Genomic DNA, 56,343 nt, shown 5'->3' with positions numbered 1-56,343 from the left:
GGCGTGCACGTGCCGGCCGAGGCCGCCCACGAGCACCGGCGGGTACTCCCAGGACAGCATCAGGATCCGGCGACGGGCCGGGCCGTGCCCGCTGCCGGCGGGCGGGGGGCAACCGGCGCCGGTGCTCGGGTGCTGCTGCGGGAGGCGGAAGGTAGGGCTGGGCCGGCAGGACCGGTCCGGGGTGATCGAGGGGTTCGTGAGCTGCTCGCCGACCCGCAGGGTCACTTCTAACTCCATCCATGCATGGGTGGTCATGCCGGCACCGGTGGCGGCAGGAGGAAAAGCGGAAGGTGGCCGAAAGCCGATCGGGAAACCGGTGCGGACCGCACCCCACTACTAGCAAAAGGCACATCGGGGCGGACCGCATCCTGAAAAGAGCGAAGGTGACCGAAGACACCGGAAGCTCCAGGTCGGCTCAGGTGGTTGGATAGCGGTAGGGACCCGATCGGGTGGATTGAGCCGACCGGCGGTGGGGCAATACCGGCGTGCGCGTCGAGCGTCGCTGACCATTCGACGCGCGTCGATCGCGTGCCGGCGTCGGTTCCGGGCCCGAGCGGCCGTGACCGGCGTCGCACGTGTTCGACCAGGACATCCGTCCATGCTGAGGAGCACCATGCAGGTCTGGCCCGGTGACCGGTATCCGTTGGGGGCGACCTACGACGGCACGGGTACCAATTTCGCGATCTTCTCGGAGGTCGCCGAGTCCGTCGAGCTGTGCCTGTTCGACGAGTGGGACACCGGCGCCGAGCGGCGGATCACCCTGCAGGAGGTCGACGCCTACGTCTGGCACGGCTACCTGCCCGGGGTCGAGCCCGGTCAGCGGTACGGCTACCGAATCCACGGCCCGTACGACCCGGCGAACGGGCCGCGCTGCAACCCGCACAAGCTGCTGCTGGACCCGTACGCCAAGGCGGTCGACGGGGACGTCCAGTGGGACCCGGCGGTGTACGGCTACGAGCTGGGCGACCCGGAGCGGATGTCGGAGACCGACTCGGCGCCGTTCATGCCGAAGTCGGTGGTGGTCAACCCGTACTTCGACTGGGGCAACGACAAGCCACCCCGCCGGCCGTACCACCACTCGGTGATCTACGAGGCGCACGTGAAGGGGCTGACCCGACGGCACCCGGGGATCCCCGAGGAGCTGCGCGGCACGTACGCCGGCATCGCCCACCCGGTGATGATCGAGTACCTGACCTCGCTCGGCGTCACCGCGCTGGAGCTGATGCCGGTGCACCAGTTCGTGCACGACCACCGGCTGGCCGATCTGGGCATGCGCAACTACTGGGGCTACAACACCATCGGCTTCTTCGCCCCGTACCACGGCTACTCGGCGATGGGCCGGGTCGGTCAGCAGGTCGGCGAGTTCCGGGGGATGGTCAAGGCGCTGCACGCCGCCGGCATCGAGGTGATCCTCGACGTGGTCTACAACCACACCGCCGAGGGCAACCACCTGGGCCCCACGCTCGGTTTCAAGGGCGTCGACAACGCCAGCTACTACCGGCTGTCCGAGGAGGACCGGCGTTACTACGTCGACTACACCGGTACCGGCAACAGCCTGAACGTCCGCAGCCCGCACTCCCTCCAACTGATCATGGACTCGCTGCGGTACTGGGTGCAGGAGATGCACGTCGACGGGTTCCGTTTCGACCTCGCTGCCACCCTGGCGCGGGAGTTCTACGAGGTGGACCGCCTCTCCACCTTCTTCGAGGTGGTCCAGCAGGACCCGGTGGTCAGCCAGGTCAAGCTGATCGCCGAGCCGTGGGACGTCGGCCCCGGCGGCTACCAGGTCGGCAACTTCCCGCCCGTGTGGACCGAGTGGAACGGCAAGTACCGGGACACCGTGCGGGACTTCTGGCGCGGTGAACCGGCCACGCTGGCCGAGTTCGCCTCCCGGATCTCCGGTTCCGCCGACCTCTACCAGGACGACGGGCGACGGCCGTTCCACAGCATCAACTTCGTCACCTGCCACGACGGCTTCACCCTCAACGACCTGGTGTCGTACAACGACAAGCACAACGAGGCCAACGGGGAGTCCAACCGGGACGGGGAGGGCCACAACCGGTCCTGGAACTGCGGGGTGGAGGGGCCCACCGACGACCCCGACGTGGGTGCCCTGCGCGCCCGCCAGCGGCGCAACTTCCTGGCCACCCTGATGCTGTCGCAGGGCGTACCGATGATCGGTCACGGCGACGAACTGGGCCGTACCCAGCACGGCAACAACAACGCCTACTGCCAGGACAGTGAGCTTGCCTGGATCGACTGGGACAACACCGACGACGGGCTGCTGGCGTTCGTCCGTACCCTGACCGCGTTCCGGGCCCGGCACCAGGTGTTCCGCCGCCGCCGCTTCTTCACCGGCCTGCCGGTGCGCGGCCGAACGGCCGACGGCCCCCTGCCCGACCTGGCCTGGTACACGCCGGATGGCCGGGAGATGACCGGCGAGGACTGGGGCAACGAGTTCGGTCGGGCGGTCACCCTCTTCGTCAACGGCGACGGCATCCGGGAACGCGGCCAGTACGGCCAGCGCCACCAGGACGACTCCTACCTGCTCTGCTTCAACGCCCACGACGCGCCGCTGGAGTTCACCCTGCCCGGCGAAGAGTACGGCCCGAGGTGGACGTCTGTGATCAGCACCGCCGACCCGGAGCCGGACAAGCCGGTGGTGGTGGCCGCCGGGGGCACCGTCGTGGTGCCGGACCGCGCGCTGGTGGTGCTGGAGAGGACGGCCTGACGTGGCGGACGTGACGCCGGGAGGCTCGCCGGAACGCGGGCGGCCGGTGGCCGTCCGCTCCACCTACCGGATGCAGGTACGGCCCGACTTCGACCTGGCCACCACCGCCGGTCTCGCCGGCTACCTCGCCGACCTCGGGGTGACCCACCTGTACAGCGCACCGTTGCTGGCCGCCACGCCCGGCTCGGCGCACGGCTACGACGTGGTGGACCACTCCCGGGTCAACCCGGAACTCGGTGGCGAGGAGGGCCGGCGGCGGCTGGTCACCGCGCTGCGCGCGGCCGGCCTGGGCCTGGTCGTGGACATCGTGCCCAACCACGTCGGGGTGGCCGTCCCGGCCGCCAACCCGGCCTGGTGGGACGTGCTGCGCCGGGGACGCGGGTCGGCGTACGCCGACTGGTTCGACGTCGACTGGGACGCCGGCCGGCTGAAGCTGCCGGTCCTCGCCGACGACCCGGCCGCCGTCGACGACCTCACGGTCGTCGACGGTGAACTTCGCTACCACGGGCACCGCTTCCCGGTCGCCGACGGCACCGGCTCCGGGACCGCCCGCGAGGTGCACGACCGGCAGCACTACGAGCTGGTCTCCTGGCGGCGCGGCGACGTTGAGCTGACGTACCGGCGGTTCTTCGCCGTCTCCGACCTGGCCGGCCTGCGGGTGGAGGATCCGGCGGTCTTCGCCGCCACCCACGCCGAGATCCTCCGCTGGGTCGACGCCGGTGACGTCGAAGGCATCCGGGTCGACCACCCGGACGGGTTGCGCGACCCCGCCGGATACCTGGCCCGGCTGCGCGCCGCCGCGCCCGGGGTGTGGCTGCTGGTGGAGAAGATCCTGGAGTACGGCGAGCAGCTGCCGGACTGGCCCGTCGACGGCACCACCGGCTACGACGCGCTGGCCGAGGTCTGCGGACTCTTCGTCGACAGCCGCACCGAGGCGGCGTTCACCGCCCTGGACACCCGGCTCACCGGCCGGGTCACCTCCTGGCCGGAGCTGATCCACGCCACCAAGCTGGCCGCCGCCACCGGGCTGCTCGCCGCCGAGCTGTCCCGGCTGGCCCGGCTGGTTCCCGAGGCCGACCACGGGCAGGTCCGCGCCGCCCTGGCCGAGCTGGCCGCCTGCTTCCCGGTGTACCGGGGCTACCCGCCGGAGGGGGCCGGGCACCTGGCGAAGGCCCGCGTCGAGGCCGGCCGGCGTCGACCGGACCTCACCGGCACGCTGGACGTGGTCACCGCCCGGCTGGGTGACCCCGGCGACGACCTGGCCACCCGGTTCGCCCAGCTCTCCGGGGCGGTGATGGCCAAGGGCGTCGAGGACACCGCCTACTACCGGTGGACCCGGTTCGTCGCGCTCAACGAGGTCGGCGGCAGTCCGGCCCACTTCGGGGTGCCGCCGGCCGAGTTCCACGGCGCCGCCTCCGCCCGGCTGCGGCGGTGGCCGGCCGGCATGACCAGCCTCTCCACCCACGACACCAAGCGCGGCGAGGACGTCCGGGCCCGGCTCGCCGTCCTGTCCGAGCTGCCGCAGCGGTGGGCCGACCAGGTCGGGCAGTGGATGGGGTACGCCCCGCTGCCCGACCCGGCCTTCGCCCACCTGCTCTGGCAGACCGTCGTCGGTGCCTGGCCGATCGAACGGGACCGGTTGCACGCGTACGTGCAGAAGGCGGCCCGGGAGGCGGACGACGCCACCAGTTGGGCGCAGCCGGACCCGGTCTTCGAGGCCGCCCTGCACGCCGTGGTCGACCGGATCTACGACGACCCGACGCTGTACGCCGGGATCACCGAGTTCGTCGCGGAGATCGCCCCGGCCGGCTGGTCCAACTCGCTGGGGCAGAAGCTGGTCCAGCTCACCATGCCCGGGGTGCCGGACGTCTACCAGGGCACCGAGCTGTGGGAGAACTCGCTGGTCGACCCGGACAACCGGCGCCCAGTCGACTTCGGCGTACGCCGGGAACTGCTGGACCGGATCGACGCCGGTTGGCGGCCCCCGGTGGACGGCACCGGCGCGGCGAAGCTGCTGGTCGTCTCCCGGGCCCTGCGGCTGCGCCGGGACGCTCCACGGCTGTTCACCGGCTACCGCCCGGTACCGGTCGACGGGCCGGCCGCCGACCATGCGGTCGCCTTCGACTCCGGTGGAGCGGTGACCGTGGCGACCCGGCTTCCGGTCGGGCTGACCGGCCGGGGCGGATGGGGTAACTCGGCCCTGTCGCTTCCCGTTAACGAAGTGACAGAGTTGTTCACCGGACGGGTCTACAGTGGCGACCGGGTACCCCTGGCTGACCTGCTGGATCACTATCCGGTGGCACTCCTCACCCCAAACCACCCGCGCGGAGGCGTCATGACCCTGGGTAGCGGCGGACACCGGAGCGCCGCGTCATGACCGGGTTCACGGTCTGGGCTCCGCAGGCGCGTCGGGTCCGGCTGCGCCTGACCGGTAGACCGGACCGGGAGATGACCCGGGAGAGCGGCGGCTGGTGGCGGTCGGACGTACCGGGCACCGGCCCGGGTACCGACTACGCCTATCTGCTCGACGACGACGACCAACCGCTGCCGGATCCCCGCTCGGCCTGGCAACCGGCGGGGGTGCACGGGCCGAGCCGGCGCTACGACCATGACGCGTTCGCCTGGACCGACCGCGCCTGGACCGGTCGGGCGCTGCCCGGCAGCGTCCTCTACGAGCTGCACGTCGGCACGTTCACCCCGCAGGGCACCTTCGACTCCGCGATCGAGCGGCTCGACCATCTGGTCGACCTGGGCGTCGACATGATCGAGCTGCTGCCGGTCAACGCCTTCAACGGGGAGCACAACTGGGGCTACGACGGGGTCTGCTGGTTCGCCCCGCACCAGCCGTACGGCGGCCCGGACGGCCTGAAACGCCTGGTCGATGCGGCCCACACGCGCGGACTGGGGCTGATCCTCGACGTCGTATACAACCACTTCGGCCCCTCGGGGGCCTACGCACCGCTCTTCGGCCCCTACCTGGCCGAGCAGAGCAACGCCTGGGGGCGTGCGGTCAACCTGGACGGCCCGGGCTCCGACGAGGTCCGCCGCTACATCACCGACAGCGTGCTGATGTGGCTGCGCGACTACCACGTCGACGGGCTGCGACTGGACGCGGTACACGCGTTCGTCGACTCCCGGGCCACCCCGTTGCTGGAGGAGTTGGCCGTCGAGGTGGAGACACTCGCCGCCGGCCTGGGCCGGCCGCTGTCGCTGATCGCCGAGTCCGACCTCAACGACCCCCGGCTGGTCACCCCGCGCGCGGCCGGCGGGCTGGGGCTGCACGCCCAGTGGAACGACGACGCCCACCACGCCCTGCACGCACTGCTCACCGGGGAGCGGCAGGGCTACTACGCCGACTTCGGCTCCCTGGAGTGCCTGGCCGACGTGCTCACCGGGGCGTTCTTCCACGCCGGCACCTGGTCCAGCTTCCGGCAGCGTACCCACGGCCGGCCGATCGACCGGCACCGCACGCCAGGGCACCGGTTCGTGGCCTCCCTGCAGAACCACGACCAGATCGGTAACCGGGCGCTCGGGGACCGGATCTCCGCCACGCTCTCCCCGGGGCTGCTGCGGGTCGGGGCGACCCTGCTGCTCACCGCCCCGTTCACCCCGATGCTGTTCATGGGGGAGGAGTGGGGGGCGCGTACCCCGTGGCAGTTCTTCACCAGCCACCCGGAGCCGGAGCTGGCCGCCGCCGTAGCCACCGGGCGGCGCCGGGAGTTCGCCGCGCACGGTTGGCCGGCCACCGATGTCCCCGATCCGCAGGATCCGCAGACCTTCGCCCGGTCCCGGCTGGACTGGGCCGAACTGGACAAGCCCGAACACCGCGAGATGCTCGCCTTCTACCGGCGGCTGATCGCGTTGCGGCGCCGCCGGCCGGATCTGACCGACGCCCGGTTGGACCTGGTCGACGTCCGCTACGGCGACCAGTTCGTGGTGGTCCGGCGGGGTCGCTGCCTGGTGGCGGCGAACCTGGCCGGCAAGCCGCAGCGGATCAACCTCTCCGGGGTGGTCCGCTCGGTGCTGCTGGCCACCTCGACCGGGGTGACGGTGATGCGGGACGGGATCGAGCTGCCCGCCGAGTCGGCCGCGATCGTCGAGGCCTGAGGGTAAGGAAGGGCCCCTTCCTATCGTTTTTGGTATAGGAAGGGGCCCTTCCTAACCGGTCAGGGCAGCGGCCACTCGTGGACCGGGCGGTTGCTGTGCATCAGGGTCACGTAGTGCCGGACCACCTCGCGCAGCGCCGCCGGCCGGTCCAGGTGGTCGCTGGCCTCGAACCGGTGCAGCGCCTCCACCTGCCAGCTCGCACCGTTGCGCCCGGTCAGGCAGCGCTGCTCGATCACCGTCAGCAGCCGGTCCCGTTCGTCGGGGTCCACCCCCCACCGGTCCAGCCCCTCGTACGCCAGCGGCAGCAGCCGGCGCAGCACCAGCTCGGTCACCGGGAGGTAGCCCAGACCGGGCCAGAAGACCTGTGCGTCGATGCCGTGCCGGGCGCAGCCGTAGAAGTTCTCCTCGGCGGCGCTGAACGACATCTGTGACCAGAGCGGCCGGTCCGACTCGGCGAGCGCCCGGACCAGGCCGAAGTAGAACGCCCCGTTGGCGATGGTGTCCAGCACGGTGGGCCCGGCCGGCAGCACCCGGTTCTCCACGCGCAGGTGCGGCCGGCCGCGCAGCACGTCGTAGACCGGCCGGTTCCAGCGGTAGACGGTGCCGTTGTGCAGGCGCAGCTCGGCCAGCTTCGGTACGTCCCCACCGGCCAGGGTCCGGGCCGGGTCCTCGTCGTCGCAGACCGGCAGCAGCGCCGGGAAGTAGCGGACGTTCTCCTCGAACAGGTCGAAGACGTTGGTGATCCACCGTTCCCCGAACCAGACCCGGGGGCGTACCCCCTGCGCCTTGATCTCCTCGGAACGGGTGTCGGTGGCCTGCTGGAACAGCGGTATCCGGGTCTCCGCCCACAGGTGGCGGCCGAACAGGAACGGGGCGTTCGCGCCGAGTGCGACCTGCACGCCGGCGATCGCCTGGGCGGCGTTCCAGTAGTCGGCGAACTGGGCCGGACTCACCTGGAGGTGGAACTGGGTGCTGGTGCAGGCCGCCTCGGGCAGGATGGTGTCGGCGGTGGTGGTGAGCCGTTCCACGCCGTTGATCGCGATCTGGAGGTCCTCCCCCCGGGCGGCGAAGATCTGCTCGTTGAGCAGTGCGTAACGTGGGTTCGCCGACAGGTTGGTCCCGCTCAGGTGTTCGGGCCGCAGGGTGGGCAGGATGCCGATCATCACCATGTGCGTGCCGACCGGGCGGGCCCGTTCCTCGGCCGCGTTGAGGCTGGCCCGGACGTGCTTTTCGAACTCGCCGGTACCGGTGCCGGCGAGCCGTCGGGGTGCCACGTTGATCTCCACGTTGAACTGGCCCAGTTCGGTCTGGAAGGCCGGGTCGGCGATGGCGGCGAGCACGTCCGCGTTGCGCATGGCCGGCATGAACCCGTCGTCCACGAGGTTGAGTTCGATCTCCAGGCCGGTCATCGGCCGGTCGACGTCGAACCGCGACTCGCGGAGCATCTCGGCGAACACGTCCAGGCAGCGGCGGACCTTCTCCCGGTACCGGGCTCGGTCCTCGCGCGTGAAGGTGCGCACCCCGACATCCTCGCCCATCTGTCACCATCCCGTCACGTCCTGGTCATTCCAACCTTGCACGGCCCGGGCGCCCGGGAAAGGGCCCACCGTCCTTTTGCCCAGAGCCGAAGGTGGTGATGCCCGTCCCGCTACTGGGCGCCGCTGCCGACTACCCCCTTGGCAGGGCATACCATGGCCAACCGGACAGACGAGGGGAGAACGATGGCTGCCAAGGTGACCAGACTATTCGTGCTGGCGGCGATCGCGGAGGCGATCTCCTGGGCCGCCCTGCTCGCCGGAATGGCGGTCAAGTACGGCCCGCCCGGCAACGAGTTGGGCGTGCAGGTGTTCGGCCCGATCCACGGCGCGCTCTTCGTCGCGTACGGTCTGCTGGTCCTGGCGGTCGCCCGGATCCACCGGTGGAGCCTGCTCGCCACCGGCGTGGCGCTGGCCTGTGCGGTCCCGCCCTTCGCCACCCTGATCTTCGAGCGCTGGGCCCGGCGCCGGGGCCTGCTCGGTCGTACCGAACCGGTGCCCACCGCCCGCGAGACCACCTCGCTGGCCGGTTGAGTGGTCGTCCCGTCGCGTCGCCGCGCCGGTTCCGGACGGGAACCGGCGCGGAGCGCTGTGCATCATGGAGACGGCGTCGCTGGCCGCCGGTCTCGGGCCGACGACATGTTCCTCGGCCCGGTGCAGGTCAGGTGAGCACGGTGCAGGCGCCGATCAGGCCGAGCAGGAGCACCCCGAGCATCGCCTGAAGTACCAACGGCGGGCCGAGATGCGACCAGACGGTCGGGACCCGGGGGGTGAGCAGTTGCCCGCTGGTGATGTTGACGATCCGCTCGATCCGGGGAGCCAGGTCCGGGTCCTTCTGCTGACGGACGGTGAGCTGGATGTGGTCCCCCGGGTGCAGGGCACTCTGTGGCAGGTGGCCGTGCAGTTCCAACTCGCAGATCCGGTTGTCGCCGTCGCGGACCTGCAACGGCGTCACCAGGTACTCCGGACCCTTCTTCAGATCCTTCCACTTCCGGCGACTGCCGGCGCCGGTACCCGCCCGTAGCACCGAGGTGACCAGCAGTCCGATCAGCCGGACCACCCCGGCGGCGGTGAGCACCGCCACCAGGATCGGCTGTCCCACCTTCAGCTCGCGGGAGTAGCCGTCCAGCAGCCGGACCACGCGTCCGGTGACGATCGGGCCGACCGGGCGGGTTCGCCGCCGCGGGTACAGCTCATTGCTCATCGCCTACCACCCAAAGTCCGCTCATCTTCACCGATCGTATCGACGGTAGGGGCATGAAGACGTGAATGAACCATTCATGGGCGTGGCGGGCGCGGCGGGTACGACCGATCGCCTGGTCAGGTGACATCCCCGGCGGCACGGGTATGCGGAGGGCCGAGCTGGAAGGGGGTCGACCATGCAGCTTTCGTTCCTGCGCCCGGTCTACGACCGTCCCGGACCGTGGTGCTCGGTCTATCTGGATGCCTCCCGGGACACCGAGGACGCCCACCCCGCGCTTGACCTGCGCTGGCGGGCGCTGAAGGGGCAGTTGATCGGCCAGGGCGCCGAGAAGGAGAGCGTCGACGCGCTCGACCGGTTGGTCCGGGGACACGACCCGATGCCGGGGGACTACGGGTTGGCCGCCTTTGCCACCCGGGGACGGGTGGTGCTCAGCGATTACCTCGCCGCGCCGCCGCCCAAGGACCTCGCCAGGTACAGCCCGCTGCCGCACACCATGCCACTGGTGGCGCAGCGGGGCGAACAGGTGGCGTGGGTCCGGGTACTGACCGACCGGGCCGACGCCGACGTGGAGTCGGTCAGCGCGGGCGGGGTACCCCGCCGGGCACACGTGAAGGGCCGGGAGACGTACCAGCTGAGCCGGGTCAACCCCGGCGGCTGGTCCCAGTCGCGTTACCAGCGGGCGGCGATGGAGGCCTGGCACCACAACACCGGTGACGCGGCGGCGGCGACCGCCGAGCTGGCCGACCGGATCGGCGCGGAGGTGGTGGTGGTCGCCGGGGATGTCCGGGCCACCGGGATGCTCGCCGCGCAACTGCCCAGCCGCTGGCAGGACAAGGTGGTCCGGACCGACGCGGGCAAGCGGGCCCGGGGCGCCGACCGGACCCTGCTGGACGACATCACCGTCCAGGTCGTCGCCGAGGCGGCCGAAGCGCACATCAGCGAGGCGCTGGACCGGTTCGGCATCCAGGAGGACATCGGTGGTGGGCTCGACGCGGTGGTCTCCGCACTGCAACGGGCCCAGGTCGACACGATGCTGATCGTTGACGACCCGTCCTCGACCGACCGGCTCTGGATCGGCCCCGAACCCACCCAGATCGCCTGCGACCCGCAGCTGCTCGCCGACCTGTCGGTGCCGGATCCGCAGCGGGTACGCGCCGACGACGCCCTGGTACGCGCGCTGGTCGGCACCGACGCGGAGGTCGCCGTCCTCGGCCGGGACGAGGCACCCGACCTGACCGACGGGGTCGGGGCGGTACTCCGCTACGCCGACGCTGCCACCCCGGGACGCGGCCGTGGCTGATTCCGCCCGGCCACCGCGGGACGCGGCCGGGGCGGAGCCGGCGCGGCGGGTGGCCGACCTGGTCGTGGAGCGGCTCCGGGCCTGGCACCTCCCCCGGGTCTTCGGTTGTCCCGGTTCGGCGATCGCGCCGATCGTCGACGCCCTCGTGGACGCCGGTGGCGACCCGGCGTTCGTGCCGGCCCGGCACGAGGAGACCGCCGCGTTCATGGCCACCGGGCACGCCAAGTACACCGGCGGGATCGGGGTCTGCCTGGCCAACCAGGGCCCCGGAGCGGTCCACCTGCTCAACGGCCTCTACGACGCCAAGCTGGACAGCAAGCCGGTGGTCGCGCTGATCGGGCAGGAGACCTCCAGCCCGCTCGGGCGGGCGCACGCCGAGATCGAGATCGGGCGACTGTTCAGCGACGTCTGCAACCAGTTCGTCCGTACCGTGCAGACCGTCGAGGAGGCGTCGGCACTGCTCGACCGGGCCATCCAGACCGCGGCGGCGACCCGGAGCCCCACCTGCCTGGTACTGCCCTACGAACTCCAGATCGCCCCGGTGCCCCTGCTGCCGGCGCAGGGCAGCGGGGCGCTGGTGGCCACCCCGGGACTGCCGCTGGCCCGGGTACTGCCGCACGATGCCGATCTCGGTGCTGCGGCGCAACTGCTCTCCTCCGGCCAGCGGGTGGCGGTCCTGGTCGGACAGGGCGGCTACGGTGCCGCCGAGGAGATCCAGGTACTGGCCGACCGGCTCGGTGCCGGGGTGGCCACGTCGCTGCTGGGCAAACCGGTGCTCGACGAGCGGCTGCCGTTCCACACCGGTGTCCTCGGTGAGGTGGGTGGTGACGCCAGTGCCCAGCTCATGGCCAGCTGCGACACCCTGCTGCTGGTGGGTACCAACGACCCGTGGACGGGGTACCTGCCGCCGCCGGGGCAGGCCCGGGTGGTGCAGATCGACATCGACGGGCGACGGGTGGGCAGCCGGTACCCGGTGGACGTACCGCTGATCGGAGACGCGGCCGAGACCCTGCGTGCGTTGATCGCCCGGATTCCTGACCGGCCCGGCCGGCAGTGGCGCCAGACGGTCGAACTGTCCGTGGACCGGTGGCGCGGCACCGCCGCCGAGCGTGCCGGGCAACCCGGGGAGCCGGTCAACCCGCGACTGCTCTTCCAGGAACTGTCACCCCGACTGCCCCGGGGCGCGGCGGTCGCCGTGGACGTCGGTTCGGTCACCTACTGGTACGCCCGGCACGTGCAACTGCCGCCCGGAGTCTCGGCGCACATCTGCGGCACCCTGGGCTCGGTCGGCTGTGCCCTGCCGTACGCGATCGCGGCGAAGCTGGCCGCGCCGGAACAACCGGTGATCGCCCTGCTCGGCGACGGCGCGATGCAGCTCACCGGACTGGCCGAGCTGATCACCGTGGCCCAGCACTGGCAACAGTGGCCCGATGCGAGGTTCGTGCTGCTGGTGCTGAACAACCGGGACCGCTCCGGGGTCGGGGACCACCGGGAGCGGCAGGCCCCGGAGGTCGCCGAGCGGCTGCCGGACGTGCCCTACGCCGGCTGGGCCCGCCTGCTCGGCCTGCACGGGCTGCGGGTGGACCGGCCGGAACTGGTCGGGCCGGCCTGGGAGGAGGCGCTGGCCGCGGACCGACCGGCCCTGATCGAGGCGGTGGTCGACCCGGTGGTGCCGCTGGATCCGCCGGAGCAGCCCTTCGCCGACCTGCGGGGCGTCCTCGCCGATGCCGACGCGGCCCGTCGGGTGCACGACCACGTGCTGCGTACCCACGTCACGGTGGACACCCGCGACCTCGGGTAGCCGGTCCCGGCCGGCGGTGCACCCGGTAGCCGGTCTCGGTCGGCGGTGCACCCGGTAGCCGGTCCCGGCCGGCGAGGTACGGGGTAGCCGGTCCGGCCCGGCGACGGCCGGAAGCACCCCGGTACGGCGGCGAACCGCCCCGGCGCGGCGAAGGGGAACGCTGTTCGGATTACCCGACCGTGGTGGTTGATGCCCCGTTTGAACCGCATCGGGGCGGGAAGCCGGGACGCGTGGCGAGCGAGCGGGGGAAGGTGGACGGGGTGCGGAGCACGCGGAATGGGGCGGTGACCGGCACCAGCCTCGCCGGGGAGCGGATCGTCGCGGCGGACAGTACCGCCCGGGTGCTGGTCGCGGTGACCGCCCGGGCGCTGCGCGACGCGGACTGCGCCGACCTCGGCCATCCGTGGGCGCTCACCCGGCTGCGCGGTGCCCCGGAGGCGGTGCGGCGGGCCGCCGTTGCCCGGGCCGCCGCGCGGGTCGCACTCCGCCCCGAGCAGGTCGACCGGGTCGATGCCGAAGGGGTCGCGCAGTGGTTGGTCGGGCAGTACCCGGAGCGGGACTACCCCGGGGTGCTGCTCGGCTCGCCGCACGGGGCGGCGGCGCATCTCGCGGTGGCCCTCGGAGTGCCCTGGCTGCCGGCCGCCTTCGAGGTGACCGCGCACTGGCCGCAGGGCGCGGTGCACGACCCGGTGGCGGCCCTGGCGCACGGTGCGCCGCTGGCCGCGCGACTGCGGTCCGCCAACCCGGACGTGCACGTCCGGCAGGTGCACTGTCCGGCCAGCCGGGGCGTGCTGGCCGGGGCGACGGTCTCCTTCGGGGTCCGCTGGCAGCGGCTGCCGGAGGCGTACGCCCGCTTTCTGGCCGAGCGGCTGGCGCCCGGCGCGCCGCTGCTCCTGCTCCGGGACGCCCGGACCTGGCCGGTACTGGACTCCGGGGCCGGGCACAGCTTCCAGGCCGGCTGCCCCGGTAGCGGCCTCGACCCGGTGGACTTCCACCCGGACAGTCGTACCCTGCGCCAGGTGCTGCGCTCGGCGGGCGCGGAGACCGACCGGTGGGAGACCCCTGCGGTCTCGTGCGCCCCCGGGTACGCCGAGCACGCGGTGGAGCCGGGCTTCGAGTTGAGCCTACGGGACTGGGCGCACCGGGGCGGCCGACCGCTGCACCGGGTGCTCTTCGGTGACCCGGACGCGCTCAGCGCGGCGACGGCGGATCTGTACCGGCGCTGGCTGCGCCGGGCCGGCAAGACGGGCGACCGGTGTGTGGTCGAGTGCGGGCGGCTGCTCGACCCGTGGCAGGTGGTCCGGGCGGGACTGGTGCCGTACTGGTGTGAGAATGCGACCCGGCGCAGTGTCGCCGGAGCGGAGTGGTGGCTGGCCGGCAGCGATCCGTTCAGTTCGGTGGACGTCCTGCCCGAGCCGCCGGGGATGCAGTCACCGGCACTGGCCGGGCTGCCCCAGTGGCTTGCGGTCGCCTCGTTCGGCCGGCTTCGTCGTGCCCTCGACCGGACCTGTGCCCGGGGCTTCCCGGTGAACGCGGTGCCGACCCGGCGGGCCACCGAGGTGCTCCGCGCCCAGCCCTGTGACCTGCCTGTCCCGCCGCCGATGCGGGTGACCGACGCCCTTGCCGCCCTCCGGGACAGCGGTACCCGCAAGAGTCTGCTGGTCTGCTGAGCGTCCATCGGCCGGTCCGGTCCGCCGCCGTCGAGTGGCGGCCATCGAAACATCCTCGCGAAAGTCCCTCTCCGTGGTTGAGTACCTACAGAGCGGGAACGCTGCGGGCTGTGATGGTGAAACCACCTTGGGTAACCAGACCCGGGCTGGCCCGATCAGCATCTCCGGTCACCTAATCGCTTCCGACCCGGCGCGCGGTACCACCGTGCCACAAACCGGTTCGTCACTCCGGGCGGGGGACCTTCCCAAGGGAGGCGTGGATGTTCGGACAGACCACCAGGGACAACACGGCCGTCACCGAGGCGGCCGGCACGGACACCAGGGCGGTTGACGACACCAGGGCCGTCGACGACACCAGCGCCGTTGCGGACACCGCAGCCGTTGCGGATGTCGTGGCCGTTACGGACCCCGGGGCCGTTACGGACGTCGTGGCCACCGGACCCGGGGCGGTCACCGACCCCGGGTCCGGTGCCGACGGTCCGACCGGACGGGACGTCGGCACGCCACCGGCCGCGCCACCGACCAACGACCGGGGTCTGGAGGATCTGGACGCCGCCGCGCTGGCGTACGCGGCCCGGATCGAGGGCCTGCCACCGGAGCGGCGCCAGGAGGCCCGTGACGACCTGGTGCGTTTCGCGTTGCCCTTCGCCGGTCGGCTGGCCCGCCGGTACCGTGGACGGGGCGAACCGCTGGAGGATCTGGAGCAGGTCGCCCGGCTCGGGCTGGTCAACGCGGTCGACCGCTACGACCCCGAGCGTGGCTCGTTCACCGCGTACGCGGCGATCACCATCGTCGGCGAGATCAAACGGCACTTCCGGGACCGGACCTGGGGCGTCCACGTGCCCCGTCGGTTGCGCGACCTGATCCTGGAGGTCGGTCAGGCCACCGCGGCGCTGACCAGCGAACTGTCCCGGGCCCCCACGGTCGCCGAACTGGCGCAACGCCTGGAGACCCCGGAGGAGGAGATCCTGGCCGCCCTGGAGTCCGCCGCCGGGTACAGCCCCGCCTCGCTCAACGCACCGGTCGGCGGGGAGAGCTCCGCCGAGTTCGGTGACCTGGTGGGGGAGTCGGACAACGACCTCGAATCGGTCGACGACCGGGTCACGGTCAGCGGACTGCTGCACCGGCTGCCCTGGCGGGAGCGGCGGATCCTGGCGATGCGGTTCTACGGCAACCAGACCCAGGCCGAGATCGCTGCCCGGTTCGGCATCTCCCAGATGCACGTCTCCCGGTTGCTGTCCCGGGCGCTGACCTGGCTGCGGCAGGCGATGCTCGCCGACACCCCGGCCCCCTGGCAGGCCGGTACGGCGGAACCGGACCAGAAGACCCGGGTCTCGGTCCGGCAGAACGGCGACCGGGTGGTCGTCGAGGTCGGTGGTGAGGTGGACCGGGACGGTGCCGACCAGCTCCGCCGGGCGATGATGGTGGCGGTCACCGGCCAGCCCAGCGAGGTCGTGGTCGACCTCACCGACGTCGGCGGGGTCGACGCGGGCGGCATCGCGGCACTGCTGGCCGGGCGGGACGCCGCCGCCCGCACCGGGGTTCCGTTGCGGCTGTCCCGGGCGAAGCCCGCAGTACGCCGCTCGCTCGCCGCAGCCGGGCTCCCGGCCCGACCGGACTGAACCCCGACCGGGACGGACTTCCGGCCGGCCGGACAGCCTCCCTCCTGTCGTCGGTCCCGGCCGACCACTGCTGGTCGGCCCGGGGCCCTATCCCGCACCAGCCTTCGATCAAAACCACCGACATCCCGGTCACCGGCCAGCCGGTGTCACACCAGCCGGGACCCGGGGCTAACCGCTGCTGCTCCTCGTCACCGGGCGCGGGCTCACCGCTGCTGCTCCTCGTCACCGGGTGCGGGGTCACCGGAGCTGTGCGGGTGCCGCCACCGCTCGCCCTCCTGCGGCGACGGCCGCCCGCCCGGCGTGTCCTCCTCCGGCGCGTCGGTGTGTTCGAAGGCGGGCCGGCGGACCTGCTCCGGCTCCGGTACCGCCACCGGCCGGGCCCCGGACTGGGGTGCCGGGTGGTGGGCCACCGCCTCGCCCGCCCCGTACGCGCCCTCGGCGCTCGGCGACTCCGGCAGCCGGTGCTCGGCGTGGAACTCCTCGGCCAGGTGCTGCGGCGGCTTGACGGTACGTTGCGGCAGGTCCCGGCCCAGGTCGGCGACGAGCGAACCGTACTTGGCGTCGAACGCCGGCCGCTCGGAGCGGATCCGGGGCATCCGGTCGAAGTTGCGCAACGGTGGCGGGCAGGTGGTGGCCCATTCCAGCGAGTTGCCGAAACCCCAGGGGTCGTCCACCGACGCCATCGCCCCGAACCGCCACGACTTCCACACGTTGTAGATGAAGAAGAGCGTGGAGGCGCCGAGGATGAACGCCGAAATGCTGGAGATCGTGTTCAGCACGGTGAACCCGTCGGTGGGCAGGTAGTTGGCGTACCGGCGGGGCATCCCCTCGCTGCCCAGCCAGTGCTGCACCAGGAAGGTGCCGTGGAAGCCGAGGAACATCGTCCAGAAGTGCGCCTTGCCGATCCGTTCGTCGAGCATCCGGCCGGTCATCTTCGGGAACCAGAAGTAGAAGCCGCCGAACAGGGCGAAGACCACCGTGCCGAACAGTACGTAGTGGAAGTGGGCCACCACGAAGTAGGTGTCGGTGACGTGGAAGTCCACCGGGGGACTCGCCAGCAGCACCCCGGTCAGGCCACCGAGCAGGAAGGTGACCAGGAAACCGATGGCGAAGAGCATCGGGGTCTCGAAGGTGATCTGTCCCTTCCACAGGGTGCCGATCCAGTTGAAGAACTTCACCCCGGTCGGTACCGCGATGAGGTAGCTGAGGATACTGAAGAACGGCAGCAGTACCTGGCCGGTAGAGAACATGTGGTGCGCCCAGACGCTCATCGACAGCACGGTGATCGCGAGCGTCGCCACGACCAGACCCTTGTAGCCGAAGATCGGCTTACGGGCGAAAACCGGGATGATCTCGGTGATGATCCCGAAGAACGGCAACGCGATGATGTAGACCTCGGGGTGGCCGAAGAACCAGAAGAGGTGCTGCCAGAGCATCGGCCCGCTCTGGGCGGCGACGAAGACGTGCGCGTCGAGCAGCCGATCGGCGGCCAGCGCCAGCAGTCCGGCGGCCAGCAGGGGGAACACCAGCAGCACCAGCACGCTGGTGAGCAGCATGTTCCAGGTGAAGATGGGCATCCGGAACATGGTCATGCCGGGTGCCCGCAGGGTCAGCACCGTGGTGATCAGGTTGACCGCGCCGAGAATGGTGCCCAGACCGGAGATCACCAGCCCGATCACCCACATGTTGGCGCCGACGCCGGGGCTGTGCTCGGCCCGGCTCAACGGTGTGTAGGCGGTCCAACCGAAGTCGGCCGAACCGCCGGGGGTGAAGAAACCGCCGACGACCAGCAGCCCGCCCATCAGGAACAACCAGTAGGCCAACGCGTTCAGCCGGGGGAACGACACGTCCGGCGCGCCGATCTGGATCGGTACCAGGAAATTGCCGAAGCCGAACGCCGCCGGGGTCGCGAAGAGCAGCAGCATCAGGGCGCCGTGCGAGGTGAACAGCTGGTTGTACTGCTCCGGGGAGAGCATCTGCATTCCCGGCCGGGCCAACTCGGCGCGCATCAGCATCGCCTGGATGCCGGCGATCAGGAAGAACACGAACGACGTGAACAGGTAGAGCAGCCCGATCTGCTTCGCGTCCGTGGTCCGCAGCAGACTGGTGATCTTGTTACCCGGCACCGCCATCCGGACCGCTCCGGGGAAGCCGCCGAAACGGGCCGGTGCGAGAAGGGCCGGCCCCCGGTCCCGGGCCGGCTCCGTGGTTACCCGTCTGGCCATCAGTGCTCACCCCGTCACGTCCGGTGGAAAGGACGGCGTGGGCTACCCGACCGAGGAGCGACGAAACCCGCCAGTCGGGTTAATTCCGGTCGCCGGCCACCGTACCGGGCAGGCCGCCCCGACCGTGGCCGAAAGGGTCAGCCGGCCGGCAGCATCGCCCAGACGACCTTGCGGTCCCCGGCGGTCAGGCTGCCCCAGCGCTGCGCCAGCTCCCGGACCAGCATCAGCCCGCGTCCCCCTCGGCGTGCGATCCTGGGGTGCGCGGGCGCACGGCGGTACCGCACCGGTCGGCCACGGCGAGGTGCAGGTACGGCGGGCGGAGGGTGAGCGTCACGTCCATCGGGGTACCGGCGTGCCGGACCACGTTGCCCACCAACTCGGTCAGTACCAGCGAGACCGGTCCCACCAGGTCCGGCAGGTTCCACCGCTCGCAGGCCTGGGCGGCCAGCTCACGGGCGCGGCGGCAGGCGCCGGCAACCGGCTCCAGTCGGGCCCACATCCGGGGCGCCGCGCTGCGGCGGGCCAGGCGCGTCGCCTCCGCGCAGTTACGGTGTACCGGGAGCGTCCGGCACGCGGTCGTCTCGGTCAGCCGCTGTGCGGTCTCGGTCGGTGGGTCGCAGAGCACCACGGGCACCGCCGGCCATTCGGCGGCCTGCCGGGCGGCGGCGGCGAACACGGACAGCGCCAGCGGGTCGGCGATCCGCAGCCCGGCGAGGTCCACGATCAGCGCGTCCGGCTGGGCCGTCAGGCACCGTTGCAGTACGCGATGGACCTGCCGGGTGGTGGTCAGATCGAGCGAACCGGCCACCCGGACCACCGTGACCGGTGGCTCGTCGTGCACCTGGCAGGTGATCCGGCTCGGCATGGGGTCCTCGTTTCCCGTCGCTGCTCGCCTGCGGAACTACCCCGGCTGGCCGTCGGCAAACCGGACGTGGCGGACGTCCCAGCAGCTCAGCGCCGTCGCCGTCGATGCCGGGTGGTGACCGCACCGAGGGCGATCATGCCTAGGCCGAGTACCAGGTGCAGCCAGTTGTCCGCGCCGTTGACCGGGATGAAGTTGGCCTCGCTGGCGGTGTCGACCACCAGCCCGTACAGCCAGAGCACCAGGTACACCGCGCCACCACCGATCAGGAAGGTCCGGGCTGCCGTGACGGTCCGTGACATGACCAGACCGGCGGCGCCGAAGAGCAGGTGCACGACGTTGTGCAGCACGGACACCTGGAACAGTCCGAACAGCTCCGCCCCGGAATGGTGGCCGGCGAAGGCCAGGTCACCGTAGTCACTGGTGATGCCGGGTACGAAGCCGAGCACACCGACCAGCAGGAAGACCACCCCGACGCCCGAGGCGGCCCGTCGTACCGGCGGGCGGTCGCCGGCCGGATTGTGCCGCCCCCGGGCGTTGGCCAGGGCTCCGACCATCGGCTCCTCCTCGTGCTCGACCGCCGTCCACCGCCGGACCGCCGTCCACCGCCGGCACCGCGTACCCAACTGTCACCCGACCAAACTGCGGTCGGGTGTAAGGAAGGGCCCCTTCTTATTGCTTTCGGTATAGGAAGGGGCCCTTCTTAACAGGTACCGAGTTCAGGCGGCAGCCGGAATCCGTGGCGCCCCGGCGAGTTGCCGAACCCGCTCGTAGAGCTGCACGTACTGCGTCGCCATCATCGACGGGGTGAACCGGGAGGCTGCCACCTGCCGGCACTCGGCCGGTTCCAGCAGGCTGGCCGCGAGCACCAGCTCGCCCAGCTCCTCCGCGTCGGTGGTGAGCAGCCCGGTCCGGCCGTGCTCGATCAGTTCCGGCAGGCAGCCCCGGGCCGTCGCCACCACCGGGGTACCCAGCGCCAGCGACTCGACCACCGCCGTACCGCCCGGCTCCTCCCACCGCAGCGGGAACAGCGCCACCCGCGCGGTGGCCACCAGGTCGTCCCGCTCGGCCCCGGCGACGGTACCGACCCAGCGCACCCGTTCCCCGTCCACGTGCGGGGCCACCTCGTCGAGGAAGAACCGGACATCCGGGTTCTGGCGTGCCTCGTCACCGGCCGCCGCCAGATCCTCCGGCCGGTGGTACGGCCCGACCGGGCCGGCGAGCACCAGCGGGAACCCGACCCGCTGGGCTAGTCGGGCGCCCACGTCCTGCCCCTTGCCGGGGTTGATCCGGCCGAGGATGACCGCATGGTCGCCCTTCTCCGGCTGCGGTGCCCGGTCGGCGTCGACCGCCAGCGGGGTGGCCAGGTGCACGTGGCCGACCGAGTGTTCCCGCAACGCCCGGGGCGCGCGGGCGAGCTGCGAGGCGGACACCCCGTTGACCCGTACCCGGTCCCCGCCGTCGAGGTGGCCGTAGAGCGCGGGGTGCTTGGCCAGGTCCCAGTGCAGGGTGTGCAGCGCCGGTGGCCCGTCCGGACCCATCGCGGCGAGGGTAGCCAGCCCGACCGCCTCCACGTGGTCGTGCACCAGGTCGATGTCGGTCCGCTCGCGCAGCGCCCGGACCACCCCGTTCAGGTGCGCCTGGGCGACCCCGCACACCTGGTTGTACGGGCGTTGCAGATTGGCGAACTGCCCGTCGTCGAAGACCGACAGTCGCTCCTCGACCGGCAGGGTGCTGGTGCCCACCGAGGCGAGCACCACCCGGACGCCGAGCCGGCGCAGTTCCGGTACCAGGGTGGCGATGACGTTCTCGATCCCGCCGTAACCCGGGGGCGGTACGGACAGCCACGGACCGGCGTTCATCAGGACGGTGAGGCTCATCGGTGCGGGTTCCTTCCCTCGGCGGTCGTGGTCGGGGCCGGGGTTAGGTCGGGCTTCATGCCGCGACCCGGGGCCGGGGGTATGTCGGGCTTCATGCCGCAACCTGACGGCGGGGTACGAGGTGCCGCAGTTCGGCCAGCGGCGGGCGTTCCTGGACCGACACGTCGGTGACCACGATCTCCCGGTCCAGGTTCGGCAGGCTGTCCGAGCCGCCCCGGCGGAACTGGGTCAGCAGACCGGCCGGTGGGACGTCGGTGGTGACCAGACCCCGGCGGCGCAGCCGCGACCAGGCGGTCAACATGATCTGTGCCGCCATCCGGCCCAGCGCCTCGGTGTCCTGGTGCCGGTGCTTGCGTTCGCCCAGATCGACCTGGGTGAGGGCGTCCAGACCGACCAGGTCGAGCAGGTCGATCAGCATGGCCGTCTCCACCCCGTAGCCGGACACGAAGGGAATCTGTTCCAGCACCGCCCGGCGGCCCGCGTACTCGCCGGCCAGGGGCTGCACGAAACCGGACAGCTCCGGCCAGAAAAGGTTGAGCAGGGGGCGGGCCATCAGTTCGGTCACCCGGCCGCCGCCGTCCGGTTCGATGCTCGCCGAGCCGACCAGCGGCCGGTGGTAGAAGCCCTTGACGAAGGTCACCGACGGGTCGGTGAGCAGCGGCCCCAGCAGGCCGGTGACGAAGTGCGGGCGGAACTCGCGCAGGTCGGCGTCGATGAAGGCGACAACGTCGCCCTCCGCGGCGGCCAGCCCGGCCCAGAGCGCGTCACCCTTGCCGGTCAGCCGGGGCAGCCCACGGGTCATCTCGTCCTGGCTGACCACGTACGCGCCGGCGGTGCGGGCCACCGTCGCGGTCCGGTCCGTCGACCGGGAGTCGACCACGATCAGCTGGTCGACCAGGGGCACCCGGTCCATCAGGTGCTCGCGGATGGTGGAGACGATCGCGCCGACCGTCGCCTCCTCGTTCCGGGCGGGCAGCACGATGCTGACCCGGCTGCCGGTTTTGGCCTGCAGAAGTCCCCGTGCACTCCACTGACCTGCCGAGTGGGTGCGGTAGGTGGCCCAGGCCTCCACCACAGGTGAGACAGTCGGTTCTAGGTGCCGCACCGGCACACCCCCCGTTCAGGAGTCGTAAGACAGCGGGTCTGCTTTTCCCACCGCTGGCCGAACGCTAACCGCATCCGTCCCGTCATCTTGATCTCCCGGTCCCGCGGGATGGTTCCCGTGGTGGAGGTTTGGTGGCGTCCCGGCCGGTGGCGGGAGGTTTGGTGCCGTCGCTACGGGGCAGAGCAGTCGCCAGACCTTTTCGCGATCGTCACGGTTGGGGGCTGCTGGATGCGTACGTGCCGGGTGGGGCTGGTCGGGGCCGGAGGGGTGGCCCAGCGTCACGCGCGGGTGCTGACCGGGTTCGAGAATGTCGAACTGGTCGGCGTGACCGACGTTGCCGCCGCAGCCGCCGGCCGGCTCGTCGAGGAGCACGGCGGTCGGTTCTTCCCCGACATCGATGGGTTGTTGGACGCGGGCGTGGACGCGGTGTACGTCTGCGTGCCGCCGTTCGCCCACGGCCCGGTCGAGGAGGTGGTCCTCGCCGCCGGCCGGCCGATGTTCGTGGAGAAGCCGGTGGCGGTCGACCTGGCCACCGCCGAGCGGATCGGCGCGCTGGTCGCCGAGCGGCGGACGCTGACCGCCGTCGGTCACCACTGGCGCTACCTGCACGTTGTCGAGCAGGCCCGGGAACTGCTCGCCGACCGGCCGGTCCGGATGGTCAGCGGCGCCTGGCTGGACAAGGTCCCGCCGGTGGACTGGTGGTGTCACCGGGACAGCTCTGGCGGGCCGGTGGTGGAACAGGCCGCCCACGTGCTGGACCTGCTGCGGGTGCTGGTCGGTGAGGTGGCGGAGGTGACCGCCTACGGCGACGGCAACCCGCCGCCGGTCGAGGGCGCGGACATCGACGCGGTGACCGTGGCGGCGCTGCGGTTCGACAACGGCGCCGTGGGCACCCTCGCCTCGGCCTGCGTACTCGGCTGGAAGGAGCGCGCCGGGCTGGAGATCCTCGCCGACGGGCTGGCCCTGACCCTGGCCGAGGACGGCCTGATTGTGCGGGACGCCGACGGCGAGCGGAGCTACCCGGCCGACCCGGACGGCGCGCGTACCGCCGTGGACCGGGCCTTCATCGACGCGGTGCGCGGGGTGGGCGACGACATCCGGGTGCCGTACCCGGAGGCGCTCGCCACCCACCGGCTGGCCTGTGCGGTGGCGACGTCCGCCCGGCAGGGCCGACCGGTCCGCCCGGCGGCGGGCGAGCCGAGCACCACGACCACGGAGACGGGGGTACCGGCACATGTCTGACCAGGTGGTGGTGGTCACCGGACCGGGGCGGGTCGAACTGCGCGACGAGGAGCCGGCGGCCCTGCGCGACGGCATGTTCCGGGTGGAAACCCGCTACAGCGGCGTCTCCGCCGGGACCGAACTCAGCTACGTCAAGGGCACCAACCCCTACCTCTCGGTCAGCTGGAACGCCGACCTCGGAGTGTTCCAGCCGGGCCGGGCGAGCACCCCGTACCCGGTCACCCGGCTGGGCTACATGCAGGTGGGGCAGGTGGTGGAGAGCCGTACCCCGGCCATCGCCGTGGGCACGGTCGGCGCCATGACCTACGGTCACCGCACCGGGTACGTCGCCGACCCGATCGCGGAGCGGTTCGTCCCGCTCCCCGACGACCTCGACCCGCTGCTCGGGGTCTACGTCGCCCACATGGGCCCGATCTGCGCCAACGGACTGCTGCACGCCGCCGCCGACCTGTGCGGCCCGGACGTGCGGACCCTCGGCGACGGGGTACGCGGTCGCCGGGTCGCCGTCACCGGGGCCGGCGTGGTCGGCCTGCTCACCGCCCTGCTGGCCCGCCGGCACGGTGCCGCCTCGGTGGTCGTGGTCGACCCCACCGCGCAGCGCCGGCAGGTCGCCGAGGCGCTCGGGCTGGAGACGCTGGACCCGGAGGCCGACGACCCGGCGGTGGTCCTGAAGACCCGCTGGGCGCACACCGCCGGGGACCGGGGCGCCGACGTGGTCTTCCAGTGCCGGGGGCAGGCTTCCGCGTTGCACCTGGCGCTGCGCCTGCTGCGACCCCAGGGCACCGCGATCGACCTCGCGTTCTACCAGGCCGGCGCGGACGAGGTGCGGTTCGGCGAGGAGTTCCACCACAACGGGCTGTCGCTGCGCTGCGCGCAGATCGGGCGGGTACCCCGGGGACTCGCCTCCACCTGGGACCGGGAGCGGCTCTCGGCGGAGACCATCGACCTGCTCCGGGTCGACGGCGAACTGATCCGCAAGCACCTGGTCTCGGCGACCGTACCGCTCGAGGAGGCACCCACCCTCCTCACCGAGCTGGCCGAACGCCGCCGGCACGAACTACAGGTGGTGTTCACCCGCTGAACCGGGTGGACGGTCCGGTTACCGTGATCGGATGACCACGGTCGCCACCCGTCGAGTCGGGCTGTCCGCGCTCCTGCCCTATCTCCGTGACCACCGGCGCATCCTGCTCGGGGTGGCGGTGCTGTCGCTGCTCGGCGCGGGTGCCTCGCTGGCCCAGCCGCTGCTCACCCGGACGGTACTGGACTCGGTGTCCGCGTCCCGGCCGGTCACGGCGGTGGTGGCGCTGCTCGTCGGGCTGCTGGTCGTCGGTGCCGCACTGGAGGGGGCCCGCAACTACCTGCTGCAACGCACCGCCGAAGGGCTGGTGCTCGGCACCCGCCGCCGCCTCGCCGGGCACCTGCTCCGGCTGCCCATCCCCGAGTACGACCAGCGCCGTACCGGGGACCTGCTCTCCCGGGTCGGGGCGGACACCACCCTGCTGCGGGCGGTGGTGACCTCCGGGCTGTTCGAGATGGTCACCGGGGCGGTGATGGTGGTCGGCGCGGCCACCGCGATGGTCCTGCTCGACCCGCTGCTGTTCGGGGTGACCCTGCTCGGGGTGGCCGCCGGGCTGTCCGTCGCGCTGATCTTCGCCCGCCGGGTGCGGGGCCTGGCCGAGCAGGCCCAGGTCCGGATCGGGGAGATGACCTCGGCGGTGGAACGGGCCATCTCGGCGGCCCGGACGATCCGGGCCAGCCGGGCGGAACAGCGCGAGACCGAGACGGTCACCGCCAGCGCCGAGCAGGCGTACGCGGCCGGGCTGCGGGTCGCCCGGGTGCAGGCGGTGGTCGGCCCGGTCGGCACGATCACCGTGCAGGGGGCGTTCCTGCTGGTCCTCGGCTTCGGCGGGGCCCGGGTGGCGGCCGGCGCGATCAGCGTCGGTGACCTGGTCGCCTTCATCATGTTCCTGTTCTTCCTGGTCGTGCCGCTCGGGCAGGCCCTGGGCGCGTACACCCAGCTCCAGGCCGGGCTCGGCGCGCTGCAACGCATCCAGGAGGTGCTCGACCTGCCGGTCGAGGGGGCCACGGACACCCGGGTCACCGTGCGGGACCGGGACGGCGGCGCGGCTGGCGGAGCGCAGCGCGACCCCCGGCGGCCGGCGCCGGTCACCGCCCCCGGCGGGGCGGCCCTGGAGTTCGACCGGGTCGGGTTCCGCTACCCGGCGGGTGGGGCGGCCGTGCTGCACGACGTGACCTTCACCGTGCCGGCCGGCACCCGGACCGCGCTGGTCGGCCCGTCCGGCGCCGGCAAGTCCACCCTGCTGGCCCTGGTCGAACGCTTCTACGAGGTGACCGCCGGGAGCCTGCGGGTCGGCGGGGTCGACCTCCGTGACCTGCCCCGGGACGCGCTGCGCGCCCAGCTCGGCTACGTCGAGCAGGAGGCCCCGGTGCTCGCCGGCACGTTGCGGCAGAACCTGATGCTCACCGCCCCCGACGCCGACGCCGACCGGCTGCTCGCCGCGCTCGACGAGGTCAACCTCACCCATCTGGTCACCCGCACCGACGACGGGCTGGACGTCCAGGTCGGCGAGGGTGGGGTGCTGCTCTCCGGCGGGGAACGGCAGCGGCTGGCCATCGCCCGTACCCTGCTCGCCGGGCCGCCGATCCTGCTGCTCGACGAGCCCACCAGCAACCTCGACGCGCGCAACGAGGCGGCGCTGCGTCGGGCGATCGACGCGGTCGCGGTCCGGCGCACCCTGCTGATCGTTGCGCACCGGCTCGCCACCGTCGTCGACGCCGACCAGATCGTCGTGCTCGACGGCGGCCGGGTGGTCGGGCTCGGTACCCATGATCAACTGACCGCCACCAACCCGCTCTACCGGGAGCTCGCGGCCCATCAGCTCCTGGTCAGCTGAGGGCCGCCGCACCGGTCGCCGAACGCCGGTTCGGGCCGCCCCGCCGAACCGGGAAGCCGGGCCGCACGGACCGGTCGTTGTCGCGTACCGTTTCCGGTCATGGGTGTGTCGCAACGGTTGAGAAGCAGGTTCCGGCGGTTCCTCCAGCGTCCGGGTACCACGGTTGACCTGGCCCCGCTGGCCAAGCTGCTGCCGGCGATCGAGGCGCGGGAGGAGGAGCTCGCCGCGCTCGACGACGCCGAGCTGACCGAGGCCGCCGGCCGGGCCGAGGACTACACCGAGATCTGCGCGGTGGGCCGCGAGGCCGCCCGGCGTGGCCTCGACCAGCGGCCGTACGACGTGCAGCTGCTCGGCGCGATGGCGCTGCTCTCCGGGAAGGTGGCCGAGATGGCCACCGGTGAGGGTAAGACCCTGACCGCCACGATTGCCGCGTACGGGCACGTCCAGCTCGGTAACGGACCGGTGCACGTGCTCACCGTCAACGACTACCTGGCCCGGCGGGACGCCGAGTGGATGGAACCGGTCTACACGCTGCTCGGGCTGACCGTCGGCTGGGTGACCGAGGCGTCCACCCCGGCGGAGCGCCGGGAGGCGTACGCGAAGGACGTCACCTACGTCTCGGTCAGCGAGGGCGGCTTCGACTTCCTGCGCGACCAGCTGGTCACCGACATCGCCGACCGGGTGCAGCCCAAGCTGGCCTGCGCCATCGTCGACGAGGCCGACTCCATCCTGATCGACGAGGCCCGGGTGCCCATGGTGCTCGCCGGTGCCGTCACGGGCGAGCAGGACCCGGTGCACGCCGCCGCCGCAGTGGTCCGGGGCCTGCGGGCCGGGGCGCACTACACGGCCGCCGAGGACGGCCGCAGCGCCGCCTTCACCAACGCCGGCCTGTCGGTGATCGAGGCGAAGCTCGGCATCGACCTCTACGCCGAGGAGAACGTCGAGCAGCTCTCCGCGGTCAACGTGGCGCTGCACGCGCACGCCCTGCTGCACCGGGACGTGGACTACATCGTCCGGGACGGCGGCGTCGAGCTGATCGACGAGATGCGCGGCCGGGTCGCGCAGCGCCGCCGCTGGCCGGACGGGCTCCAGGCGGCGGTGGAGGCGAAGGAGGGGCTGGACGCCACCGCCGAGGGCGAGGTGCTCGGCACCATCAGCGTCCAGGCGTACATCGGGCTCTACCCGACCATCTGCGGCATGACCGCGACCGCGGTGCTCGTCGGTGACCAGCTCCGCGAGTTCTTCTCGCTGGAGGTCGCGGTCATCCCGTCGAACACCCCGTGCGTCCGGGTCGACGAGCCGGACCGGATCTACGCCACCCGGGCGGAGAAGGAGGAGGCGCTGATCGAGGAGATCAAGCGCTGCCACGACAAGGGTCGCCCGGTGCTCGTCGGTACGCTCGACGTGAAGGAGTCCGAGCAGCTGGCTGCCGGCCTGAACGCCGCTGGGGTGCCGTGCGTGGTGCTCAACGCCAAGAACGACGACGCCGAGGCGGCGATCATCGCCGAGGCCGGCGCGTACGGCGCGGTGACGGTTTCCACCCAGATGGCCGGTCGGGGCGTCGACATCCGGCTCGGTGGCAGCGACCAGTCCGACCGGGACCGGGTCGCCGAGCTGGGCGGTCTCTACGTGATCGGCAGCGGCCGGCACGACAGCCGGCGGGTCGACGACCAGCTGCGCGGTCGCGCCGGACGGCAGGGCGACCCGGGCGGCTCGGTCTTCTTCGTCAGCCTGGAGGACGACCTGGTGACCCGGCACGCCGCCGACGCCATCCCGCCGTCGCCCCGGATGAACGCCGACGGCCTGGTCACCGACGACCAGGTGGACTTCGCGGTGGAGCACGCGCAGCGGGTCGCCGAGGGCGTCAACCACGAGATCCACCGCAACACCTGGCGCTACGGCGTGGTGATCGAGCAGCAGCGCAAGGCGCTCGCCGAGCGGCGGGAGCGGCTGCTCACCACCGAGGTCGCCGCGCTGATGCTGATGGACCGGTTCCCGGAGCGGACCAAGGAGATCGACGAGGACGTGCTGTCCCGGGCGGCCCGGTCCATCGCCCTCTACCACCTCGACCGGCTCTGGGCCGAGCACCTGGCCGAGCTGTCCGAGGTACGCGAGGGGGTGCACCTGCGGGCGCTGGGCCGGCTCGACCCGCTCGACGAGTTCCACCGGGCGGCGGTGCCGGCGTTCAACGCCCTGGTCCCGGAGATCGAGGCACGCACCGTGGCGACCTTCGAGGAGACCGAGTTCGACGAGGACTGGCAGCCGGACGAGTCGAAGCTGGTCCGGCCGAGCGCGACCTGGACCTACCTGGTCCACGACAACCCGTTCGGGTCGGAGCTGGACCGCCTGATCGCCTCGGTGGGTCGACGGCTCGGCGGTGGTCGCTGACCGGTGCTGGCGGTCGGTTCCGGCCGACTGTGAGCAATGCCCCTTCCCGGGACTTTCCGGCCCGGGAAGGGGACCGGTCGCGCACAGTTTGACGGGGCGACGGGTCGGGTACTAGCCCGGGTCCGTAGAGGCGGGAGAGATCACCATGACAGATCAGGCACGAACCGGACGTACCGCGTCGGACGCGGTGGTGGCGGAGGCGCTGCCGAGGTGAGACTCCAGACTCAGCGGGACAGCACCGGGTTGGGGGTGCTGGAGACCGCGGCGCTGCTGCGTGAGCTGACCGCCGGTCTCATCGCGGTGGACGACTTCGACGAGGCGTTGCGCCGACTGGTCCGGATCGGGCGGGAGGCCGTCGACGGGGTGACCGGTTGCGGCTTCACGGTGTTGCGGGCCGGTTCCGCCGCCGACGGTGCCGCCTCGGACAGCCGGCTGGCTGAACTGGACGGGATCGCCCACGGGCCGGACTCCCCGCCGATGGCCGCGATTCGGCGGCGGGAGATGGTCCTCGCGGAGGATCTGCTCGCCGAGGAACGCTGGCCGGTGTGGACGCAGCGGGCCCAGGAGTTGGGGGTACGCAGTGTCCTCTCCGCTCCGTTGGACATCGACGACCAGGTCATCGGCGCGGTCAACCTCTACGGTGACCAGCCGCGCAGCCTCACCGCCCACCAGCAGTTGACCGCGATGCTGCTGGCTGAGCACGCCGGCCTGCTGCTCGCCGCGGTACGCGACCGGGCCCGGCAGGCGGCGCTCGCTGCCGAGCCGGCCGAGCCGTTGATCGACGGGGAGGTGGTCGCGCAGGCCGTCGGGGTGATCATGACCCAGCGGGGGTGCCCGGCGCCGGAGGCGCTCCAGGTGCTGCGAAGTGCCGCCACCGCGCTCTCCATCCCGCTGCGCGAGGTCGCCGAGCGGTTGCTCGCCACGGTGGTGCGTACCCGGGAGACCTGACGGGCCGGCACGGTACGGGTTTCGGTTTTGCCCCGGTGACGCCCGGGTAGCAAGCTGGAAGCCGTGCCGTGCGCACCGACCTGGGGAGGTCCGAGATGGAGAGTCGTCTACGGGTACAGGGACATCCGATCCAGCCCATGCTGGTGACGTTCCCGTTCGGACTCTTCGTCTGCGCTGCGGTCTTCGATCTCGCCGACGTGATCGGCGGTCCGGCCTTCCTGGGCCAGGTCGGCTACTGGACCGCGGTCGCCGCGCTGGTGGCCGCCGCACTGGCCGGCATCGCGGGCATGGTCGACCTCTGGGATGCCCGGCCGGGGCCCACCCGCCGGACCGCCATCCTGTTCAACCTGGCGAATGTGCTGATGGCGGTCCTCTTCGTGCTGGTCAGCCTGATCCGTGCCCAGGCACCCGAGCAGGGGGCGACCGGCGGGATGGTCGCCGTGGAGGTGGTGGCGCTCGGTGTCGGCGCGGTCGGCGTGTGGCTCGGCACCCGACTGGTCCAGCAGTTCGACGCGCGTCGTACCGAGCCGACCAGTCTGGACGCGCTCAGCCGGGTGGTCGGCTCCGGCCCCGGAAGCATCCGTCGCGCCGCCTGACCACGGGGCCCGGCTGACCACGCGGTGGCTTGCCTGACCACTCGGGGGCCCCGGCCGGCCAGCACCGCCGGTCTCCGCTGCCGGTCCCGGGACCGGAATTGTGTTGCGTGACGGAATGCCCGGTTTCCACACTGGCGCGATGACGAGTGCCGCCACCTTCGAGGAACTGCTCACCGAGGGCGCCACCGTCCCGGTCGACGGCTGGGACTTCTCCTGGTTCGCCGGGCGGGCCACCGAGGAACGCCCGCCCTGGAGGTACCACCGGCTGCTGGCCGACCGGATGAGCCGCGCCACCGCCGCCCTCGACCTGGAGACCGGCGGCGGTGAGGTGCTGGCGGGTATCCCCCGGCCGCCCGCCCTGCTGGTGGCCACCGAGTCCTGGCCGCCGAACGTGGCGGTGGCCCGACGCAACCTGCGGCCGGTGGGCGGGACGGTGGTCGCCACCGGTGAGGCCCGGCCGCTGCCGTTCCGGGACGACTGCGTCGACCTGGTGGTCAGCCGCCACCCCGTGCACACCCCGTGGTCGGAGATCGCCCGGGTGCTGGTCCCCGGCGGGAGGTTCCTGTCCCAGCAGATCGGCGCGGGCACGGTCCGGGAGTTGGCCGAGGCGGTCCGTGGCGTGCGGCAGGACGGGCCGGGCCGGGCGGACCAGCAGACCGGGCAGGCGGTAGCCGCCGCAGCGGCGGCCGGTCTCCGGGTGGTCGACCTACGGAAGGCCACCCTGCGGATGGCCTTCCACGACATCGCGGCGGTGGTGCACTTCCTGCGCAAGGTCGTCTGGACCGTGCCCGACTTCACCGTCGAGCGCTACCGGCCACAGCTCGCCCGGCTGCACAAGCGGATCGTCGCCGAGGGGGAGTTCGTGGCGTACGCCCGGCGGTTCCTGATCGAGGCGGTCAAGCCGGTGTGACGGTGGGGCGGTCAAGCCGGTGTGACGGTGGGGCGGTCAAGCCGCTGTGACGGTGGGGCGGTCAAGCCGCTGTGACGGTGGGCGCAAGGCCGGTCTCACCGGTGTCCCCGGGCGTGGTCCGATGCCCGGTCTCACCGGTGCCCCCGGGCGTGGTGCGCGGCGAGCACATCGTCGCCGAAGTCGCTCGCCGGTCGGCGCAGCACGGTGTGCGCGTGGTTGCCGTCGACGCTGGTGTTGTCGTACTCGATGAGCAGGTCGTCGCCCTGGATCCGGTAGTAGTGCCGGTGCCCTGGACCGGTCGGGCCGGCCCAGGCGAAGTGCAGTCCGCCGCCGGAGATCCGGGCCGCCTCCCGGGCGGCCAGTTCCGGTGGCAGCCGGTCCAGGTAGAGCGCCACCACCTGGTCGAGCAGGGCCCGGCCGGTCGGGCCGAGCCGGGCCGCGTCGACGCCGAGCGGCTCGACCGGGCCGGACACCCGGGGCCGGGTGGCGCTGATGATGTCCGCCGGGGCCTCGTCGTCAACGATCGCCGCCGCCCGGCCGGCCGGACCGAGCGACTCCAGCAGGGCCCGCGCCAGATCCTCCTCGGGGGCCAGCGGACGGCAGACCGGTCGCCCCGCATAGTCCACCCGGGCCGGGTTGGCGCCGAAGAAGAGCGGCGCGGGGGAGACCAGGTCCCCGACCACCGTCATGGTCACCGAGAGGTGGTGCCCCTCCAGCCGCCACGACCACGGCTCGTCGGAGTCCGGGGTACCGAAGATCGCGATCCAGTAGTCGCCGCTGTGCCGTCCGCGCCGCCAACCCTCCGCCCGGTCCAGCACCTCCTCCAACGCGATGATCGTCATCGCCTGGGCGTACGCGTGCGGACTCAGCGCGGTGGCCAGCAGCCGGTGCACGGCCTTCCGGCCGGCCCGGTCCAGGTCGGCCAGGCAGGCCCCGGGGCGGGGCCGTGGCCGGTACTCCAGCCAGCGTCGGGCGGCGTCGTCGGTGAACGGGTACGTGGCCGCCTCGCGGGTCGGGCCGTCGAGCGCGCCCAGCAGCGCCGACGCGGCCGACCGCATCTGTTCCGGTACGGAATTCTCCACCGGTTCTGTATACCCGCTTTCCCGTCAGCGTCCGGGACGGCCCGTACGGACCGTCAGCCGGTGGACAGCCCGGGCCCGCTGCCGGCCGGGTCACCGGTGCCGTCGTAGACGTACACCAGCAATGACCGCCCGTGGTGCTCCTGGCTCCGGGTGGTCCGCAGGTAGCGCTGCATCAGGCCGTCCAACTCCAGTTGGACGATCGCCGCGTCCTCGGCCACGAAGAGCGTTCCGTCGCGGGGCCCGCCGAGCAGCAGGGCGTCGGGTTCGTCCGGCTCCGTCATGGCCGACCGGCTACCCGGTCACCCGCCGGTCAAACCGTCCGCCCGGTGCGGCCGGCCCGGAACGCAGCAGGGCGAGCATCTCCGGCAGGTCGGGCCGTCGGGTAAGTTGGCCCCGCTGTTAGGAAGGGGCCCTTCCTCTACCAAAAACGATAAGAAGGGGCCCTTCCTTCCATCCTGGAGGGGCGATGGACGACCTGGTGTACGTGGGCAACGCGGGCGTGGACGGTGCGACCAACGCTGGTTGGCTGCTCGGTCACTTCATGCCGGTGGGCACCGACGTACGGCACAGCACCGATGTGGAGATCAAGTGGGGGATGCACCCGATCGGTGACACCCGGGCCCAGTGGGTCCGGGGTGAGCAGCGGACCGCGCTGCTGGTGCTGATCAGCGGGCGGTTCCGGGTCGAGTTGCCGGACCGGACGGTACGCCTGACCTCTCCGGGCGACTACGTGGTGTGGGGGCGCGGTGTCGACCATTCGTGGTACGCCGAGACCGAGGCGGTGGTGCTGACCGTCCGGTGGCCGTCCGTGCCCGGTTACCGGGTGCCGGATTCGGTCACGGCCGGTACCGCCGCAGGCTTCGCCCGCTGATTCCGCCCGGGCGCGGCCCGCGTCCGCTGGTACGCCACCTACCGCAGGTCGGCGCCCAGTGGGGCCGCCTCGGTGGCCGCGTTCGCGGCCTCCTCCGTCCACGGGGAGATCCGGCCCGTCCGGGGGCGGGGTACCGGCATGTCCCGCATCGGCACGTACACCCGTGCGTCGACCGCCTCGGCCAGCAGCAGGGCGGCGACCAGGCTGCTCGGTCGTCGGGTCGGTTCCTCGGCCAGGCAGCGGTGGATGAGGTCGGTGACGCCGGCGGGTAGCCCCTCGACCGGTGGCAGCGGGTCGGGTTCGACCTGCCGGGGCGAGCGGAGCAGACCCGGTGCGGTCGCCGGTGGCCAGGGCAGCCGTCCGGTCAGGCAGAGGTAGAGCAGCACGCCGAGGGCGTACATGTCGGCGGCCGGGGTGGCGGCGGTGCCGTCGAAGCTCTCCGGCGCGGTGTACGCGGGTGTCCCGAGCACCGTGCCGTCGTCGGCGTCCCGCCGTCCGGCGGGGGTGGCGATGCCGAAGTCCAGCACCTTCGCGCCGGCGGGGGTGAGGATGATGTTGCCCGGTTTGATGTCGCGGTGCACGATGCCGTGGGTGTGGGCGGCGGCCAGCGCCGCGCTCACCTCCGCTCCCACCCGCAGGGCGATCCGCCAGTCGAGTGGACCGGCCGCCAGGTGGGCGCCGAGGGTCTCGCCCTCGACCAGTTCCATGACGATGTACGGCACCTGCTGGTCCGGGGGCAGGGTGGAGGTGCCGAAGTCGTGCACGCCGGCCACGTTGGGGTGGACCAGCCGGGCGGCCGACCGTGCCTCGGTCCGGACCCGGTCCACGCGCCGGTGGCCGGTGCCGTCCCGCTCCGGTGCCATGATCTTGATAGCCACCGGCCGGTCCAGCACGCGGTCGTGTCCGCGCCACACCTCCGACATGCCGCCGAGCCCGATGCGCTGCTCGAGCCGGTAGCGCCCGCCCAGCGTTCGCATGCTGTTCCTCCCGCCCTGTCCCACACCGTGCCCGTACGGCGTCATGTTTCCGGTACCCCGGCTCTGAGCTGGGCAAACCACGGGGTGGTTCGTACGGGTGTGCCAATCGGCGGTAGGGTGGCGGGATGACCGGCGTCGCGTACCAGCCGTCCATGCTCGATCTGGCGGAGGCCGGGCCGGGGCTCGCGCCACTGGCCGGGCTGCGCCGACACGAGCTGGACCGTGGCGCGTGGGTGGACCACCTGCCCGGCTGGGTCAGAGGTTCCGACGTCGTGCTGGAGACCCTGCTGCACCGGGTCGACTGGCGCGCCGAGCGGCGCCGGATGTACGACGGCGAGGTCGACGTGCCCCGGCTGCTGCGCTGGCATGCGGCCCGGGAGCGGTTGCCGCACGAGCTGCTCACCCGGGCCCGGGAGGAGCTGAACCGGCACTACGCGCCCGAGCCGGGGGAGCGGTTCGTCACCGCCGGCATGTGCCTGTACCGCGACGGACGGGACAGTGTCGCCTGGCACGGGGACACCCACGGGCGCTCGGCCCGGGTGGACACGATGGTGGCCATCGTGTCGTTCGGTGCGCCCCGGCCGTTGCTGCTGCGCCCGCGTGGCGGCGGGGCGGGTCTGCGCTTTCCGCTCGGGCACGGCGATCTGGTGGTGATGGGTGGCTCGTGCCAACGGACCTGGGAGCACTGCGTGCCGAAGACCACCCGCCCGGTCGGGCCCCGGGTCAGCGTGCAGTTCCGCCCCGCCGGGGTCGCCTGACCGGTGTCGGTACGGTGACGCCGGCCGTCGTGATCCTTGTCACGAGCATGGCCGTCGGGATTGGACGTGTCGTAGCGGCCGGCCGTCCGGTCCGGTCCGGTGTCGGCACCCGTCCTCATCGGAATCCGGCGTGTGCCGGCGGCGTCGTTGCCGTGCCGCTGTTGCCGTGCCGCCGGGGCCCGGCCCCTCGCCGTCGTCCCTCGGCCGGGGCCGGTCAACGCCGCTGACCAGCGCCTTCGATGCGTCGCCGCAGGGTCCGGCCGGGTCGGTGACCGGTCTGCCGTCGGGGTCGCCGGGTCGCCCGGTTGCGGGCGGCAAGCGGTGCCGTCGCCCGGCGGCCCGCTGGCGGAGCCACCGGAGATGATGGCAAGGATCAATTGCTCGGAACTGCTCCGGCAAGGGAAGTCAACAAGATCACCGCAGGTCGCCGTAGGTTCGCCGTTATTGCCGCGTTTTTATGACTAAATCGCCATGCCGGCCTGGGGGAAAAATCTTCGAGGGCTGCGGTACATATTTTCCACGAAGTGGTGGCATCTTTTTCGGCGGCGTCGGCATCCGCCGGATTTGGCGCCGCCGGCAGGTCAATCCGGCCGACAAAGCGGACTTTAATGGTCAAGATGTGCGGTTGCCATCGATCCACACGTTCCGGAGAAGGGTCGGGCATCCGGCGCCCTCCCGGCGGCCGGACCGGCTCCGAACGATCGGCCATTTGCACCTAGCAATGCTCGCGTTTGGTGTCGTAGGGTTCCCGTCAGCACCCCACCGACGGCGGAATGGGCCGCTGCATTAATCATTGCTGATCGGTCAATTGCGGAGTGTCCATGGAACGTTCGGTCGAGTTTCCCCCGCCGGTCGGCCCCGACTGGGTCGACGAGATCCTGCTGGCGGGTCGCCCATCGGACGTGTGCCTGCGCCTGCCGGAGACCGTCGACCGGGCCACCCTGCGTCTGCTGGTGACCGAGGCGCAGGACCGGCTGGCCGCCGCCGGGCTGCGCCGGGGCGGTGCCGCCGCCCTGCGCCTGCCGCCCTCCCTGACGTACGTGGTCAACCTGCTCGCCGTCTGGCGCCTCGGTGCCCAGGCCGTCCTGCTGGATCACCGGCTCACCGACTTCGAAGTGGACCGGGCGGTGGAACGCCTGCACCCGCAGGTCATCATCAGCGTCCGGAAGGCCGGTGGCGGGGCGCTGCGCGTCTTCGTCGACGTCGACGAGACCGTCACGCCGCTCGGCGACCGGCCGGCCGGTACCGACCACGCGGTGGTGCAGCTCAGCTCCGGCTCCACCGGACCGTCCAAGGTGATCGGCCGTACCGCCGCCGACCTGGTCGCCGAGATCCGCCGGTACACCCGGATCGACGGGGTGCCCCGCAGCGGCGAGCGGATCATCCTGCTGCCGTCGATGGTGCACGTCCTCGGGCTGGTCGGCGGTCTGATGTACGGCCTGCACGCCGGGGTCGAACTGGTCCCACCACAGCGGCTCAGTGGTGACGCCATCGTGGCCGCCATCGCCGCCCAGGACACCCCGGCCACCGTACTCGGCGTGCCCTTCCACATCGGACTGCTCGCCTCCACCACCCCGCCCGGGCCGCTGCCCCAGTTCGTCCGGATGACCACCGGCGGTGAACTCGTCCCCCGGGCCACCGCCGAGGCGCTCATCGACCGGTTCGGCATCACCCTGGGCAACATGTACGGCATGACCGAGGTCGGGGTCATCGGCACCGACCTGTACGGCCGGCACCGCCCGGCCATCGACCCGGCCCCCGGCCTGGCGGTCCGCGAGGTCGACGGCGAGCTCTGGGTGAGCTGCCCGGCGTCGCCGTACCTCGGACTCACCGACCCGACCCGCTGGTCGGACGGCTGGCTGCACACCCGCGACGCCGGGGTGGTCGACCCGGAGACCGGTCTGGTCACCATCAGGGGCCGGCTGGACTCGCAGGTCTCGGTGGGCGGGCTCAAGGTCGACCTGACCGAGGTCGAGGCGACCGTCGCGGCGCTGCCCGGGGTGGCCGCCGCCGTGGTGGTCTACGACCACGGGATCACCGCCTACGTCCAGCCGGCCGGGCCGCTGACCGAGACGGCGCTGGAGGACGCCCTGGCTGAACGGCTCGCCGGCTACAAGCGCCCGAAGACCCTGTACCTGCTCGATCAGTTGCCCCGCACCACCACCGGCAAGCTCGTCCGGGAGCCGTCGGTGCTGCGTGGCGCCGCGTCATGACCGGTCGTACCGCGCCGTGGCAGCGGGCCGCCGTGCCCCGGCCCGACCGGACGGCCCGCCGGACCGGGGCCGGACAGCACGAGGGCGGTGTGCGGGCCACCCCCGACCACCGCCACCGCCAGCACCGCGTCCCCGGCCAGCACCGGATGGGCCACCCGCAGCCCGTCCTCGTCGGGCACCGGCAGCCAGCCCGCCCCGACCCGGGGTGCGGGTACCCGGCGTCGGAGCCCACCGCCGGCCAGGCCGGTGCCGAGGGCCTTGCCGACCGCCTCCTTGGCCGTCCAGAGCAGCAGGAACGACCCTGGCCGACCGGCCGGGGGCTGCCGTCCCAGCCAGTCGACCTCCGCCGGGTGGAACCAGCGCCCGGCCAGACCGGCCACCGCCGCACGGTAGGGGCGCTCGACGTCGACCCCGACCGGGTGGTGCCGGCTCGCCGCCACCGCGACGACCCCCGGCGCGTGACTGACGCTGACCCACAGCCGGTCGTCGGTGCCGGCCACCACCCAGGGTGCCCCGCTCGGGGCGTGACCGGTGCGGATCTGCGCCGCCGGCCGGCCGAGCAGCGTCACCCCCGCCGTCACCAGCAGTCGCCGGGCCACCGCCTGCGGCGTACCGCTCCCGGCGCTGACCCAGACGTACACGGTGTCCAGATCGGATCCCGGTAGAGGGCTCACGGAAAGAGGTTAACCATGACCGACGACGTTCGGGCGTTCGTCATCGAGTCGCTCAAGGACATGAACTACGACGTCGACGACATCGACGACGACACCACCCTGGGCCCGGCCGGTGTCGACCTGGAGTCGCTGGCCCTGGCCGACCTGGCGACCCGCGTGGAGGACCGGTACGGCCTGCGCTTCGCCGACGACGAGTCGGAGAAGCTGGCGCTGATGACGGTCGGCGAGTTCACCGCGATGGTGGCCGAGCGGGTCGCCAAGGCCGCCGACGGCGCGGCCTGATGGCGGCGCAACCCCCGCTGCAGGACGCCGACCTGGTCGCCATGCTGGCCGAGATGACCGACCGGCCGGTCGCGGACGTACCCGAGCGGGTCGGCTCGATGGAACTGGCCTGGCTCGTGCACCAGGTCGAGCAGCGCTACGGTCAGCACCTCGACCTCACCGACGACCAGTTGGCGCGGATCCGTACCGTCGACGACGCCCGGGAGGTGCTCGGCGCGGCGCTGGCGGCCACCGCCGATGGCTGAGCCGCCGACGGCGGTCATCGCCGGTCTGGCGGCGGTCAGTGCCCTCGGCCGGGAGATCGACGCGCAGCTCGCCGGGGCCCTCGCCGGCACCGCGACGTTCACCCCGGTCCGCCGGTTCGACGCCACGGACCGGCGGGTCCGGATGGCGGCAACCCTGGACGGGGTCGGCCCGCTCGCCGACGAACTCGCCGGGGCGGTCGACGGCGCCTGTGTCGCCGCCGGGCTGACCGCCGGGCAGCGGGCCGGCACCGTCCTGCTGCTCGCGGTGCACGGCGGGGCCGACGTGCCGGCGCTGGCCACCGGGTTGGCCGACCGGACCGGGCTGGGCGGGGTCCGGCGGGTCTACACCACCGCCTGCGTCTCGGCCGGTACCGCGGTCGCCGACGCGGCGGCCCTGGTCGCCGCCGGTCGGGCGGAGCGACTCGTGGTCGCCGCCGGCTACCTGGTCGAGCCGGACCAGTACGCCCTCTTCGACGCCGGTCGGGCGTTGGCCACCGACGGGGTGGTCCGTCCGTTCAGCACCGGTCGGCGGGGGCTGCTGCTCGGTGACGGGGTGGCCGCCGTGGTCGTCGAGTCCGCCGCAGCGGCGCGGGCCCGGGGCCATGCCCCGCTCGCCCGGCTGGCCGGCTGGGGCCGGGCCGGCGACGGCCACCACCCCTGCCAGCCGGACCCGTCCGGGGCGGGGCTGGCCCGTGCCGTCACCGCCGCACTCGGCCGGGCCGGGCTGCTGCCGACCGACATCGGCTACGTCAACGCCAACGCCACCGGCACCGCGTACAGCGACGCCTCCGAGGCGGCGGCGCTGCGCCGGGCGCTGGGACCGGCCGTCGACCGGATCCCGGTCAGCTCCACCAAGTCCATCCACGGCCATGCACTGGAGGCGTCGGCGTTGCTCGAACTGGTCATCACGGTGCTGGCGCTGCGCCACGGCAAGCTGCCGGTCAACGCCGGGTTCCTCGGCGCCGACGCGGCCTGCCCGCTGGACGTCATCGTCGACGCCCCCCGGCCGGCCGGTACGCCGTACGCGTTGAGTCTCAACGCGGCCTTCGGCGGTGCGAACACGGCGCTGCTGGTCGGTGCCGTGTGACCACCCCGGCCGGACTGGTCGTACTCGCCGAGGCCCGGTGGCCGGAGGAGGGCGACGGCGACCCGCCCACCCTGCCCGGTTTCGTGGTCTCCTCGTTCAGCCCGCTGGTGGCCGCGGTCGCCGACCGCTGCCTGACCCGCCGGTACGGACAGCGGCCGGCACCGGTCGACCCGGGCGAGCGCACCGCCGTGGTACTGGCCAGCGCGGCGGGGGACCGGGTCAGCGCCGACCACGTCCGCCGGGCGGTGGCCGACGGTGGCCGCCTCGGCCCGCTCTTCTTCTTCCAGTCGGTACCCAACAGCGTGGCCGGCCACGTGGCCACCCGGTGGGGGCTGCGCGGACCGGTGGTCTGCCTGGCACCCACCGGCGACCCGCGCGCCGAGGCCCTCGACTCCGCCGACCTGCTGCTGCACGACGGCGACGCCGACGAGGCGCTGCTGGTCCTGATCGAACAAGGCCACGACGGTACGGCGGACCAGGCCGCCGCCCTGCTCGTCACAAGAAAGGAAGCATGATGAAGACTAGGGGGCTACGCGGGAAGCTGGCGGCCGACCCGCAGATCGGCGCCGGCAACGTACTGACCACCGTCCTTGCCCACGGGGCCGACCCGGACGGGCCGGGCCTGACCTTCGACACCGCGTTCGACGGCTACCCCGCCGAGCACCCGCTGACCCTCGGCGAACTGGACGCCCGGGTCCGGGCCCGCGCGGTCCGGCTGCGGGAACTGGGTGTGCAGCCCCGGGACCCGATCGCCGTCTGGGCCACCTCGGCGGCCGACATCGTGCTCAGCTACCTGGCGCTGACCCGGCTCGGCGCCATCCCCGCGCTGATGAACGGCAAGATGCGGGTGGAGATCGCCGCCGAGTACATCCGGCGGCTGCGCGCCGCCGGGGTGCTCGCCGACGCCGAGCACGCCGCCGCGCTGGCCGGGCACGAGCTGGGTGCGCCGATCATCGGCCAGCCGGCCGACCTCGGTGCCGGTGACCCGGCGGCGGCCGGCCCGGCGTACCGGCACGACCAGAGCGACCCGGTGGTCATCACCCACACCTCCGGCACCACCGGGGTACCCAAGTCGGTGCTGCACTCGCACGCCAGCCTCTTCGCCGCCACCCGGCATCTGCTCAGCATGCCGCAGGCCCAGGGCACCCGGCGGATCCTCAACGCCCTGCCGGCCCCGCACACGGCGACCGTGCTGATGGTCAACCAGGCGCTGGGCAACCAGGCCGAGTTCTTCGCCCTCTCCGCGCAGGACGGCGCGACGGTGCTCGACGCCATCCAGCGGTGGAAGCCGGACGGGGTGTTCGGGTTCTCCGTCACCTGGGCCGAACTGGCCCGCTACGACCTGTCCGGGTACGACCTGGAGTCGGTGCGGCTGTGGTTCAACACCGGGGACTGCTCGCACGAGCCGCACGTGCGCAGGCTGGTCGCGGTGGGCTCGCACGACACGATGACCCGCCAGGGGGTGACCCGGGTACCGGGATCGGTCTTCATCGACGGCCTGGGCTCCAGCGAGATGGGCCACTCGATGTTCCACATCACCCACCGCACCGGCACCGACCGGTACGACCGGTGTGTCGGCCGGCCCTACCAGTTCGTCGACGCCGTGGTGCTCGACCTCGACGGCAACCGGCTGCCGCCCGGCCAGGTCGGCTGGCTCGGCATCGACTCGCCGACGCTGTTCCGGGGCTACTGGAACGACTCGGTGACCACCTACCGGTCCCGGCTGGCCGGCTACTACCTCACCGGCGACCTCGTCTGCACCGACTCCGAGGGCCGGTTCTACCACCTGGACCGGGCGGTCGACTCGGTCGACGCCGGGGACGGCCGGCGCTTCTACACCGCGCTGTCCGAGGAGCGGGTGCTGGCCGCCTGCCCGGAGGTCACCGACTGCACGGTGGTCATGGTGGGCGGGCCGGATGGTGTCGTCACCGACGTGCTGCTGGAACTGGCCGCCGGCGCCGACCGGGCCGAGGACCGTACCGAGCGGGTCCGGGCCGCCCTCGGCGCCGACGTCGGGGCGACCCTGCGCCGGGTGGTGCTGATCAACTCCGAGGACCTGCCGGTCACCGTCACCGGGAAGGTCCGCAAGGTGGCCCTGCGGGAGAAGCATCTGGCGGAGTCGACGTCATGACCGCCGCCGACGCGGCCGTGGTCACCGGGATCGGCCTGCTCACCCCGGTCGGGCGGGGCGCCGGGGAGGTCTTCGACGCGCTCTGCACCGGCCGGTCCGGGCTGTCCCGCCCGCCGGCGGGCCACCCGGTGGACGGGGTGCTGGAGGCCGGGGGGTTCGTGCCGGAGATCGACCCGCGTACGGTGCTCTCCGGTCCGGACACGAAGACCCTCGACCGGATCGTGGTGCTCGCCCTGCTTGCCGCCGCCGACGCGTTCGCCGACGCGAAGCTGACCGTCGGGCAGGACGCCGACCCGGAGCGGACCGCGGTGATCGTCGGCGGCGTCGGCGGCATGGCCACCCTGGAGTCGCAGGTGCTCGCCCGGGCCGCCCGGGGCCGCGCGGCGGTGAGTCCGTACCTGCTCACCGGGATCCTGCCGAACATGCCGGCGGCCCGGATCGCCATCGCGCACGGCATCCGGGGCTACAGCTCGTCGGTCGGTACCGCCTGCGCCTCGGGCGCCCAGTCGATCGCCGACGGGTTGCGGCTGATCCGCTCCGGCGAGGCGGACGTGGTGCTGGCCGGCGCCAGCGAGTCCCCGCTGTTCCCCACCTTCGCCGACACCTTCGGCAACGCCCGGGCCCTGGCCCGGGGCTGGGCCGACCCGGCCCGGGCGAGCCGCCCGTTCGACGTACGCCGCAACGGGTTCGTACTCGCCGAGGGCGCCGCCCTGCTGGTGCTGGAACGCGAGGCGCACGCGGCGGCACGCGGGGTGCGCGGGTACGCCCGCCTGATCGGTGCCGGGGTGACCACCGACGCCCACCACCCGACCGCACCCCGCCCGGACGGTGCCGGCGCCGCCGCCTGCATGCGCCGGGCTCTGGCCAGCGGTGGGGTCGACGCCGCCGCGGTCGGCTACGTCAACGCGCACGGCACCAGCACCAAGCTCGGGGACATCGCCGAGACGACCGCCCTCGGCGCGGTCTTCGGCGTCGGCGGGGTGCCGGTCAGCTCCACCAAGGCGCTCACCGGCCATCTGCTCGGCGCCTCCGGGGCGCTGGAGGCGGCGGCCACCGCGCTCGCGGTCTCCCGGGGGGTGCTGCCACCCACGTACCACCTCGACGAACCGGACCCGAACTGCCCGGCGGACCACATCATGGCGAAGCCGCGGCAGGTCGGATGCGACGTCGCGATGTCGAACTCGTTCGGGTTCGGCGGTCAGAACGTCAGCCTGCTTCTCGCGACCCGATGAAGGAAGGGCGAAACATGGAAGTCCGCGGTATCGACCACGTGGAACTCTACGTGGGCGACGCGCGTCAATCGGCATTCTACTTCTGCACGGCGGTCGGCTTCGTCCAGTGTGGACAGGGCGGCCCGGAGACCGGACTGGTCGACCAGCGGTCCCTGCTGCTGCGCCAAGCCGGCATCACCATGGTGCTCACCACCGGGCTGACCGCCGAACACCCGGCCGCCGGGTACGTGCAGCGCCACGGGGACGGCATCGCGGTGCTCGCGATCGAGGTCGACGACGCCGCCACGGCGTACGCCGAACTCGTCGCCGCCGGGGCGACGGCGGTTACCCCGCCGGTCACCTACCCCGGTACGGACGGCGCGGTCACCGTCGCCGAGGTCGCCGGGATCGGCGACATCACCCACCGGCTGGTGCAGCGCACCGGCGAGGAGTCCGCGTTCCTGCCCGGGGCGATCGAGCCGGTCCCGCCGGCCGCCGACCCGGCCGCCGGCCCGCTGCGCGAGATCGACCACCTGGCGATCTGCGTACCCGCCGGTCAGCTGCTGCCGACCGTGCGCCGCTACGAGGAGATCTTCGGCTTCCGGCAGATCTTCACCGAGTACATCGAGGTGGCCGGCCAGGGGGTCAACTCGATCGTGGTGCAGAGCCCGTCCGGGCAGGTCACCCTGGTGCTGCTGGAGCCCGACCCGGCACGTCGGCCGGGCCAGATCGTGGACTTCCTGCGCTGGCACGCCGGGGCCGGGGTGCAGCACCTCGGCCTGCGGACCGACGACATCCTCGGCGCGGTGACCACCCTGTCGGCGCGCGGGGTCCGCTTCAACGGCACCCCCGGTGCCTACTACGACGTGCTGGAGGACCGGGTCGGTCCGCTGGCCAACCCGGTCGAGCGGCTGCGTGACCTGGGGGTGCTGGTCGACCGGGACCACGGTGGACAGCTGTTGCAGATCTTCACCGAGTCGATGCACGTCCGCCGGACCCTGTTCCTGGAGGTCATCGAGCGCCGGGGTGCGCGCACCTTCGGCAGCGGCAACATCAAGGCCCTCTACGAGGCGAAGGAACGCGAGCTGGCCGCCGCCGGCCCGGTACCCCAGGAGGTGGGATCATGACCACGATCGACGCGCCGGGCATCCTGACCGAGGAGGAACGGGCCCTGCTCCCCACCGACGAGGAGGTGGAGTTCTACGCCGAGCACGGCTGGTACCTGTCGAAGAAGCTGCTCACCGACGACGAGACCGACGAGTTGCTGGCGGCGAGCCTGCGCTACTACGACGGTGAGCGGGACCGCCGGCTGCCGGTCCGCCCGCCCCGGCTGGCCTACTGGGAGCCGGAGCACGGGCCGGTACAGCGGCACAACGACTACGTCCACTACGAGCACGACGCGCTCTCCCGGATCCTGCGCAAGCCGCTGATCGGCGCGGTGGCCGCCCGGCTCGCCCGCGCCCACGAGATCCGCGTCTTCCAGTCCACGCTGATCCTCAAGCCGCCGATCGCCGGGGAGCCCAGCAACATCGTGCCCTGGCACTTCGACAAGCACTACTGGGCCTCGTCGTCGTCGGAGAACATGCTCACCGCGTTCATCCCGATGCACGACTGCGGCGAGGAGATGGGCACCATCACCATGGTCGACGGCAGTCACCGCTGGAAGGAGATCGGCGCCGACGACACCGTGGTGCGGCACTTCGCCGACCGGGACCGCAGCCAGTTGGAGCAGATGCTGGCCGAGAACGCGGCGTACAACAACGCCGAGGTGGTCAAGGTCCCGATGCGCATCCCGCGTGGACACCTGAGCTTCCACCACTGCAAGACGTACCACGGCAGTGGTGCCAACGTCAGCGACCAGCCCCGCCGGGCTGTCTCGCTGCACCTGCAGGACGGCCCGAACGGCTACCGGGAGTTCCCGCTCTCCGACGGCACGCTGGCCGCGTACAACCACGACGTGCTGGTCCGGCGCACGCCCGACGGGCGACCGGACTACGCCGACCCCGAGTACTGCCCGGTTATCTGGCGCGACGGCGCGCCGCAGGAGGGATGACGATGTCTCGTTACGACTGGGGAAAGACCCACCCCGGCATCGAACGGCTCGAAGCGGCGGTGAGCGCCCGGCGCGACATCGTCGTCTCGCATCCGCTCTACGCCAACCTCAACACCCACGAGGCGCTGGTCACCTTCATGGAGCACCACGTCTTCGCGGTCTGGGACTTCATGTCCCTGCTGAAGTCGTTGCAGCGGCAGCTCACCTGCGTCAGCGTGCCGTGGATCCCGACCGGGCCGACCGGCAGCCGGCGGCTGATCAACGACATCGTGATGGTCGAGGAGAGCGACGAACTCGGCGAGGGCTACATCAGCCACTTCGAGCTGTACGTCAACGGCATGACGGAGGCCGGCGCGGACACCGGGCCGGTGGAGAAGCTGATCGACCTGCTCCGTGCGGGGCGCCCGGTCACCGAGTCGTTCGGCGTGGCCGGGGTACCCGGCCCGTCGGCGGCGTTCGCCGCGACCACCTGGCGGATCATCGAGACCACCCCGGTGCACTGCCAGGCCGCCGCGTTCGCCTTCGGCCGGGAGGACCTGATCCCGGACATGTTCACCCAGGTCGTCGCGGTCAACGAGCGCAGCCGCCGGCTGGGCACCTTCGTGGACTACCTGGAGCGGCACATCGAGGTCGACGGGGAGCAGCACACCCCGATGGCCATGCAGATGCTCGCCGACCTGTGCGGCGACGACTACACCAAGTGGCAGGAGTGCGCGGACACGGTCAACGTCGCGCTGACCGCCCGGGCCCAGCTCTGGGACGACATCCTCGTGGCGATCAAGGACGGCCCGCGCCCGTGACGTCCACCGCAGCGGGGGTCGACGCCGGCCCGCTCTACCGGACCGTGCGGTTGATCCGCCGGTTCGAGGAGCGGGCCATCGACCTCGTCCGCGCCGGCGAGATCGTCGGCGGCATCCACCCGTACCTGGGTCAGGAGGCCATCGCGGCGGGTGTCTGCGCGGCGCTGCGGCCCGATGACCTGATCACCGGTACCCACCGGGGGCACGGCCACGTGCTCGCCAAGGGAGCCGACCCGGCCCGGATGCTCGCCGAGCTCTGTGGCCGGGCCACCGGCCTCAACGGCGGCCGGGGCGGCTCGATGCACGCCGCCGACTTCTCCGTCGGCATCGTCGGCGCCAACGCGATCGTCGGCGCCGCCGGCTCCATCCTCACCGGCGCGGTCTGGGCGAAACGCCGCCTCGGCGGTGACCAGGTCGGTGTCACCTTCTTCGGCGACGGCGCGGTCAACGAGGGGATGCTGCTGGAGGCGTTCAACCTGGCCGCACTCTGGTCGGTGCCGGTGGTGTTCGTCTGCGAGAACAACGGCTACGCCACCACCATGCCGGTGGCGCAGGCGGTCGCCGGCACCATCACCGGCCGGGCCGAGGCGTTCGGCATCCCGGCGGTCGTCGTGGACGGCCAGGACCCGCAGGCGGTCCGGGACGCCACCCGGGCCGCCGTCGACGCCGCCCGCGCCGGTGGCGGTCCCCGTCTGCTGGAGTGCCGCACCTACCGGTTCGACGCCCACCACACCTTCGAGCACGACGTACGCCTGGACTACCGGGACGCCGCCGAGGTGGCCCAGGGCCGGTCCCGCGACCCGGTGGAGATCCAGGGCGCCCGGCTCGACCCGGAGCAGCGGGCCGGCATCGACACCGAGGTGGAGCGGGTGCTCGCCGAGGCGGTCGAGTTCGCCCTGGCCAGCCCGACGCCCGACCCGGCCGACCCGCTGGCGTACCTGTACGCCAGCGGGTTGCGGCCCCGACCCGGGAGCGCGTGATGCCCCGACTGTCCTACCTGAAGGCGCTCAACCGGGCGCTCGGTGACGAACTGGCCCGGGACCCGTCGGTGGTGGTGCTCGGCGAGGACATCCGGGTCGCCGCCTCCAACCTGACCGCCGGGCTGCTGAAGAAGTACGGGCCGGAGCGGATCATCGACACCCCCCTGGCCGAGCAGGGCTTCACCAACTTCGCCACCGGGGCGGCGCTGGCCGGGTTGCGTCCGGTGATCGAGTTCCAGATCCCGTCGCTGCTGTTCCTGGTCTTCGAGCAGATCGCCAACCAGGCGCACAAGTTCTCCCTGATGACCGGGGGTCAGGCCCGGGTACCGGTCACCTACGTGGTCACCGGCTCCGGGTCGCGTAGCGGCTGGGCCGGGCAGCACTCCGACCACCCGTACGGGCTGTTCGCCCACGTCGGGGTGAAGACGCTGGTGCCGGCCACCCCGGCGGACGCGTACGGGCTGCTGCTGTCGGCGGTCCGCGACGACGACCCGGTGGTGCTCTTCGCCCCGGCCGGGGCACTCGGGGTACGCGCCGACGTGGACCCGACCGAGCTGGCCCCGGTGCCGATCGGAACGGGTACCGTCCGGCGCCCGGGCGACGACGTCACCGTGGTGGCGGTCGGGCACCTGGTGCACGACGCCCTCGCGGCGGCCGAGGAACTGGCCGACCAGGTGTCGGTGGAGGTGTTCGACCCCCGTTCGCTGTACCCGTTCGACATCGACGGGCTGCTCGCGTCGGTGGGCCGGACCGGACGGCTGGTGGTGGTCGACGACTCCAACCGGTCCTGCGGGATCGGTGCGGAGGTCATCGCCAGCGTGGTGGAGCGGGTCCCGCTGGCGGCGCCACCCCGACGGGTCACCCGTCCGGACGGGGCGGTGCTGCCGTACGCGGCGGCGCTCGACCGGGCGGTACAGCCGGGCCGGGAACAGTTGACGGCGGCGATCCAACTAGTGATGAAGGGCTGAGCATTGACTGACGCGGACTACACCTGGCCGGGCGCGAGCCAGGCGTGGCTGGACCTGCCGGAACCGGTACGGGCCCGGATGGTCGCCGCCGGGGCCGAGCAGTGGCAGCGGATCTTCGACGGTCGGGCCACGTACAACAAGCTGTGGCGGCTGGCCCGACCGCCGGTGATGACCGCCGACGCGCTGCACACGCTCAACCGGATCTCCGACCGACTGGCCCAACTCGTACTGGAGGCGTGCCAGCGGCGTGCGCGCACCGGCGCCGAACTGCGTGCCCTGCTCGGGGTCACCGAGGAGGGGACCCGGCTGCTCGACGACGCCGCGCCGCTGGACGAGCGGCTGCTCGCCGCGGTCCGGCCGGACGTGCTGCTCTCCGGTGGGGTGCCGAAGTTCGTCGAGTTCAACATCGACAGCAGCCTCGGCGGGGCGTTCGACTCCGACACGGTGGTCCGGCGGTTCGTCGAGATCTACGCCGAGCGTGGCATCACCGAGCTGGTCCGGATGGCGCCGGCACCGTCCGCCGTGGCGGAACGGTTCGTGGCCATCCGGACCACCCTCGGCCTGCCCGAGGGCGCCCGGGTGGCGATGCTGATCGACTTCGACGCCGAGTACCCGGGGCTGGACAACCCGGAGTGGTTCCTGAGCAAGCTGGCCCCGGTCATCGACATAGCCCGGGACTGCGCCATCGATCTGGTGATCAGTCCGGTCGCCACGGTGACCCTGGACGACCAGCGGCGGTTGCTGGTCAACGGGGGCACGGTGGATGCGGTGTTCCGGCTCTTCGTACCCAACCGGGTCACCCCGAGCGCCGGGATCCAGGCAGTGGCCGCCGCGACCGAGGCCGGCCTGCCGGTGTTCGTCTCGGCGGCGGCCTGGCTGCTCGGCAGCAAGCAGGTCCTCGCCTGGCTCTGGTCGGACCTCGACAGCCTGCCGGAGGCGGACCGGGCCCTGGTGCGCCGCTACGTGCCGCGCACCGAGACGCTCACCGCCGACACCGTCGAGCGGGCCGTCGCCGACCAGCCGGACCTGGTGGCGAAGCCGGCCGACGGGTCGGCCGGGGTGGGGGTCCTCATCGGCCGGGAGACCGACCCCGAAGCCTGGCGGGACGGGCTGGCCAAGGCGGTCGAGGCGGGCGGATACGTGCTCCAGGAGTACGTCCCCGCCGACTCGGTGCCGATGGACTTCGTGCACATCGAGACCGGGGAGACGGTCACCGAGGAGGTGCCGTACAGCATCGCGCCGTACCTGTTCGACCGGCGGGCCTCCGGGGTGTGCGTGCGGTCCGGGTTCCCCGGCTGCGAAGGGGTGCTCAACCTGGCTCGGGGGGTGCTGCTCTCCGGGGTGCTGGTGGTCGACTAACCGGGCCGCCGGGCCGGGTCGACCGTCGGTCGGCCCGGCGGGCGGCCAGGTGGGCACCGAGCCGCCGGAGGGTCTCGGCGGTGGCGATGGCGTCGCTGCGGGCGCTGCCATGCCGGCCGTCGCTGGAGTACAGCGACGGATCACTGGTGGCGGGGTGGTCGGTGAGCTGCACGTGCAGGGTGCCCAGCGCCCCGGCGAGCCGACCGGTGTGCGCCGACAGTCGGCGCATCCGCTCGGCCAGTCCCGGGCGCAGCGAGGCCGGCACCGCCGGGCTGTACGACACGTCGAACATGCCCACCGTGATGACGTCCGCCCCGACCTGTTGCAGTGCAATGATCATGGCGGTCAGTTCGGCGTCCACCGCCGCCGGGTCGTACGATCGGCTGAACGCGTCGTTGCCGCCGCAGACGACCAGGGCGAGGTCGGGGGCGAAGTCCAGGGCCGGTGCGAGTTGGCTGGCGCGCACCTCGTGGGCCCGCAGTCCACGGTGGCCCAGGTTGCGGTAGGCCAGCGCGGGGTACACCCCGGACAGTTCGGCGCCGATCCGGTCGGCCCACTGCACGGCCGGGTACCCGTCGACCGGCTCGCACATCCCCTCGGCGACGCTGTCGCCGAGCACCACGAACCGGCGCCAGGGGTGGCCGTCGAGCAGTGTCCGGCTCTCGCCGTCGCGCAGACAGTAGGGGTCGGTCGATTCAGTCAGGATCGGTGACACGCGGGGAACGCTAGTCCACCGGCCCGGTCCGGGCCAGCGCCGGCCGCACCTCCCGGGGGCCACCCAGCAGGTCGTCCAGACCGAACCTCGGTCGTTGGGCGAGCTGCCGCCAGACGGCGCTGAGCGAGGCGGCGATCCGGGGCCAGCAGAACTCACCGGTCGCCCGGGCCACGCCGGCCGTAGCGAGGTCGCGGGCCAGCCGCGGGTCGTCCCGTAGCCGGGCCAACTGCGCGGCCAGCGCCGTGACGTCCCCGGCGGGGAAGGTCAGACCGGCCGGCCCCACGACGTACGGGATCCCGCCGACGTCACTGCCGATCACGGGGATCCCACAGGCCATCGCCTCGACCAGTACCCGGCCGAACTGTTCCCCCAGTGGGAGACCCATCCACGGGAGTACGCGGCGCTGCACCGCCTCGATCGCGGGTACGACCAGCACGTCCATCCGGGCCAGCAGGTCGGGCAGTTCGGTGTGGCTGGACCACGGCTGCCGGTGGATCCGGCCGGGTCGACGGGCGGCGTCGAGGGTGACCTGTGCGCCGAGCGGTCCGTCAACCAGCAGCAGTACGTCGCAGTCGATCCGCTCGGCGGCGGCCAGCAGGTCCGATACCCCCGTGTGGGGTGCCAGCGGGCCGACGAAACCCGCGGTGAACCGCCGGTTCGCTGGCCGGGGTACCGGTGACGGGGTGAACAGGCCGGTGTCCACGCCCAGCGGCACAATGGTCGCCGGCCCCCGGTAGCCCCTGGTCCGCAGCACCTCCAGCGCGGTCGGGATGGCCGGGAAGGCGTGGTTGACCTGCTGGTAGGCGTACCGCTCGTACAGCGGGAACGGCGAGGGGAACCGGGGCACCACGTTCTGCGCCGGGTAGAGCGTCACCGGGGTGCCGGGCCAGTACCGGTTCCGCCACCGCAGCGCCGGCCAGGTGCTCGGATCGGCCGCCTCGCCGATCACGTGGACCACGTCCGGCCGCAGCGCGCGGGCCGGATGACCGCGCGGGAGGCGGAGCAGCGCCGGGACCGTCTGTCCGGTCCGCCGCCCACCCCAGCCGTGCGGCATGACGAAATGGCGGAAGGTGGATCGGCTGCGGCTCAGCCGGTCGAGTTCCCGGGCGGTGCGCGCCGGGACATCGCCGGCCAGCACGGTGAGGGTGACCCCTGGTAGGTCGCTGAGCGCCGCGAACAGGTCCGCCCAGTGTCCGGTCCGCTCGCCGACGACCGTGGTCAGGATGTGCATGGATCGTCCTTGTTGGTGAGATGCGTGGTCGAGGTGCGGGCGACCCTCAACGGCCCAGTTCCCGACCGTCGTGCCGGGCGAAGACCCGCAGCAGGTCACCGAGGTGCGGGTGGCTCAACCGGGGTGAACCGGTGGCCGCCCAGTCCGCGATCAGCAGGTCCCGCGCGTGGCGCAACCGGACTCCGGGCTGCCGGTAGAACCGGGAGAAGACCGTGTCGTGCGAGATGACCCGGAACCCGGTCTGGACGAGCAGCCGGGTCAGGGTCTCGGGGGTGAAGTGCCACCGGTGGTGGGCCCTGGCGGTCGCCGGCCACCGGTCGCCGACGCGTCGTGCGGCGGAGGCGATGTTGGGTACTTCGAGGGCGAGCCAGCCGCCGGGGGGTAGGGCGGTGCGGGCGGCATGCAGGAAGGCGTGCGGGTCTTCGACGTGTCCGAGGACGTGGAAGGCGCAGATGGTGTCGGCCCGGTGGTGGGGGGCGAGGGCTTCGAAGTAGCCGTGGTGGACGGTCTGGCCGAGGCGTTCCCGGGCGAAGCGGGTGGCGGTGGCGGAGACCTCGATGCCGGCGGCGGTGATGCCGGCGGTGGTGGCGGCTTCGAGGAAGTAACCGTCGGCGGGTCCGGCTTCGAGCAGGGTGGTGGGGCGGACGGTGGAGAGCAGCCAGCGCAGCCGCCGACCCGCCTCGAACCGGCGCTGCGCCACCGAGGCGACGTGGTCCTGATCACCGTCGCAGAGCTGGCACCGGACCGCCTCGATGCGATCTACCACCATGCTGTTCTCCGATCGTTCGCCGGCAACCGGGCGATCCTCCGCCAACAGGTCGTCGAGGTACGGGTGGTCGGGCGCGGGCTGCCGGTGCCGGACCGGCGGCCACGACCGGACCCGCTTGTCAAGTATGAAACTTTGCTGGTCATTTGTCCCATTTATGGGGAAATTGGCCTGCGGATGCCCACTGCGATCCCGGCGCCCTGTCCGGTCCTCGGGGCAGTCACCCGATGGTGGACTGGAATCCTGATCAGCCCGTGACGAACCTTCTGCTGAGTAACGTCGCGGTCGCCTGAGAACGGCTCGGCGGGCGGTGGCGGCCATCGCCCGCCTGCTCGCCCGTCCCGGCGCGCACTGGCCGCCCGTCCGTCCCGACCCGACCGTGACCAGGAGTCCATCATGTACCTGTCCGAGCTGACCGGCTGGTCGGATTCCGCCGACGTCCTACGGGGCATGCGGGTGGTGGTGACCGGTGGCGCCGGGTTCGTCGGCAGCCACGTCGTGACCCGGTTGCTGTTGACCGGCGCCCGGGTCAAGGTCGTCGACAACCTGTCCACCGGGCGGCTGGACAACCTCGACGATGCCCGCCGGATCGGGTTGTCCGAGCGGGACCTCGTGGTCGCCGACATCCGGGGCCCCGGGGGTACCGCGGTCATCACCCGGTGGCGGCCGGACGTGGTGGTCCACCTCGCCGCGCAGACCAGCGTCGCCGTGGCGGTACGGGCCCCGGCGCCGGACGCGGACGCCAACATCTGCGGCACGGTCAACGTCCTGGACGCCACCGTGTCGGCCGGGGCCGGGCTGGTCGTCTACGCCGCGAGCAGCGCGGTCTACGGCCGGGTACCCGCCGCAGGGCTCCCGGTCGGCGAGGATGCACCGGTTGCCCCGATCCATCCCCACGGCATCAGCAAGGCGACCGGGCTGCGCTATCTCGACTGGTACCGGGAGCACCACGGCCTGGCGTACACCGCGCTGATGCTGGGCAACGTCTACGGGCCACGCCAGACCGGCCTGCACTGCGGGGTGGTGGCCAGGATGGCCGGGGCGCTGCTGCGCGGCGAGCGGGCCGTCGTCGCCGGCGACGGCCGGCAGACCCGGGACTTCGTCTACGTCGGGGACGTCGCCCACGCCGTGGCGCTGGCCTGCGTCACCGGCGGCGCCGGCATGGTCAACATTGGTACCGGCCGGGAGACCAGCGTGATCGAGGCGTACCACCTGATCGCGGCGACGGTGGGCGCGGACCGGCCAGCCCGGCACGATCCGCCGGTGACCGGGGAGATCCGCCGGATGGCCCTGGACCCGGCCCGGGCCGGCGCGCGGCTCGGCTGGCAGCCGACGGTCGACCTGGCCGAGGGGGTCGCGCTGGTGGTGGCCGACGGGCGGCGACGCCTGGCCCGGGAGCGGCTGGCGCCGATCCGGTAGCGGGCCGGACCATCATGATCGATCCGGTAGCGGGCCGGACCGTGCTGCCGGGCCGGCCCCGCCCGGGAGGCTCAGGCCCGGCAGAGGATCTCGTGGTGCGGGACGGTGAACCAGGCGTCCGGGTGCTCGGCCCAGCGCAGCCAGCCCTCGGCGATCCGGTGCAGGTCGTCCTCGTCGGCACCGTCGGCCAGGAAGGTGCGACCCAGGGCGGCTCGGGTCACCCGTTCGGCCTGGGTCTCCGCCCACCACCGCCGGTCGGCCGCGCTGGTGAAGTGCCACCGGGCGGTGCTGGTGCCGATCTCGGTGAACCCGGCAGAGCGGGCCCAGCCGGCCAGGTACGGACCGGCGTCCGGCTCGCCGCCAGCGGCCTGGGCGGCCCGCCGGTACCGGACCAGCCACTCGTCGAGTTCCGGCACCCGGGGGTACCAGTCGAACCGGGCGTAATCGCTGTCCCGGGCGGCGACGAGCCCACCCGGCCGGGTGACCCGGCGCATCTCGACGAGTGCGGCGACCGGGTCGGTGACGTGCTGGAGCACCTGGTGGGCGTGGGTGACGTCGAACGCGTCGTCGGGCAGGGCGAGGGCGTGTACGTCGGCGACGGCGAAGGTGATGTTCGCCCGGCTCCGGTCCCGTGCCTCCTCCTGGGCCCGGGTCAGGACGTCGGCGCTGGTGTCCACCGCGGTGACCCGTCCCGGCGCGATCCGGGCGGCCAGGTCGGCGGTGATGGTGCCCGGCCCGCACCCGACGTCCAACAGGGACATTCCCGGTGCCAGGTGCGGCAGCAGGTATGCCGCCGAGTTCTCCGCCGTGCGCCAACCGTGCGACCTGAGCACCGACTCGTGATGGCCATGGATGTACCGAGCTGTCGCGTTGTTCATCTGCCGCTCCTTCCGACGGTCACCCAGACGCTATCCCGTCTCCCGAAAAGTGGGAATATGCTCCCGCATGATGGGATGCGAGGTTTGCGGGGGTGTCCCTATGGGGTTCGGCAAGCGGCGATCGGTGCGGTGCGGTGGGGCGGGCGGTCCGTGGCGGGGGACGATTCGGTATCGCCCGTTGGTCGACAGCCGCAGCGGATCCGGGCAGCAGGCCTCCGACTCGCCGCCTGTCGAGCTGCACCGTCTGCGCCAGCACACGAGGGCCGACCGTCCGACGTTGCCGGGTGACGACCTGGACGACCCGTGGGGTCGGGGCGACCAGCCGAAATGACACCGGACATCCGCTGCTGCCCTGATCGGCCTCGACCACCGCTCTATGATCCACTCGATTTCCTGGTAGTCGCCGTGTCAGCCCCGATCCGATAGCCCGATTTCCTGAAAACGGAGTGGATCGAGGGGGGCAGCTCGGGCGCACGTTGGACAGGTATGGACGCGGGAGGGTCACGGCAGCTCGCAAGCCCACCGCGCCGCGCGGATCAGCAGCGGCTCCCGGCCCGGATGTTACGTTCGGGCAGCCGCGCGATGTACCGTCCGTAATGGCGGTCCGCCGGAGCAGAGGCCGGCAGGATCGGTACCTAGCCCGCTACCTGGGAGGAAGCCGTGTCGCCCATCGCCGACCCGCGCTTCGGTGCGGAGCTTCGCAGGTTGCGCACCGGAGCGCGGATCTCACTTCGGGCCCTCGCGCACGTGGTGTACCAGAGCAAGAGCCAGCTTCACGACCTGGAGTCGGGGCGACGGCAGCCGAGCGATGACGTGGCACGACGTCTGGACGACGCTCTCGGTGCGGGCGGTTGCCTGGTCGCACTGGCCCGTCCGCCGGAGCTGCCGGGCGACGGTGCCGACCGGATTGCCTTCGCCGTTAGTCATCCGGCCCGGACTGATCCAGCCACAGTCGACGCCCTCGCGGACCTCTTGGCCAGTCAACGTCGCCTTGACGATGTCCTCGGTGCTGCCGCTGTCATGCCGGCAGTCCAGGCAAACCTGGATCTCGTCAGTCATCTGGCCAGCGAGGCGCACGACGACCTGCGGGGCCGATTGGTCGACCAGGCTGCTCAGTGGGCGCAGTTCGCCGGGTGGCTGGGTATCGCCGCTGGTGATTATGCCTGGTCCCGACACTGGCTGAATCAGGCATTGGAGTGGACCGTCGAGAGCGGCCATGACGCGCTCCTGGGTACGGTGCTGTCCTTTCGCGCGGATCTGGCCGGGCAGACAGGAGACATCGGTGCGCTGCTCGGCGTTACCCGGGCGGCCCTGACCAGGCCCGGCATGTCCCCGGGGCAACTCGCATACGACCACTATCAACTGGCTCGCGCGTACGTCCTCGCAGGCGATCGGCCGGCGGCGATCAGTACGGCGGTGGCAGCCGACGAGCGGGCGATAGCCGCGCTGGAGTACGGCGGCGAAATGCCGCCGTGGGACTACTACCGGGACCGGGCGTTCTTCGACTTGGAGGCCGGCACCACCCACGCCGCTCTGGGGCAGTACGAGCAGGCGGTGGAGTTGTTGACTGCGGGGCTCGACGGCTTGGACGCGGACTCGACGTCCGCCGACTGGACCGGCACCTACGTGTGCCACCTTGCCGGTGCGCAACTTGCCATCGGCGAGCGAGACGGCGCAGCTCAGTCGTTGGAGCGGGTGCGTTCCATCGCCGCCCGGAACCGATCCGGCCGACTGTCCGCGCTTGTCCGCAACTTGTCCGCGTCCGTGGACAGTTGACCGGACACGCGCTATCTGGAACGTGACCGGCTGATCACCCGATGCTGTGACCAGGGCGGGTGGGCCACGGTTGCCAGTAGTACCGGTAAGGCTGCAACCCGCTTGGAGTCGGGCGCGGCGCTGGTCCTTTGAGTACGCCGCCGCGCCCCTGCCAGCGGAGGTAGGGATGAGCAGCGGCGAACCGGCAGCGTGCCGGGGTGAGCAGGTCGAGCAGGCGGCGCGGGAGGCGGCGAAGCGGCGGCTGCTCGATCAGGCTGAGGCGGATCGGGTACCGGTGGAGGAGACGACCACAGCGGTGCCGGAGCGGCGGTGGCGTCGTGGACAGCGTTGAGTTGTTGCCGATTGGTCGGCGGGTGGCGTACTGGCGTGGTCGGCGGAGGTTGTCGCAGCAGGTGCTCGCTGACCGGTTGGGGAAGTCGAAGAGTTGGGTGGACAAGGTCGAGCGGGGTGTGCGGTCGTTGGATCGGGTGTCCACGATCGAGGAGATCGCGGCGGTGCTGCGGATCGATGTGGCGGTGTTGCTGGGTCGGGAGACCCCACCTGCCGGGGTGACCGGCCGGCTGGAGGGCGTTGAGCAGATCGGGGCGGTGTTGTCGGCGTACGACATCGCCCTGGGTCGGCCCAGCCACAGTCATGTACTGCCCGTCGACCAGTTGAGCAACAGCGTTCAGCATGCCTGGATCACTTTCAAGCATGCCCGTTACCCGCAGTTGGTCACGTTTCTGCCCGGTCTGTTGGCCGCCGCGCAGCGTGCCCATGCCGGCGATCCGGTGTCGGGTCGCCCGCTGCTGGTGGAGGTGTACCGGGTGACGGCGTCGGTGCTGGT

General features: G+C 72.4%; 49 protein-coding genes and 2 pseudogenes. 34 read left to right on the top strand and 17 right to left on the bottom strand.

The window, feature by feature from the left end; genetic code table 11:
* Positions 1–237 (bottom strand): annotated as a pseudogene (locus V6U90_RS23415) (hypothetical protein); the annotation flags it as partial.
* 376 nt (positions 238–613) lie between these two features.
* On the opposite strand from V6U90_RS23415, the gene glgX reads away from it, so the two are divergent.
* From glgX to treZ, 3 genes are read left to right on the top strand one after another with little or no spacing between them, the layout of a single operon-like run.
* Positions 614–2,731 carry a glycogen debranching protein GlgX gene (gene glgX / locus V6U90_RS23410; RefSeq protein ID WP_334440510.1) on the top strand — a complete coding sequence of 706 codons (2,118 nt, stop codon included), beginning with the start codon at positions 614–616 and terminating at the stop codon, positions 2,729–2,731.
* A gap of 1 nt (position 2,732) precedes the next feature.
* Entirely contained in the window at positions 2,733–5,108 is a 2,376-nt protein-coding gene (gene treY, locus V6U90_RS23405; RefSeq protein ID WP_334440504.1) for a malto-oligosyltrehalose synthase, read from the top strand.
* Entirely contained in the window at positions 5,105–6,838 is a 1,734-nt protein-coding gene (gene treZ / locus V6U90_RS23400; protein ID WP_334440501.1) for a malto-oligosyltrehalose trehalohydrolase, read from the top strand. Before treY ends, treZ begins: the two co-directional genes overlap by 4 nt.
* 59 nt (positions 6,839–6,897) lie before the next feature.
* Here treZ and V6U90_RS23395 read toward each other — a convergent pair whose 3' ends face one another.
* Positions 6,898–8,376, bottom strand: coding sequence for a glutamate--cysteine ligase (locus V6U90_RS23395; protein ID WP_334440499.1), 1,479 nt, complete (start codon positions 8,374–8,376; stop codon positions 6,898–6,900).
* A 183-nt stretch (positions 8,377–8,559) separates the two neighbouring features.
* Here V6U90_RS23395 and V6U90_RS23390 point away from each other — a divergent pair, with 183 nt between their 5' ends.
* Entirely contained in the window at positions 8,560–8,907 is a 348-nt protein-coding gene (locus tag V6U90_RS23390) for a DUF3817 domain-containing protein (RefSeq protein WP_334440497.1), read from the top strand.
* A 127-nt stretch (positions 8,908–9,034) separates the two neighbouring features.
* On the opposite strand, the gene V6U90_RS23385 is transcribed toward V6U90_RS23390, so the two are convergent.
* Entirely contained in the window at positions 9,035–9,577 is a 543-nt protein-coding gene (locus V6U90_RS23385) for a hypothetical protein (protein WP_334440495.1), read from the bottom strand.
* A 175-nt stretch (positions 9,578–9,752) separates the two neighbouring features.
* On the opposite strand from V6U90_RS23385, the gene V6U90_RS23380 reads away from it, so the two are divergent.
* The 4 genes from V6U90_RS23380 (at position 9,753) to V6U90_RS23365 (ending at position 15,970) form a co-directional block, all read left to right on the top strand.
* Positions 9,753–10,877, top strand: coding sequence for a baeRF2 domain-containing protein (locus V6U90_RS23380; RefSeq protein ID WP_334440493.1), 1,125 nt, complete (start codon positions 9,753–9,755; stop codon positions 10,875–10,877).
* A complete protein-coding gene (locus V6U90_RS23375) occupies positions 10,870–12,678 on the top strand; it encodes a thiamine pyrophosphate-binding protein (RefSeq protein ID WP_334440491.1) in 1,809 nt (602 codons plus the stop codon). Before V6U90_RS23380 ends, V6U90_RS23375 begins: the two co-directional genes overlap by 8 nt.
* Positions 12,679–12,938: 260 nt before the next feature.
* Complete coding sequence (locus tag V6U90_RS23370) at positions 12,939–14,348, top strand: hypothetical protein (RefSeq protein ID WP_334440488.1); 1,410 nt, start codon at positions 12,939–12,941, stop codon at positions 14,346–14,348.
* 260 nt (positions 14,349–14,608) lie between these two features.
* A complete protein-coding gene (locus tag V6U90_RS23365; RefSeq protein WP_334440484.1) occupies positions 14,609–15,970 on the top strand; it encodes a SigB/SigF/SigG family RNA polymerase sigma factor in 1,362 nt (453 codons plus the stop codon).
* Positions 15,971–16,173: 203 nt separating this feature from the next.
* Here the strand turns inward: V6U90_RS23365 and ctaD are convergent, their stop codons facing one another.
* The 5 genes from ctaD to V6U90_RS23340 all read right to left on the bottom strand — a co-directional run bounded on the left by ctaD (position 16,174) and on the right by V6U90_RS23340 (position 22,012).
* Positions 16,174–18,195, bottom strand: a complete 2,022-nt coding sequence (gene ctaD, locus V6U90_RS23360) for an aa3-type cytochrome oxidase subunit I (protein WP_334440481.1) — start codon at positions 18,193–18,195, stop codon at positions 16,174–16,176.
* A gap of 223 nt (positions 18,196–18,418) precedes the next feature.
* On the bottom strand, positions 18,419–19,060 hold the full coding sequence (locus V6U90_RS23355; protein ID WP_334440478.1) for an STAS domain-containing protein: 642 nt from the start codon (positions 19,058–19,060) through the stop codon (positions 18,419–18,421).
* An 86-nt stretch (positions 19,061–19,146) separates the two neighbouring features.
* Positions 19,147–19,614, bottom strand: a complete 468-nt coding sequence (locus tag V6U90_RS23350; protein WP_334440474.1) for a DUF4383 domain-containing protein — start codon at positions 19,612–19,614, stop codon at positions 19,147–19,149.
* Between the two features lie 162 nt (positions 19,615–19,776).
* The gene (locus tag V6U90_RS23345) at positions 19,777–20,937 is read right to left on the bottom strand and encodes a glycosyltransferase (RefSeq protein WP_334440471.1); all 1,161 of its coding nucleotides are present in this window, start codon (positions 20,935–20,937) and stop codon (positions 19,777–19,779) included.
* Between the two features lie 91 nt (positions 20,938–21,028).
* Entirely contained in the window at positions 21,029–22,012 is a 984-nt protein-coding gene (locus tag V6U90_RS23340) for a glucosyl-3-phosphoglycerate synthase (RefSeq protein WP_442933654.1), read from the bottom strand.
* Between the two features lie 258 nt (positions 22,013–22,270).
* Here V6U90_RS23340 and V6U90_RS23335 point away from each other — a divergent pair, with 258 nt between their 5' ends.
* The 7 genes from V6U90_RS23335 to V6U90_RS23305 all read left to right on the top strand — a co-directional run bounded on the left by V6U90_RS23335 (position 22,271) and on the right by V6U90_RS23305 (position 31,041).
* Entirely contained in the window at positions 22,271–23,284 is a 1,014-nt protein-coding gene (locus tag V6U90_RS23335; protein ID WP_334440469.1) for a Gfo/Idh/MocA family protein, read from the top strand.
* Complete coding sequence (locus tag V6U90_RS23330; protein WP_334440467.1) at positions 23,277–24,365, top strand: zinc-binding dehydrogenase; 1,089 nt, start codon at positions 23,277–23,279, stop codon at positions 24,363–24,365. The genes V6U90_RS23335 and V6U90_RS23330 overlap by 8 nt, the downstream gene beginning before the upstream one ends.
* A 31-nt stretch (positions 24,366–24,396) precedes the next feature.
* On the top strand, positions 24,397–26,199 hold the full coding sequence (locus V6U90_RS23325) for an ABC transporter ATP-binding protein (RefSeq protein ID WP_334440465.1): 1,803 nt from the start codon (positions 24,397–24,399) through the stop codon (positions 26,197–26,199).
* A 99-nt stretch (positions 26,200–26,298) separates the two neighbouring features.
* Positions 26,299–28,587 (top strand): accessory Sec system translocase SecA2, encoded by a 2,289-nt coding sequence (secA2, locus tag V6U90_RS23320; RefSeq protein ID WP_334440462.1) that lies wholly within the window; start codon positions 26,299–26,301, stop codon positions 28,585–28,587.
* A gap of 210 nt (positions 28,588–28,797) precedes the next feature.
* Positions 28,798–29,535 carry a GAF and ANTAR domain-containing protein gene (locus V6U90_RS23315; protein ID WP_334440459.1) on the top strand — a complete coding sequence of 246 codons (738 nt, stop codon included), beginning with the start codon at positions 28,798–28,800 and terminating at the stop codon, positions 29,533–29,535.
* Between the two features lie 95 nt (positions 29,536–29,630).
* Positions 29,631–30,131, top strand: coding sequence for a DUF2231 domain-containing protein (locus tag V6U90_RS23310; protein ID WP_334440456.1), 501 nt, complete (start codon positions 29,631–29,633; stop codon positions 30,129–30,131).
* 139 nt (positions 30,132–30,270) lie between these two features.
* Positions 30,271–31,041 (top strand): class I SAM-dependent methyltransferase, encoded by a 771-nt coding sequence (locus V6U90_RS23305; protein WP_334440453.1) that lies wholly within the window; start codon positions 30,271–30,273, stop codon positions 31,039–31,041.
* Between the two features lie 131 nt (positions 31,042–31,172).
* Here V6U90_RS23305 and V6U90_RS23300 read toward each other — a convergent pair whose 3' ends face one another.
* Positions 31,173–32,099 (bottom strand): DUF3500 domain-containing protein, encoded by a 927-nt coding sequence (locus V6U90_RS23300; RefSeq protein WP_442933655.1) that lies wholly within the window; start codon positions 32,097–32,099, stop codon positions 31,173–31,175.
* A 77-nt stretch (positions 32,100–32,176) separates the two neighbouring features.
* On the bottom strand, positions 32,177–32,404 hold the full coding sequence (locus tag V6U90_RS23295; protein WP_334440447.1) for a hypothetical protein: 228 nt from the start codon (positions 32,402–32,404) through the stop codon (positions 32,177–32,179).
* Between the two features lie 185 nt (positions 32,405–32,589).
* Here V6U90_RS23295 and V6U90_RS23290 point away from each other — a divergent pair, with 185 nt between their 5' ends.
* Positions 32,590–32,994, top strand: a complete 405-nt coding sequence (locus V6U90_RS23290) for a signal peptidase I (protein ID WP_334440444.1) — start codon at positions 32,590–32,592, stop codon at positions 32,992–32,994.
* Between the two features lie 38 nt (positions 32,995–33,032).
* Here the strand turns inward: V6U90_RS23290 and V6U90_RS23285 are convergent, their stop codons facing one another.
* Complete coding sequence (locus V6U90_RS23285) at positions 33,033–33,971, bottom strand: serine/threonine-protein kinase (RefSeq protein WP_334440442.1); 939 nt, start codon at positions 33,969–33,971, stop codon at positions 33,033–33,035.
* A 125-nt stretch (positions 33,972–34,096) separates the two neighbouring features.
* On the opposite strand from V6U90_RS23285, the gene V6U90_RS23280 reads away from it, so the two are divergent.
* On the top strand, positions 34,097–34,729 hold the full coding sequence (locus V6U90_RS23280) for an alpha-ketoglutarate-dependent dioxygenase AlkB (protein WP_334440440.1): 633 nt from the start codon (positions 34,097–34,099) through the stop codon (positions 34,727–34,729).
* A 373-nt stretch (positions 34,730–35,102) separates the two neighbouring features.
* Here the strand turns inward: V6U90_RS23280 and V6U90_RS23275 are convergent, their stop codons facing one another.
* Entirely contained in the window at positions 35,103–35,393 is a 291-nt protein-coding gene (locus V6U90_RS23275; RefSeq protein WP_334440438.1) for a hypothetical protein, read from the bottom strand.
* 157 nt (positions 35,394–35,550) lie between these two features.
* Here V6U90_RS23275 and V6U90_RS23270 point away from each other — a divergent pair, with 157 nt between their 5' ends.
* Positions 35,551–36,942 (top strand): class I adenylate-forming enzyme family protein, encoded by a 1,392-nt coding sequence (locus V6U90_RS23270; protein WP_334440435.1) that lies wholly within the window; start codon positions 35,551–35,553, stop codon positions 36,940–36,942.
* Here V6U90_RS23270 and V6U90_RS23265 read toward each other — a convergent pair.
* Positions 36,873–37,616: a 4'-phosphopantetheinyl transferase family protein gene (locus V6U90_RS23265; RefSeq protein WP_334440432.1), complete on the bottom strand. Its 744-nt coding sequence runs from the start codon at positions 37,614–37,616 to the stop codon at positions 36,873–36,875. The genes V6U90_RS23270 and V6U90_RS23265 overlap by 70 nt on opposite strands.
* 15 nt (positions 37,617–37,631) lie before the next feature.
* Here V6U90_RS23265 and V6U90_RS23260 point away from each other — a divergent pair, with 15 nt between their 5' ends.
* From V6U90_RS23260 to V6U90_RS23205, 12 genes are read left to right on the top strand one after another with little or no spacing between them, the layout of a single operon-like run.
* Positions 37,632–37,898: a phosphopantetheine-binding protein gene (locus V6U90_RS23260; RefSeq protein ID WP_334440429.1), complete on the top strand. Its 267-nt coding sequence runs from the start codon at positions 37,632–37,634 to the stop codon at positions 37,896–37,898.
* On the top strand, positions 37,898–38,143 hold the full coding sequence (locus tag V6U90_RS23255; protein WP_334440426.1) for an acyl carrier protein: 246 nt from the start codon (positions 37,898–37,900) through the stop codon (positions 38,141–38,143). Before V6U90_RS23260 ends, V6U90_RS23255 begins: the two co-directional genes overlap by 1 nt.
* Positions 38,136–39,230 carry a beta-ketoacyl synthase N-terminal-like domain-containing protein gene (locus tag V6U90_RS23250; protein ID WP_334440423.1) on the top strand — a complete coding sequence of 365 codons (1,095 nt, stop codon included), beginning with the start codon at positions 38,136–38,138 and terminating at the stop codon, positions 39,228–39,230. Before V6U90_RS23255 ends, V6U90_RS23250 begins: the two co-directional genes overlap by 8 nt.
* Entirely contained in the window at positions 39,227–39,745 is a 519-nt protein-coding gene (locus V6U90_RS23245) for a beta-ketoacyl synthase chain length factor (RefSeq protein WP_334440420.1), read from the top strand. Before V6U90_RS23250 ends, V6U90_RS23245 begins: the two co-directional genes overlap by 4 nt.
* On the top strand, positions 39,745–41,361 hold the full coding sequence (locus tag V6U90_RS23240) for a class I adenylate-forming enzyme family protein (protein WP_334440417.1): 1,617 nt from the start codon (positions 39,745–39,747) through the stop codon (positions 41,359–41,361). The genes V6U90_RS23245 and V6U90_RS23240 overlap by 1 nt, the downstream gene beginning before the upstream one ends.
* On the top strand, positions 41,358–42,593 hold the full coding sequence (locus tag V6U90_RS23235) for a beta-ketoacyl-[acyl-carrier-protein] synthase family protein (protein ID WP_334440414.1): 1,236 nt from the start codon (positions 41,358–41,360) through the stop codon (positions 42,591–42,593). The genes V6U90_RS23240 and V6U90_RS23235 overlap by 4 nt, the downstream gene beginning before the upstream one ends.
* A 14-nt stretch (positions 42,594–42,607) precedes the next feature.
* Positions 42,608–43,699: a 4-hydroxyphenylpyruvate dioxygenase gene (gene hppD / locus V6U90_RS23230; protein ID WP_334440411.1), complete on the top strand. Its 1,092-nt coding sequence runs from the start codon at positions 42,608–42,610 to the stop codon at positions 43,697–43,699.
* Positions 43,696–44,625 (top strand): phytanoyl-CoA dioxygenase family protein, encoded by a 930-nt coding sequence (locus V6U90_RS23225; RefSeq protein ID WP_334440409.1) that lies wholly within the window; start codon positions 43,696–43,698, stop codon positions 44,623–44,625. Before hppD ends, V6U90_RS23225 begins: the two co-directional genes overlap by 4 nt.
* 2 nt (positions 44,626–44,627) lie before the next feature.
* On the top strand, positions 44,628–45,425 hold the full coding sequence (locus V6U90_RS23220; RefSeq protein WP_334440407.1) for a DUF3050 domain-containing protein: 798 nt from the start codon (positions 44,628–44,630) through the stop codon (positions 45,423–45,425).
* A complete protein-coding gene (locus V6U90_RS23215; protein ID WP_334440405.1) occupies positions 45,422–46,405 on the top strand; it encodes a thiamine pyrophosphate-dependent dehydrogenase E1 component subunit alpha in 984 nt (327 codons plus the stop codon). Before V6U90_RS23220 ends, V6U90_RS23215 begins: the two co-directional genes overlap by 4 nt.
* Entirely contained in the window at positions 46,405–47,373 is a 969-nt protein-coding gene (locus V6U90_RS23210) for an alpha-ketoacid dehydrogenase subunit beta (protein WP_334440403.1), read from the top strand. The genes V6U90_RS23215 and V6U90_RS23210 overlap by 1 nt, the downstream gene beginning before the upstream one ends.
* A gap of 3 nt (positions 47,374–47,376) precedes the next feature.
* Positions 47,377–48,732: a hypothetical protein gene (locus V6U90_RS23205; RefSeq protein ID WP_334440400.1), complete on the top strand. Its 1,356-nt coding sequence runs from the start codon at positions 47,377–47,379 to the stop codon at positions 48,730–48,732.
* 13 nt (positions 48,733–48,745) lie between these two features.
* Here the strand turns inward: V6U90_RS23205 and V6U90_RS23200 are convergent.
* The 3 genes and pseudogenes from V6U90_RS23200 to V6U90_RS23190 form a co-directional block, all read right to left on the bottom strand.
* Positions 48,746–49,447 (bottom strand): annotated as a pseudogene (locus tag V6U90_RS23200) (SGNH/GDSL hydrolase family protein); the annotation flags it as partial.
* A gap of 10 nt (positions 49,448–49,457) precedes the next feature.
* Positions 49,458–50,678, bottom strand: coding sequence for a glycosyltransferase family 4 protein (locus tag V6U90_RS23195; RefSeq protein WP_334440397.1), 1,221 nt, complete (start codon positions 50,676–50,678; stop codon positions 49,458–49,460).
* A 46-nt stretch (positions 50,679–50,724) separates the two neighbouring features.
* Entirely contained in the window at positions 50,725–51,447 is a 723-nt protein-coding gene (locus tag V6U90_RS23190) for a class I SAM-dependent methyltransferase (protein ID WP_334440395.1), read from the bottom strand.
* Between the two features lie 393 nt (positions 51,448–51,840).
* On the opposite strand from V6U90_RS23190, the gene V6U90_RS23185 reads away from it, so the two are divergent.
* The gene (locus V6U90_RS23185) at positions 51,841–52,863 is read left to right on the top strand and encodes an NAD-dependent epimerase/dehydratase family protein (RefSeq protein ID WP_334440393.1); all 1,023 of its coding nucleotides are present in this window, start codon (positions 51,841–51,843) and stop codon (positions 52,861–52,863) included.
* 71 nt (positions 52,864–52,934) lie between these two features.
* On the opposite strand, the gene V6U90_RS23180 is transcribed toward V6U90_RS23185, so the two are convergent.
* Complete coding sequence (locus V6U90_RS23180; RefSeq protein WP_334440391.1) at positions 52,935–53,741, bottom strand: class I SAM-dependent methyltransferase; 807 nt, start codon at positions 53,739–53,741, stop codon at positions 52,935–52,937.
* 660 nt (positions 53,742–54,401) lie between these two features.
* Between V6U90_RS23180 and V6U90_RS23175 the strand changes: the two genes are divergently transcribed.
* The 3 genes from V6U90_RS23175 to V6U90_RS23165 form a co-directional block, all read left to right on the top strand.
* Positions 54,402–55,517 (top strand): helix-turn-helix domain-containing protein, encoded by a 1,116-nt coding sequence (locus V6U90_RS23175; RefSeq protein WP_334440388.1) that lies wholly within the window; start codon positions 54,402–54,404, stop codon positions 55,515–55,517.
* Positions 55,518–55,683: 166 nt separating this feature from the next.
* A complete protein-coding gene (locus V6U90_RS23170; protein ID WP_334440385.1) occupies positions 55,684–55,848 on the top strand; it encodes a hypothetical protein in 165 nt (54 codons plus the stop codon).
* A partial coding sequence (locus tag V6U90_RS23165; protein WP_334440383.1) for a helix-turn-helix domain-containing protein occupies positions 55,835–56,343 on the top strand: 509 nt, incomplete at its 3' end. The genes V6U90_RS23170 and V6U90_RS23165, both read left to right, overlap by 14 nt.

Origin of the sequence: Micromonospora sp. CPCC 206060 (assembly GCF_036906895.1) — a bacterium.
Lineage (GTDB): Bacteria > Actinomycetota > Actinomycetes > Mycobacteriales > Micromonosporaceae > Micromonospora.
Note: the sequence above shows the minus strand (reverse complement) of the source record. Positions and strands in the feature narration are given on the sequence as shown.

What these genes read in the sequence shown, in the direction of transcription:
- glgX (WP_334440510.1), top strand. Translation starts at nt 614, where the DNA reads ATGCAGGTCTGGCCCGGTGACCGGTATCCGTTGGGGGCGACCTACGAC.
- treZ (WP_334440501.1), top strand. Translation starts at nt 5,105, where the DNA reads ATGACCGGGTTCACGGTCTGGGCTCCGCAGGCGCGTCGGGTCCGGCTG.
- V6U90_RS23395 (WP_334440499.1), bottom strand. Translation starts at nt 8,376, where the DNA reads ATGGGCGAGGATGTCGGGGTGCGCACCTTCACGCGCGAGGACCGAGCC.
- V6U90_RS23390 (WP_334440497.1), top strand. Translation starts at nt 8,560, where the DNA reads ATGGCTGCCAAGGTGACCAGACTATTCGTGCTGGCGGCGATCGCGGAG.
- V6U90_RS23385 (WP_334440495.1), bottom strand. Translation starts at nt 9,577, where the DNA reads ATGAGCAATGAGCTGTACCCGCGGCGGCGAACCCGCCCGGTCGGCCCG.
- V6U90_RS23380 (WP_334440493.1), top strand. Translation starts at nt 9,753, where the DNA reads ATGCAGCTTTCGTTCCTGCGCCCGGTCTACGACCGTCCCGGACCGTGG.
- V6U90_RS23365 (WP_334440484.1), top strand. Translation starts at nt 14,609, where the DNA reads ATGTTCGGACAGACCACCAGGGACAACACGGCCGTCACCGAGGCGGCC.
- ctaD (WP_334440481.1), bottom strand. Translation starts at nt 18,195, where the DNA reads ATGGCCAGACGGGTAACCACGGAGCCGGCCCGGGACCGGGGGCCGGCC.
- V6U90_RS23355 (WP_334440478.1), bottom strand. Translation starts at nt 19,060, where the DNA reads ATGCCGAGCCGGATCACCTGCCAGGTGCACGACGAGCCACCGGTCACG.
- V6U90_RS23350 (WP_334440474.1), bottom strand. Translation starts at nt 19,614, where the DNA reads ATGGTCGGAGCCCTGGCCAACGCCCGGGGGCGGCACAATCCGGCCGGC.
- V6U90_RS23345 (WP_334440471.1), bottom strand. Translation starts at nt 20,937, where the DNA reads ATGAGCCTCACCGTCCTGATGAACGCCGGTCCGTGGCTGTCCGTACCG.
- V6U90_RS23335 (WP_334440469.1), top strand. Translation starts at nt 22,271, where the DNA reads ATGCGTACGTGCCGGGTGGGGCTGGTCGGGGCCGGAGGGGTGGCCCAG.
- V6U90_RS23330 (WP_334440467.1), top strand. Translation starts at nt 23,277, where the DNA reads ATGTCTGACCAGGTGGTGGTGGTCACCGGACCGGGGCGGGTCGAACTG.
- V6U90_RS23325 (WP_334440465.1), top strand. Translation starts at nt 24,397, where the DNA reads ATGACCACGGTCGCCACCCGTCGAGTCGGGCTGTCCGCGCTCCTGCCC.
- secA2 (WP_334440462.1), top strand. Translation starts at nt 26,299, where the DNA reads ATGGGTGTGTCGCAACGGTTGAGAAGCAGGTTCCGGCGGTTCCTCCAG.
- V6U90_RS23310 (WP_334440456.1), top strand. Translation starts at nt 29,631, where the DNA reads ATGGAGAGTCGTCTACGGGTACAGGGACATCCGATCCAGCCCATGCTG.
- V6U90_RS23305 (WP_334440453.1), top strand. Translation starts at nt 30,271, where the DNA reads ATGACGAGTGCCGCCACCTTCGAGGAACTGCTCACCGAGGGCGCCACC.
- V6U90_RS23300 (WP_442933655.1), bottom strand. Translation starts at nt 32,099, where the DNA reads ATGCGGTCGGCCGCGTCGGCGCTGCTGGGCGCGCTCGACGGCCCGACC.
- V6U90_RS23295 (WP_334440447.1), bottom strand. Translation starts at nt 32,404, where the DNA reads ATGACGGAGCCGGACGAACCCGACGCCCTGCTGCTCGGCGGGCCCCGC.
- V6U90_RS23290 (WP_334440444.1), top strand. Translation starts at nt 32,590, where the DNA reads ATGGACGACCTGGTGTACGTGGGCAACGCGGGCGTGGACGGTGCGACC.
- V6U90_RS23285 (WP_334440442.1), bottom strand. Translation starts at nt 33,971, where the DNA reads ATGCGAACGCTGGGCGGGCGCTACCGGCTCGAGCAGCGCATCGGGCTC.
- V6U90_RS23280 (WP_334440440.1), top strand. Translation starts at nt 34,097, where the DNA reads ATGACCGGCGTCGCGTACCAGCCGTCCATGCTCGATCTGGCGGAGGCC.
- V6U90_RS23275 (WP_334440438.1), bottom strand. Translation starts at nt 35,393, where the DNA reads ATGCCCGACCCTTCTCCGGAACGTGTGGATCGATGGCAACCGCACATC.
- V6U90_RS23270 (WP_334440435.1), top strand. Translation starts at nt 35,551, where the DNA reads ATGGAACGTTCGGTCGAGTTTCCCCCGCCGGTCGGCCCCGACTGGGTC.
- V6U90_RS23260 (WP_334440429.1), top strand. Translation starts at nt 37,632, where the DNA reads ATGACCGACGACGTTCGGGCGTTCGTCATCGAGTCGCTCAAGGACATG.
- V6U90_RS23255 (WP_334440426.1), top strand. Translation starts at nt 37,898, where the DNA reads ATGGCGGCGCAACCCCCGCTGCAGGACGCCGACCTGGTCGCCATGCTG.
- V6U90_RS23250 (WP_334440423.1), top strand. Translation starts at nt 38,136, where the DNA reads ATGGCTGAGCCGCCGACGGCGGTCATCGCCGGTCTGGCGGCGGTCAGT.
- V6U90_RS23240 (WP_334440417.1), top strand. Translation starts at nt 39,745, where the DNA reads ATGAAGACTAGGGGGCTACGCGGGAAGCTGGCGGCCGACCCGCAGATC.
- V6U90_RS23235 (WP_334440414.1), top strand. Translation starts at nt 41,358, where the DNA reads ATGACCGCCGCCGACGCGGCCGTGGTCACCGGGATCGGCCTGCTCACC.
- hppD (WP_334440411.1), top strand. Translation starts at nt 42,608, where the DNA reads ATGGAAGTCCGCGGTATCGACCACGTGGAACTCTACGTGGGCGACGCG.
- V6U90_RS23225 (WP_334440409.1), top strand. Translation starts at nt 43,696, where the DNA reads ATGACCACGATCGACGCGCCGGGCATCCTGACCGAGGAGGAACGGGCC.
- V6U90_RS23220 (WP_334440407.1), top strand. Translation starts at nt 44,628, where the DNA reads ATGTCTCGTTACGACTGGGGAAAGACCCACCCCGGCATCGAACGGCTC.
- V6U90_RS23210 (WP_334440403.1), top strand. Translation starts at nt 46,405, where the DNA reads ATGCCCCGACTGTCCTACCTGAAGGCGCTCAACCGGGCGCTCGGTGAC.
- V6U90_RS23195 (WP_334440397.1), bottom strand. Translation starts at nt 50,678, where the DNA reads ATGCACATCCTGACCACGGTCGTCGGCGAGCGGACCGGACACTGGGCG.
- V6U90_RS23190 (WP_334440395.1), bottom strand. Translation starts at nt 51,447, where the DNA reads ATGGTGGTAGATCGCATCGAGGCGGTCCGGTGCCAGCTCTGCGACGGT.
- V6U90_RS23185 (WP_334440393.1), top strand. Translation starts at nt 51,841, where the DNA reads ATGTACCTGTCCGAGCTGACCGGCTGGTCGGATTCCGCCGACGTCCTA.
- V6U90_RS23180 (WP_334440391.1), bottom strand. Translation starts at nt 53,741, where the DNA reads ATGAACAACGCGACAGCTCGGTACATCCATGGCCATCACGAGTCGGTG.
- V6U90_RS23170 (WP_334440385.1), top strand. Translation starts at nt 55,684, where the DNA reads ATGAGCAGCGGCGAACCGGCAGCGTGCCGGGGTGAGCAGGTCGAGCAG.